This is a genomic window from Bradyrhizobium sp. MI1.7, from assembly GCF_055811795.1.
This window is the reverse complement of sequence record NZ_JBVVPO010000045.1, coordinates 1-48,276: the sequence shown is the minus strand read 5'-3', so window position 1 is coordinate 48,276 and position 48,276 is coordinate 1. Positions and strand designations below refer to the sequence as shown.

Here is a 48,276-nt window from a genome sequence, read left to right as displayed (position 1 = left end):
TCCCGCCCCCCCGGGGCCGGTGGTGGGGGGTCAGGGGCCCGGGCGCCCGCCCCGCGGGCGGGGCGCCCCCCGGGGGGGGGGGCGCCGCGTCCCTGAACACCTCGTCGACCTCGTGGATGGAGAAATTCGCGGTCTTGGTGAATGCACTGGTGAGTGGTTTGGGCTCGTCCATGGTGATCCCTCGCGGTGCTGCAACTGTCGATGCCGGCATTTCCCCGGGCCGGTTGTCCGGGCAGGTGAGTCCTGCGCTATTGCGCCTCGTGATCCCGATCGCGTCTCGTGATCCGCCCGATGCCGGGCATGACAACATCGTTCACGCGCGCTCATGCGCGCGTGCCGACTACGAACATTGATCGGCCCTACGTTGTTGGCCGGGCCGGATACTGAACGGATCTGCGTGAATCGATCGTGATTTTCAACTTGCGGTTCGGGCAAATATGCGGTCGGGAAATCGGCGAGCCCTGCGAACTGAGCGAAGCATTGCTTCCTTCTTCGTGCTCGAAAATGAGATCATCAAAATGGATGTCGGGCGCCTGGCCGGCTTCGGTTATGCTGGGCTATCATACAACCTTAAGATGGTCGCAAATGTGTGCCAGGTCACAGGGCCAAAGAGTCGCAGCAACGAGAGACGAGCGAGGCTGCCCATGAGCGTTTCCGTCATCGAGCAAGCAAAGATCCAGGCGCAGGTGCTGGTGCCGCTGGTCAAGGCATTGCAGGCCGAGCTCGGCGAGGCGCGCGCCAACGCGCTGGTGCGCAAGGCGCTCGGCGATCTCTATCGCGGCTTCGGCGAGGAGTTCTGGAAAACGAAGAACGAGACCGAGAACAAGACCGATCTCGGCAAGGCCGTCTCGTCGGCGTTCAAGACCTATGCCCGCGACGACGCGCTCGCCTATGACATCGTCGAGCAGACGGCTGACACCTTCGCGTTCGACGTGACGCGATGCGCCTATGCCGAGTTCTACAAGGCACTGGGCGAACCGGAGCTCGGCTTCCTCCTGGTCTGCACTGCCGATTTCGCGACCGCGGAAGGGTTTGGTCCCGACGTCAGGCTCACGCGCACGCAGACGATCATGCAGGGCGCCAGCCATTGCGATTTTCGCTACCGGCGCGACGCCGGGGGATCACAGTGAAGGGAATGCAAATGATGCGGGCAAGCTGCCTTGCCATGGCAATGCTGGCGCTGATGGCGTCATGCGCCGACGCGGCGATCATCGACTGGCAGGCCGAGCTCCAGCGCTGCCGCGTGCTGCGGCAGAACGTGGCGCCGCTGCTTCAGGCCGGCGAGGGAATATCCGCCGTCGGCCGCTCCAACAGATCCGTCCGTCGCTGCGTCTGGATCCAGCGCATCGCGGTGCGAAAGAAAATCCCCGGCGCGGAGGCGTGGTAGCAGGCGCCCGTCAGGTGGACTGGCTCTTCTGCCGGAGCAGCAGGTCCTTCAGTCCTGTCGGATAGAGGCTCGGTCCGCCCTGCGGAGCGGCGTCTTGCGTCGATCGACAGTCTTGCGGGCGTCGCCTCAGCCGGCGGACACGCCCGGCTTGAACAGGGCTCCGACCGGCAGCTTTTCCTGGAGGTCATACGAACTCGGGCGGTTCTCCTTGACCCATCTTTTTTCGGCGTGGGATTCGAATGGCGGCGGAATTTGCCCCTGAATCGACCAAAGGTCGGCCGGTAGCTCGTCGATGGTGACCTCCCAGTCGTATCCCCGGTCCTTGACGTAGGGCGCGATCAACTTGTCGACTGCTTTCACCCACCATTCCCTGATGACGGGGCCGGGCATCGTCCTCGCCATGTGGTCGATCTTGAAGCGGACGAATTTCTCGTGCGAAGCTCCGCCGACATAGACCGAACCTGCGGCGACTTCCTCGAAGATCATCACGGCGTAGAATTTCGGGATGGGAATCCTCGCATACATTGCGGTGACCTTCTCTGCGAATTCCTTCTTGTCATGAGCCGAGTAGGCCCCGACGGGGTGATAGACTTTCCACAACGGCACTCGAGTTCTCCTTGACGTTGGCTGGTCCTTAGGGAAGCCCGCGCAGCATTTGGTATGATGGGGATAATATCACTGACTGCGCCGTCGACTCTTCAGGATCTGGCGATCCGCGGTAACCGCTGAATCACGTCTGCGTTGGCTCAGCCTTGTTGGGCCGCCACAGCTGGGCGAGCCGGAGCTCGGCTTTTCTCCTTTGTCTGCACTTCCGACTTTGCGACTGCGGAAGGGGCCGGCCCCGACGTCAAGCTGACGCGGGCGCAGACCATCATGCAAGGCGCGCGAGCCATTGCGACTTCCGCTACCGGCGCGACGCGGGGGGATCACAGTGAAAGGAATGCGAACGATGCGGGCGACCTGTCTTGCAATGGCTGTGCTGGCGCTGATGGCGTCATGCGCGGATGCAGCGGTGATCGACTGGCAGGCCGAGCTCCAGCGCTGCCGGGCGCTGCGCGCGAACATCGCGCCGCTGCTTCAGGCCGGCGAGGGGATATCCGCCGTCGGCCGCTCCAACAGATCCGTCCGTCGCTGCATCTGGATCCAGCGCATGGCGGTGCGCAAGAAAATCCCCGGCGCGGAGGTTTGGTAGCACGATGTGGAGACAGCGACGTCCTCAGGGTGACGGAGTAGAAACCTTCCGCCGGAGCAGCACATCCTTCAACCCGTTCGGATAGAGGTTCGGTCCGCCCTGCACGTCGAGATCGGCAAGGTCGAACCATCGCGCGACGATCTGCTCCCCGTTATCCTCGCGGAAATCGATGCGGTCCTGGCCGCTGAACGCGCCGTCTGGAAGCGCGACCTCCGCGATGAACATCACCTCATGCCCGGTCGATCCCTCGTGCATAAAAATGTTCTCCATCACCAGCGGCTCGCCCGTGATGGTGATGTCCACGCCGAGCTCTTCGCAAAATTCCCGCACGAGCGCCGCTCGCCAGCTCTCGCCGAACTCGATCTCGCCGCCGAGCGGGCGCACGCCCTTGATCCGCCCCGCATCGTCACGCACCTCGGCCGCCAGCAGCCGCCCGTCCCGCCAGTGCAGGCCGAGCGCGACGACGCGGATGTGAGGGTGGGGCCGCCATGTGGACATGGGGGCATCGTTATCGTGCCCGCCGCCGCTACGCAATGCGCGGTGGCGAGACCTTGTCGGGCCGGATGCGCACTGCCTTCGGCATGCAAATGCTTCGCAGCCTTGATCCGTGACTCGCCGCCTGCCATTGTCCGGTCCTCCATTAGGGCGACGAGCCTGGTGAGATACAATTTGCGGCGTTCGGCAAAACGTGTCGCTTCGCCGGACGTGACGAGAAGGCAGGTTTTCGAGATGAACAGCGTGAACAAGCCCGGCGGCAACTATTTGCCGGTGATCATCCATGGTGGAATTGCGTATGTCAGTGGTCAGCTGCCGCGTCGCGGTGAGGACCTGCTGTATGCGGGCAAGGTCGGCGCAAATGTCGATATCGCGGCCGCGCAGGAGGCCGCTGCTCTCTGCGCCGATCTCTGCATTTCGGCCATCAACCACGCAACAGGCGGAGAGGACAGGATCGTCCAGGTCCTGCAGCTCGTTGGATACATTGCTTCAGCGCCTGGATTTACCCAGCAGTCGCAAGTCATGAATGGGGCCTCCGACCGGCTGATCGAGCGCTTGGGCGATCGCGGTCGTCACACGCGCACGTCTGTCGGCGTCGCCGAGTTGCCGCGGGGCGCTCCCGTCGAGCTGAGTATGATTGCCGCTGTTCGGTCGTAAGAGGCGGTCTTATCAGACGAGATACTTCTTCACCGCCGCCTCGTCCCACGCGATCCCGTTGCCGGGCTCCTCGCCCGGCAGGGCAAAGCCGTCCTTGATTTGCAATCGTGTCGCCAGCACCGCGTCGGCCCAGTCGACATATTCCAGCCAGTGCGCGGTCGGTGTCACGCAGAGCAGGTGCGCGCTGACCTCCGAGAACAGGTGCGTCGACATCTCGATGCCGGCGGCCTGCGCGAGCGCGGCGGCGCGGAGCCAGCCGGTGACGCCGCCGATGCGCTGGACATCCGGCATCACGTAGTCGCAGGCTTCCGCGGACAGCGCTGATTGCATCGAGAAGGCACTGTCAAAATTCTCTCCGATCTGGACCGGCGTGCGCAGCGCATCCGCGATGCGGGCGTTGCCCTCGTAATCGTCGTGGCGGATCGGCTCCTCGATCCAGGTCAGCCCCTCGTCGTCGAGCATCTCGCCGCGGCGGATGGCTTCGGTGACCGTCAGGGCCTGGTTGTAGTCGCACATCAGCGTGACCTGATCGCCGACGGCCTTGCGCACCGCGCGTACCACGGCGAGATCCTCCCGCGCATCGGGCCGGCCGACGCGGATCTTTGCGGCGTGAAAACCTTCGGCCAGCAGCTTGTGGGCCTCGTCCACCGCGGCGCCCGCCGGCATGATGCCGAGCCCCTTCGAATTGTAGGCCCTGACCGGCTTCGGCGCACCGCCGAGCAGGCGCGCCAGCGGCAAGCCCTTGCTACGCGCCAGCGCGTCCCATGCCGCCATGTCGATGCCGGATTGCGCCAGCCGCTGCAGGCCGGCGAGGCCGAGCAGGGTGAAGCGCTGGGTCAGCTTGCGCTCGATCTCGAACGGCAGCAGCTCGTCGCCGGCGACGAGCTCAGACATTTCCGCGACCATCGTCGTCAGCGGCTTCAAGGCCGAAGGCGTGATCGAGAACAGATAGGCATGCCCCACCGCGCCCTGGTCGGTCTCGCAGTCGATCAGCACCAGCGGCGCCTTTGCGACCGTGCCGGTCGAGGTCTTGAGCGGCAAATTCATCGGCACGATCACGGGGCGCGCATTGAAGCGCGTGATGCGGATGGTCTCGGTCATATGGAGGATCTCCGGGCGGAGTGAATGCAGGTTAATGCCGATCTTAAACATTCGCCATGAAACGAAAAGCCATTTGCTGCGACCCACCATGAAATGGGGTTGCGCGGTCTCGCATTTGCGGGCTCTGTGCCGCCGCAAGCTCTTGCCGCGAATTCCCGGGGTTTGCGACAAGATCGCACACGACGGAGCCACAGGGTGAAACAAGAGATCTCCGAAGAACAGCGCAAGAGCGGCATCCTCACGGGGGCCGTGATCGCCTTGCTCCTGCTCGCTTTGCCGGTCGCGGTGTGGCTGGACCTGACCGACCTCAGCAAGACCGCGCTGCGCCGGCAGGCCGCCGACCTCAACTCGGTGATCACGAGCGTGCGCAGCTACTATGCGTCCAACGTCGTCGGCCGCATCCTGGCTAACCCAAACGGCACCACCAGGGTCGTGCACAATTACGAATCCGTCCCCGGTGCGATCCCGATCCCGGCGACGCTGTCGCTGGAGCTCGGACGGGTGATCGGCGCGCAGCAGGAGAACATCACCTACCGCTTCGTCTCGGACTTCCCGTTCCAGAACCGCGCCGCGCACCAGCTCGACAAGTTCGAGAAGGACGCGCTCGACGCGCTTCGGAAGGACCCCGAGCAGAAGATCGTCGAGACCGAGACCTCGCTGTTCTCCGACAAGGTCCGGCTGGTCGCGCCCGTCACGATGGGCCCGGCCTGCGTCAGCTGCCACAACAGCCACCCCGAGAGCCCGAAGAAGGACTGGAAGGTCGGCGACATCAGAGGCATCCAGGAGGTGATCATCGCGCAGCCGATCGCCGCCAACATCTTCTCGTTCAAGTTCCTGCTGGCCTATTTCCTGATCGCCGCGGGCTGCGGCCTGTCGTTCCTCTCGCTCCAGCGCCGCCAGGCCGGCCGCATCAAGGGCATGAACAAGGAGCTCGAATCCGCCAACGACTTCCTGGCTTCGCTGTCGATGAAGATCTCGCGCTACATCCCGCCGCAGGTCTACAAGAGCATCTTCAGCGGCCAGAAGGACGTCACCATCCACACCGAGCGCAAGAAGCTGACGATCTTCTTCTCCGACATCCAGAATTTTACGGCGACCGCCGAGCGGCTGCAGCCGGAGCTGCTGACCCAGCTCCTCAACGAATACTTCACCGAGATGTCGGCGATCGCCCATGAATATGGCGGCACCATCGACAAATTCATCGGCGATGCCATGCTGATCTTCTTCGGCGACCCCGAGACCAGGGGCGACCGTGCGGACGCTGAGGCCTGCCTCCAGATGGCCTGGCGGATGCAGCAGCGTCTTGCCGAGCTCAATGCGAAGTGGCGCGCCTCCGGCATCGAGCAGCCGTTCCGCTCGCGGATGGGCATCAATTCCGGCTATTGCAATGTCGGCAATTTCGGCAGCAGCGACCGCATGGATTATACGATCATCGGCGCCGAAGCGAACCTCGCCGCGCGCCTGCAATCGATCGCCGAGCCCGGCGGCATCGTGCTGAGCTACGAGACCTTTGCGTTGGTCAGCGACATCGTCCGCGCGCACGCGCTGCCCGCGATCACGATGAAGGGCATCAGCCGCGAAATCATTCCCTATTCGGTCGACGCGCTCAACGACGCGGCGGCGGAGAAGAGCGGTGTCATCACCGAGCGCGCGCCCGGCCTCGAGCTGTATCTCGACCCTGCCGTGGTGAAGTCAGGCGATGCCGCGCGCGTCCGCTCGCTGCTGGAAAACGCGCTGGCCGCGCTCAAGCCGGCGTGAGGGTGCTCTTACCCTCCCCTGGAGGGGGAGGGTCGATCGCGCGCAGCGCGAGCGGGGTGGGGTGATCTCTCCACGCGGGCAGTGTTCAATGAGGATAGACCGTCACCCCACCCCGTCTCATGTCTCGCTTCGCTCAACATGAGCCGACCCACGGGCGAGCTACGCTCGTCCCGGACCCCTCCAGGGGAGGGTAAGCGCCGACCTCTTACAACGCGAAAGGTGAAGTCCCGCGTCAGCGGGTAGGTGGGCCAGCAAAAGGTCCACGTGAAGCCTACCGCGCCGCCCCTTCCGTGAACGCGGTCTCGATCACATCGCCAAAAGGCTGCCAGGAACGGCCGTCGAACTGGACAAGCCGCATCTGCTTGATCGGCAGGTAGCTGTTGGGCGAGGTGCTCATCCTGATGTTGGGCAAGGCAACGGAGGGCTGCTGATCCCTCAGCGAAGCCGCCTGACGCATGATGTTCTCGCGCGACAGGTCGTCGCCGCATTGCTTCAGCACCTGTGTCAGCGCCTCGGCTGCGCCGTAGCCGTAGACCGCGGCGCTGTTGTTGGTGCTTTCGACGTGATGGTACTTGTCCATGAAGGCGAACCAGTCCTTCATGGCGGGGTCGTTCTTCCATGCGGGGTCGCTCGGATCCTTCAGGAAGGCCGCCGAGATCACGCCGGACGAATTCTCCAGGCCCGCGGGCGCCATCGCGTTGGCGATCGAGGCGGAGGCGTCGTTGACGATGATGACCGGGCGCCATTTGAGTGACGCCGCCAGCTTGATCACCTTGGACGCCGTCGACGGCACGCCGAGGAAGACGAAAATATCCGCGCCCGCGCGCTTGAGGATCGAGACATGCCCTTCGAGATGCTCATCGGCAATGTCGAAGGCGATGTCGACGAGCACGAGGCGGTTCAGGTCGCCAAGACCTTCCTGGATGCCCCTGTAGAGCATGCGTCCGAACTGGTCGTTCTGCCAGAGCACCACGATCTTCTTCTTGGGGTAATAGGCCTGGATATAGTTGGCATAGATGCGCCCCTCCGACCGGAATGAGGGCTGCCAACCCATGGTCCAGGGAAACGCCTTGGCCTGGCTCAGCTCCTCGTCGCCGGAGGCGACGAACAGCTGCGGGATTCTCTTCTCGTTCAGGTACCAGCGCGTGGCGATATTGCCGGGCGTGCCGAACGAGCCGAACATCAGGTGCACGTCGTCCTTCTCGACCAGGTTGCGCGTCAGCTCCAGCGCGGTGGCCGGATCGGAATTGTCGTCGCGCGTGATGAAGCGGATCTTGCGGCCGTTGATGCCGCCGCGCGCGTTGATCATGTCGAAATAGGCGGCCTCCGCCTGGCCGATGGCGCCGAACTCCGAGAGCGGTCCCGAATACGGCATGACATTGCCGATGCGGATTTCATCGCCGCTCGCGGGTTGTTCTGCGTGTTGCTGGGACATCGCGCCAAGCGACGCGATAGCGATCATCGAAACGAACAGCATCCTGCCGATGACGCGCATGCTCGATACCTTGATATTGGCCCCTCCAAGAGGTCGGCTCAATCCGCACCAAGTCCGCTTGATCTACGTCAAGCGTTTGTCAAAGCTGTGGCTTGATCGCCCGCTTCAAGGCGACGCATCGCGAACGAAACGACAGCCGTGTTGACGGGCCATCAATCGACAGAGCTTGCCATGTGGCACCCCTCTCCCTAACCCTCCCCCGCAAGGGGGGAGGGAACGCACCTTTCGTTTGGCGAGTGACTCCATTCATTAGCGCGTCGGCGATGAGGGCACAGCGTGGCCACGTGCTCCGCTGCGCTCCCTCCCCCCTTGCGGGGGAGGGCGGGGGAGAGGGGTAGCTCAGCAAAAGGTGCGAGTGGATCGGCACGCCGCCCGTAACGCACTGCTACGGCAGCTCCCGCGCCTCGAGCTGATGCACCAGCAGCAGGGTCGGTTCGGCGAGGCTGTCGCCGGAGCCGTCGAGGCCGAAGGCGGCGGCGATGCCGTCGCGGCTGCGCAGCAGCGTGCTGCGCGGGCAGTGGCCGGCGCCGCAGAGGGTCTTCTTCAAGGTCTCGCCCTGCGCCACGAGGTTCGCGGGATCGTTCGCGGCCCAGGCCAGCACGATCGGCGCGTCGACGTTGAGGATGCCGGGGAAGACCGACCGCTTGTCGTATTGGGTGGGGTCAGTGCCAAGATAGGCCTTCTCGCTGTCGCTCGCGTCCTTGCCCGCGCGGTAGATCCCGGACACCAGCACGACGGCGGCGACATCGGCGCGGTCGGTCTGGAATTCGGGATGCGCCAGCAAGGTGGCGACATGGAAGGCGCCGGCGCCGTAGCCGACCGCGACGATCTCGCGGGCATCGCCATTGAACAGGTCGATATTGCCGTGGACCCAGGATAGCGCCGCCGCGACGTCGGTTGCACCCATCGGCCAGGTCGCCGCAGGCGCAAAGCGATAGTTGACGCGCACGCCGATCATGCCGTTGCGCGCGGCAAAGCACATCGCCTGGTCCTGGATCTCGCGGGACAGGTCCGGCGCGCCGCGATCGCCGGTAAAGGTGTCGCCCCCCACGAACAGCAGCACGGGCCGGGGCGTATCCGCCTTGGTCTCGCTGCTGGTGGCGACGTCGAGCACATTGGCCTCGCTGTCGCCGTAGCGCAGCCCGCGCGAGAAGGAGATCTGCTCGCACAGGCGCGCGGTGCCGCCGGCGGTCGTGTCGTTGTCGGTGAGGCCCACCCGGACGAGATTGGACGGCCCCGTGAGCCGCGCGGGCGACGGACCGTGTGCGGAGGCTGCCGTCATGCCCAGGATGAGGAAGAAAGCGAGATAATTCTTCATGTTGGTATGTTGGTGCCGGCCCTGCGTGCCCGATATGGGTTCGCGCGTTTGACCTGTCTTTTCAATTCGCCTTATTAGTTAGTTCGTCTTGAGGCGATTTCACGGCACCCGGTTTCTTGCCCATGTTCTTGCCCATGCGCGGTTCAATTCCCCGGCTGGAACGTGCAGTCGGCTCCGCTGCCATCCTTGCGACGGATGGCATTGGGGTCGATCGTGCAGCTCAGCTTGCTCAGGCTCTCGAAGCTCGATCCCGCCGCACCATCGGGCGGAATGCCAGCGAGCGCTTCTGTCGCGAAAATTTCATTGGCCGTCGAGCCGTTCACGGTCCTGCTCTTCTTGCCGAAGGTCAGCTCGCAATTGCGTAGCGTGATGTCGACATTGCCGGTGCGGCAGACGATTCTGTCCACGGTCACCACGATCGGCTTCTTGTAGGGAATCTCGGCATTGGCGGCGAACAGCATCGCCACCGCCTTCCTCTCGGCGCCGGTCAGGTCCGGCGACAGCGGCGCGATCACGCCCGCGAGCGCCAGCGCCGTCGAGCCCGAGACTTTTGCAGGCGTTGCCCCCGAGGCTCCGGCGACGTTGAAGGCGCCGGCAAAAGCGAGCGCGGAGATGATGCGGGCCCAAATCCTGGATCGGGCCCTTCTCGTGAATGTCATTCGCGTCGCTTCCTCTCCGGTCACGGCTTCGCCGCCGCAAGGCGTCCCGAACCTATGACAGAATTGCTAGTCCGGGCAGAGCCATTCGCTTCAGGCTGCTTGTCGATGGCCTTGATGATCGCCGCCGCTGCCGTCTGGCCGGACTGGAGAGCGCCTTCCATGTAACCGAAATACGCAAAGCAGGTGTGCTCGCCGGCAAAGAACAGGCGGTCCTCGAAGCCCTTGGCCAGCAGCGGCCCGGCGAGGCACACCTCGCCGGGGGCGGGACAGGAGTAGCCGGCGGCGGTCCATTCGTCGCGCGGCCAGGCCATGAACTCCGGCTGATCGGCCAGATGGGCGACATAGCCCTTGTAGACGCTGCCGATCTGCTGCGCGTAGAACGCGTCGACCTGCGTCTGGTCACCGGGCTGGTAATGCTTGAGAGCTTCCGCAGCGACGTCGGCGCCGGCGAACAGGCTGAGCTCGACCGGATGATCCGGCGGGGCGATCTGGTTGTCCGTCCCTTCCCAGGTGACACCGAACTGGTTCGAGATGGCCGTCGGGGCGAGGCCCTCGCCGATCCAGAAGCGCTTCTTGAGCGGGCTGAGATATTTCACCGCCGTCCCCATCGTGACGTAGTAGTCGTGCGGCAGGTGGGGCGTGATCGTGATCTTGGCGTTGGGCGAGTCCGGCCACAGGCTCGGGGGTATCGCGAGCACGGCATAATCGGCGGCGAAGGACGCGCGTGCCGTCCCGTTGCCGCAGGGGCTGAACTCCAGGGTCACGCCTTCGCTGTCGATGCGGATGGCGCGCACCGGCGTCGACAGGTGGGTGCTGGCGCCCTTGTCCTCGATGTCCTGCGCGAGACGAATGGCGAGCTCCTGATTGCCTTCCGAGCAGCGCAAAGTCTCGGTCTGGGTGAAGAAGGCGTCGATCTGGTCCTTCATCCGTCCGCCCGCGACGACGGCCAGATTAGCAAGAAGGCTCTGCTTGGTGGTCGGCTGGCCGGCGTCGTTGGAGAACTGCTCCTCCATGGCGTGCTTGGTGAGCTTCGAGCAGTCGAGGCTGGCGATCCACTCCGCAATCGTCCTGGCGTCGAGCTTCCTTGCGCCCTTGGCGCGCCAGGGCTTGTCAGGCTTGACCCTGCCGGCCCACCGACTGAGCTTGCCGAAAGCATCGTCCATCTCGTGATAGACCCGCTTCATCTGGCCGTCGGAGAGCTTGTGGCCGTCGAGAAACACCGGCATGTCGAGCTCGAGCGCGTCGAAATTGGTGTCCGAGGTGATGACGGAGAGGCCGAGCTCGAACCGCTTGGCATATTTCAGCCAGAGCGGATGATTGTAGCCGATCAGCTCGCCGCCGGCCTCGACGATCCCGCTCGGCTTCTTCTTGCTGAGAACCCGGCCGCCGAAGCGGTCGCGGGCCTCGAACAGCGTCACCTCGCAATGGGCGACGAGCTCGGAGGCCGCCATCAGGCCGGCGAAGCCGCCGCCGATGATCGCGACTTTCGGGCGTCGCACCGCCAGCGCGCGGAGCGCGGTGGGTGAGCGGATTGTGGGCGGGGTGGGCTGAAGGGCGAGCTTGTCCTTGACCCGCCGCTGGCGCTCCGCCCCCGAAATCCTGGGCCCGTAACGCCGGTGCAGCCGCGCAAACAGCGAACGCATCGCGAGCTTCCCTTGAAAATGTCTTCTGCCGGGAGGCGCCGTGCGGCGCCCTGAAATGCTGCAACATCGGCTAAAAATGGACCGGCCGATAGAAGCGAGATTAACTTACAATCTTGCGGAGAGTCGAGTGGCGGCTTCTCTTCCGCCCGACATCTTGCCCTTGGCCCGCGACTGAGGGGAAAATCCGCGAACCGCGCGGCGATTGCGCGGTGCGGCTGTTTTGGTCCGACGTGTCAAACGGTTGCGGCGCGCGACCGCGGCCGCATGCCGGCCGCGCGTTCTACTGTGCATGGGGTTGTTTTCGCAGTTTTAGTTTTGGACCGGCCGTTACACCCGCTTCATGGTCCGGAAGGTGATCGAATAGCGGCGTGCCTCGACCGGTGGGATGCTGTGCTCCCATCGCGACCGCGCCTCGCCGTCCATCAGGTAGAGCGAGCGCGGCAGGGCTTCGAGCGCGTGGCGCTCCCATTTGTCGCCGCTGCGGCGGCGGAAGCGGAATTTGCACGGCGAGCCCAGCGACAGGCCGAGGATCTCCTTGAAATGCGGCTTGTCGCGGTGCCAGCCGATGCCGACGCCGGTGTCATATTCGGTGCAGAGCACCTGCCGGACGCTGCCGGCGGCGAGGCCCGCCCAGGCCTCGACCTGCCGCGCGACGGGCAGGACCCAGTCCGGGATCGGCTCCGCCTCGGCCAGCCGTTGCAGCGAATAGTCATAGCGATAGCCGAACGACGCCACCCGGCGGTTGCCCTCGAAGGCACCAAACTGGAAGCGCTGCAGCGGCAATGCTGCGATGCGGCCGATCAAGTCCTGCTCGACGGCGGCCTCGACGAAGTCATCGGTATAGCGAAGCCCCGCAGGGCCGGCTTGCGGGTCGGCGAATAGACCTAGCTGCGTCATTGCTCGCATTTCCGTGATGGAACCTATTGGCGGCTGAAGCGACTTACATAGGACACGGAAAAAAACGTGCGAGGCTGTCATGGCAGAGAAGCATACCGCCGATCCGGCAGAGATCATGCGGGCGACTGGTCATCCTGAGCTGGAATATGCCGCCGGCTGGACCATCGCCGGTCTGGTCACCATCGGCACCATCGTCGCCGCCTGGGTGTTCGCGATCTAGGCGATCGGAAACTGGAGCTCGAAGGCCGCGCCCTCGTCGGTCGGCTTGAGCCTGATCGAGCCGCCATGGCTCGCCATCACCGCGCGCGCGATCGCCAGCCCCATCCCGGTGCCGCCCTGGTCGCGGCGGGTGGTGAAGAACGCATCAAATATCCTGTCGCGGTTCGGCGCCGAAATCGGCTCGCCGTCATTGCTGACCGTCACAAGCAGGGTCGTCCGCTCGTCCTCCGCCTCCAGCCTGATGGTCCTCGCTCTGTGCCGCATCGCGTTGTCGGCGAGATGCGACAGCACGATCAATGCCTTCTCGCCGGACATGCCGATCGCCCGGTCGAGGCGGCCGCTGGCCTCGATTGAGCTGGCCGGAAACCGGCTCCGGAGGTCGGCGATCACGGGCGCAAGCTCGGTGCGCTCGTTCTGCGGCAGGCTCTCGGCGCGGGCGAGTTCGCGCAGCCGCTGCGCCATCGCCTCCAGCCGCTGCGTGTCCGACAGGATGTTGGCGATGAACGTCTTCTGCTCGGCAGGGGTCAGGCCTTCCGGCTTTCCTTGAAACGAATCCTGCAACAGCTCGGCCGCGCCCTTGATCGAGGTCAGCGGCGATTTCAGCTCGTGGGTGAGGTGGGCCGAGAACGTCGCGATATAGTCGGAGCGCCGCGCCAACTGTTCCGCCATGCCGAGAAAGCTGTGCGAGAGCTGGGCGAACTCGCGGGTGCCGTAGTGCCGGAGCGGCCGAAACGCCTCGCGGTCGCCGCGGCCGATCCGCGCGGCGCGGTCGATCAGCTCGCGCATCGGCAGCGTGATGGTGCGCGAGAATACGAGGCCGATCGCGATGGTGCCCAGGATCACGGCGAGCCCCGCCAGCACGAACTTGGCCCGCTCCTGGTAGAGATGGTCAAAGATGTTGCTTGGCGTCCGCGTGGTGTAGATCACCCCGGCAACGCGGTTGTTGACGATGACGGGCATCGCCGAGAACACGTGCACGCCGAGGCCGCGACTGAAGGAATAGATTGGCGGCGGCGGCTTGTCCGGCACGCGGTTGCGCAAGGTGGCGCGGTATTGCCCGTGCAGCGCGTCCGCGACCTCCTCGATATGGGCGAGCGACTGCCCGACCTCCTGCCGCCCGGCGATCACCACGCCCTGCGGATCGAGGATGCGAAAGCCCGCCAGCGTCACCTTCTGGGTCTCGCGGATGATCGGCGTCAGTCTTGCGCCGATCTCGACATAGGCTGGCTGCGCTGCTTGCGGCGCGGCTTGCGCATCGGGTCGCCGCCGCAAGAGATCGTTGGCGGTGAGGTCGAGCGCGGGACGGATCGGGGTGACCTGGTCGCCGGGGTCGGGCAGCACGTTGGGCGGCACCTCGGCGCCGAGCGTCAGGCCGCTGTCGAGCCGCGCCGTGACCTCCTGCGCATAGATCGTCGCAAGCACGCGGCTCTGCGCGATCAGCTCGGCCTGGGTCTGGCGGATCAGCTGGTTGTCGTAGAGGCGGAAGAAGAACAGGCCGACCAGCGGCAGCACGCCGACGGTCGCCAGCACCGTGAAAATCACGAGGGTGAGCGACGGCCGCCATTTGTCGGGCGCTGCGCTCATGCCTCTTTCTCGCAGCGGCCGAGCTTGAAGCCGACGCCGTGGATGGTCTCGATCACGTTCTCGCAATTCAACGCCGCGAGCTTGGCGCGGATGTTGCGGATGTGGCTGTCGATGGTGCGGTCGGAGACCTGGATGTTGAGCTGATAGGCCGCCCGCATCAGCTGCTCGCGGTTGAACACCGAGGTCGGCCGGGTCAGGAACGCGCGCAAAATGCCGAACTCGATCGCGGTCAGCTTCAGCGGCGTGCCGGCGAAGGTCGCGACATGCTGCTCGGGATCGATCAGCAGGCCGCCTTGCGACAGCGCGGCCGGACTTGCTTTGGCCTCGCCACTGCGCGGGCTGAGGCGGCGCAGGATGACGTTGACCCGCGCCACCAATTCGCGCGGGCTGAACGGCTTCGTCACGTAATCGTCGCCGCCGATCTCGAGGCCGAGGATGCGGTCGATCTCCTCGTCGCGCGCCGACAGGAACAGGATCGGCGCGTCGGACGTCTTGCGCACCTCGCGGCAGACGTCGAGCCCGTCGAACTCGGGCATGCCGATGTCGAGCACGATCAGGTCGGGCCTGTCGGCGGCAAAGCGGGCGAGCGCCTCCTTGCCGTCGCGCGCCTCGATCACGTCCATGCCGGCCTTCTTCAGGGCGACGCGGATGACCTCGCGGATGTGGCCCTCGTCGTCGACGATGAGAATGCGATGCGCCAAGAACCTCTCCGCTTCCTCAGCCTGCCTGCTGAACCTTCGCCTGCGCGTCCAGCCTGCGCTGGAGCCGCCAGCTCCGAAAGCCCCAGCTCCGCCAGGCCAGATCCTGGCGCTGCTGTTCTACAAGGCGGTCGCGGCGCGACACAAGGCAGCTCTCGGGGGCGCCGGGCCGGAGCAAGATGGCCTTGTCGATGGCAGGCAGCGCCTGCGGCCCGAGCGTCAGGAGATAGTTGATGTCGATCTGCACGCCCTTGCCCGATGCTTCCCGGCTGTGGGCGACATTGTAGTCGGCAATGAACGCATCGAAGTTCACGAGCGAGCAGCCATAGAGCACGATCGCCAGCGCGATCAGATTGGCACCGACGAGCCACTGGTTGGACCGGTTGAGCGCGATGCGCGCCACGATCAGGACCAGCCCGAGCGCCACCAGACCCATCCAGATGAAGGCCGCGATCCGCCAATAGGTCAGCATGTAGATGTCGACATAGAGATCGAGGCGGAGGATGGAGGAGGCGACGAGCAGCACGTTCTGCCCGACCCAGAGATAGACCAGCGGCCGGATCACCTTCGATTTCTCGGCCGCCCCGCCCGGGCGCATCGCGACCAGCACGAAGGCAGCGGCGAGCAGCGCGGTCGCTATCAGCGGATAGGCGCCGCGATGGGCGTAGGCCGCATAGGTCAAATTGTCGGGCAGCGCCACATGGCCCCAGAGATAGATGCCGTCGAGGATGGACTGCGCGGCGAACAGCAGGTTGAACAGGATCAGCGAGCGCAGAATGGTGGAGGGGTTCAGAAATTCGGCCGAGACCAAGGGCGGGAGCGGGGGCGGCACGGGGCCGTCGGCAACGGCGGTGGTGACAATCGTCCTGCGCCGCCAGCGCACATGGATGAACGGCCAAACCAGCGCCAGCATCATGGCCCAGAACAGCAGGCGCGGGATGCTGATATATTCGAGGATGAGCTTCGGATTGAGCAGGGACACCCACTGCTCGATCACCGGATTGGCCGCAGCGAACAGCGCGATGAAGACGGTGCTCAGCACGGCAGGCATCAGCCAGAGCGTGAGGCCGCGGGTGAACGCCGACATGTTGAAGATCTGGAGCGCCTCAAGGAAAAACCTGAAGGGCCCGAACAGGACAAAGTTGCGCAGCGCGCGGGCTCGCTCAGCGAACCCGGTCGTTTCCGGATTGGTCGCGAGCAGCAGCGCGATCGTCAGCGATGCGACGAGGATCAGGAAGGACAGCATGTTGAGCTCCTCGACGGCCGGGACGAGGCCGGCGACAAGAATGGCCGTGCCGATCATGGTGCGCCGCAGATCCAGGGCCGCATGATTGAAGAGCACCGACACGCAGGCCATCGCGATCGCAAAGAGCGTCAGCGACAGCCCGATCCGCTGGCCGTAGAACAGCCAGTCGGCGAGCGCGGCCAGCACCAGCGCGAGGCCGACCTTGGCCGGGATCGAGGAATGTCTGATCGGCTGGATTTCCGCTGCTATCGTCGAAGCCAGGCTCGTCATGTCCAAATGACCTTTCGTGATGGGTGGCATCACGAAGTCTGAACGGCGCTTGTGCAGAAGGCGGGACCATCGTCTGCACGGTTTCAGGAGTCTTTTGCAGTTTTCGTGCAGGCGCGCGTTTGCCTCTCGCACAGCGTGATTCGCTTTGATAGGTGCGAAGCATTCGCCACTCATAGCGTGTGACGCATCATGCAATTCCTCGGTCGTATTGGTCTCATCCTGCTCTGGCTGGCCGCGCCGCTCGTCGCATTCGCGGCCGCCAACAAGAACGATCCCTATCTGGTCCCGCTGCGTGGCGCGGGAAACCTCGCGCTTGTCGTCGCAAGCCTCGCGATCGTCATCCTCCTGCTCCGCAGAGGGCGTTGGCGTACCGTCGCGGGCAAGCTGCTCGTCGTGCTCTGGTGCCTGCCGCCGGTGCTGATGTCGGCGGCGCATCTGAAGTTCGAGCTGCGCAAGCACGAGGTGCTTGCCGCGAGCGCCACCGAGACGCGTCAGCTCGGACCTCACTTCATGGTGGGCTATTCCTCCTTTCCCGAGGTTGCGCGCCTTGCCGAGCAGGGCTTGATCGGCGGCGTCTACGTGACCCGGCGCAACATCCGCGGCCGGACCGTCGAGACGTTGCGCACCGAGATTGCGGCGCTTCAGGACAAGCGGCGCGCCGCCGGCCTGCCGCCGCTGGTCGTTGCGGCAGACCAGGAGGGCGGCATCGTCGGACATCTCGCGCCGCCGCTGACGAAGCTGCCGGCGCTGGCGACGCTCAGCGGGCTCGCTCCCGACGAACAGCAGGCCAAGGCCGAAGAGTTCGGCCGCATCCACGGCCGCGAGCTCGCCGGGCTCGGCGTCAACCTCAACCTCGCGCCGGTGCTCGACCTCAAGCCGCCGGTCCGGCGCAATCGCCTTGATTTTCATACGCTGATCGGTCAGCGCGCGATTGCGACCGACCCTGCCGTCGTCAGCACGATCGCGAGCGCCTATGTGCGCGGGCTGGAAGAGTCAGGCGTCGGCGCTACGCTGAAGCATTTTCCCGGCATCGGCCGCGTCCGCACCGACACGCATCATTTCAGCGCCAAGCTCGATACGCCGGTTAGGGAATTGGAGGCAACCGACTGGCTGCCGTTCCGCGAGGTGCTGTCGCATTCGCGCAGCGCGCTCATGGTTGGGCATGTGACGCTCACGACCGTCGATCCCGATCGCGCGGCCTCGCATTCGAAACGCGTCGTCGAGGGGATCATCCGCGACAAGTGGGGTTACCAGGGCACGGTGATGACCGACGACCTCGTGATGGGTGCGATCTACCAGCACGACGTCTGCAAAGCCGTGGTTGAGGCGATTAACGCCGGCGTCGATGTGCTGCTGGTTGCCTATGACGGCGCGCAATTCTACCGGGTCTTCGCCTGCGCGCTGGATGGGGCGCGGCAGGGCAAGCTCGACGCCGCGATGCTGCGCACGAGCGCGGTACGGTTGGCGCGGGGCTTCCCGACCGAGCAGGCGCGAGCCGCCTCGGACGTCGTCCGCGTTGTCGAGCGGCATTAGCCCTTCGCGAACTGGCGGTAGTCGGGTTCGCGATGAAACCAGAACTCGTAGCCGGTGATGGCCTTCTGCATGGCGACGTCGTGGATCGGCTGGTTGAGCGGAACGACGGGGACGTCGCGCATGCAGAGCGTGATGAAATCCTTCACCGCTTTTTCGTATTCCGCCGCATTCGCCGTAAAGCGCGCCCTGTCGATCAGCGCGTCCATCGCCTTGTTCTGGTATGAGGAGATGTTGAAGATCGAATTGTTGCCGTGGAAATTCCAGTAGAAATAGTACTCGGGATAATCGAGCCATCCGCTGAAGCGGTTGAGCGCGAGCGGCAGCTCCTTCTTGTTCAGTGTCGTGCGCCAGTTCGCGCCTGGGATTTTTTCAATCGACGCCTTGATACCGATCTTGGCCAGACTTTCCTGGATCAGGATGGCGGTCGGCTCGCCGACGGTCGCAGTGCCTGTGTCGAGCGACAAGGTCGTCTCCAGGCCGGACTCAAAGCCCGCTTCCTTCATCAGCGCCTTGGCCTTGTCGAGATCGGTGACATAGGGAGAGGGCTGTGGCCACACCGGTTTTGAGACATCGGCGGCGCCGCCGTACATGGGAACGGCGCGGCCGAAGAACGCGCTGCTCTGGATCTGCTCATAAGGCATCGCCCAGGCGATGGCCTGCCGCAGCTTCACATTGTCGAACGGCGGCTTCGCCGTGTTCAGCGCGACGTACCAGAGCGCATTCGGGATCGGCACGCCTGATACCTTGACCTTGCCCTCCTTGATAATCTGCTCGAAATCGCGCGGGGCAAAGCCGCTGGAAATATCCGCATCGCCCCGCTCCAGCATCGCGCGGCGCGTGCCGGCCGAGGGGACGTCGCGCGCGATCACGCGCCTGATCTTCGGCTGCGGTCCGCTCTTCCAGTCGTCGAAACGGGCCAGCACGGTCTCGCTGCCTGGCTTCCAGCTTTCGATCCTGTAGGCGCCGCCACCGGCCTCGTTGGTCCTGAGCCAGGCGAGCGCCCATGGGTCTTCCGCCGTCGCGTTCTTCTTGGCGAGTTCGGAATTGATGATGAAGGGCACGACGACGGCCACGTTGAACAGCAGCATCTTGTCCTTGCGGACATAGTCGATGCGGAAGGTGTGGTCGTCGACCACCACGAACTGCTCGGGCTTCTCCAGCGAACCCGCCGACATCTGGAAGGTCGGAAAGCCGCCGACCTTCACGGCGCGGTCGAACGACCATTTGACGTCCTTGGCGGTAACAGGCGTGCCGTCGTGGAATTTCGCGTCCTTGCGAAGCTTGAAGGTGCAGGACATGCCGTCGGCGGCGACCTCCCAGCTCTCGGCGAGTTCGGGCTCGAGCTTCTCGCGATCATAGGACACGGTCCCGTCGGGCAGCGTCCTGGAGGCGTAGGTCAGCAGGCGGTCGTAACAGTTCCAGGACAGGCCGTTCACGGTCTGGTTGGAGCCGACGCCCTGCATGTCGAGCGAGTTCGGCCCGAGCTCCTGCACCACCAGCAACGTCTCGCTACGCCCCTGCGCCCTGGCGAAGGAGGGTGTGATCGCCGTCAGTCCGGCCGCGCCAAGGCCACCGAGCACCAAATCGCGGCGGTTGATGTCGAAAGGTGATGCGCTCATCGGTGCCTCTTTTGCCGGAGATCTGCAAAGAAGCAAGGCGCATGCCATCAGCGGCGCTTCATGACGTCGCATCCGCGCTGGCCTATCTCAATTCCTCCGCCAGGAAGTCGACCAGTGTGCGCACCTTGGTCGAGGGGCGCGGACCCGCCGGGAACACGGCGTACACCTCGACCGGCGCGAGCTTGTAGCTCTTCAACACCGGCACCAATGCGCCCGCCTCGATCTCGGGGCCGGCCATCACCGGCGACGTCATCGCGATGCCGAGCCCCGCCAGCACGCTCGCGAACACGCCGGGACCGGAATCGGTGGTGATGCGGCCGCGGACATCGACGGAGGTCTCCGCGCCGTTGCGGGTGAACGACCAGGTGGTACGGCCGAACAGGCCGGGGCCGAAGATGCAGTCGTGCGAGGCGAGGTCGGCCGGCGTCTTCGGTGTGCCGCGCTCGGCAAGATAGGATGGCGCTGCGACGAGAAAGCGCGACACGGTCGCAAGCTTGCGTGCGCCGAAGCCGGAATCGTCGAGGGGGCCGAGGCGAATGGCGACGTCGGTGCCTTCCACAACGAGGTTCTGCCGTTCGTCGGCGACGGACAGCTCGACGCGCAAGAGGGGATGGGCCTTAAGGAATTTCGGCAGGCGCGGAATGATGTTTCGCGTGCCGTAGACGATCGGCATCGTGATGCGCAGCGTTCCACGCAAGGAATCGACGCCGCGCGCGGCGTCCTCGGCATCCTCGATATCAGCCAGCACTTCGCGCGCACGCGTCAGGAACAGCGCACCGGCGTCCGTGACCGTGATGCTGCGCGTGGTCCGCAGCAACAGCTTGACGCCGAGCCGCGTCTCCAAGTCGCCGATGATGCGCGACACCGAGGGCTGCGACAGGCCGAGCTCGCGCGCGGCCTTCGAAAAGCTGCCGCTCTCTGCTGCGCGGACGAACACAGTCAATTCCTGCAATCGGTCACTCATTCAAAATCCGGATAAATGTTGTCCTAATTGACCATATACCCCTTCATTTTCGAATGATCCAGATAGGACGGGCCAACAGCAAAAGATGGAGCTACCCATGGCCCTTCAAGACAAACTCGATGCCTTCAAAGCCGACTTCGAAGCCGGCCGCTTCCCGCTCAAGCCCAACCAGGAGGCGCTCGACACCATGCAACGCGCCACCGCCGAACTGATCGCGAGCGGCCAGGCGCAGCGCGCCAAGAAGGCCGGCGACGCCGCGCCGGAATTCGTCCTCAGGGATCCCGACGGCAAGCAGGTCGCCTCGCGCGACCTGCTCGCGAAGGGTCCGCTGGTCGTGTCGTTCTATCGCGGCGTCTGGTGCCCGTATTGTAACCTCGAGCTCCAGGCGCTCCAGGAAGCGCTGCCGGAGATCGCCGCGCGTGGTGCGAGCCTCGTTGCGATCTCGCCGCAGACCGCGCCGAACAGCCGCAAGTCGGAGCGCGAGAACAAGCTGTCGTTCCCGATCCTGAGCGACGTCGCGAGCGGCCTCGCCGATGCCTTCGGCATCCGCTTTGCGCTGCCAGCCGACCTGGTCTCGCTCTACCAGTCCTTCAAGAACGACCTGCCGACGTTCAACGACAATCCGGCCTGGGTGCTACCGATGCCCGCGCGCTACGTCATCGGCCGCGACGGCATCATCGCCTATGCGGAGGTGAACCCGGATTACACGCATCGCCCCGATCCATCCGAGCTGTTGCCGGTGCTCGACCGGTTGCGGGCCGGCAAGGCGGCCTGATCAAGAACCGGCCGGCTCACGGGCCGGTCACTCTCTCTTCCTCAAAAGGTCAACGGCGTGCGCGTGCCGAACGCCCGCGCGCGCCCAAACCAAAGGACTGTGTCATGTCAAAGCTCGAAGGAAAGATTGGCGTCATCACCGGCGGCTCCAGTGGTATCGGTCTTGCTGCGGCGAAGACCTTTGTGGCCGAAGGCGCTTATGTTTTCATCGTTGGACGGCGTCAGGGCGAGCTCGACAAGGCCAAGGCCGAGATCGGGCGCAATGTCTCCGCGATCCAGGCCGACGTCGCCAATCTCGACGATCTCGACCGGCTCTACGCCCGGGTGAAGGATGAAAAGGGTGCGCTCGATATCATCGTCGCCAGTGCCGCGTTCGTCGAGCGTAAGCTCACGGTGGACGTCACTCCGGCGCATTTCGACACGACATTCGGTATCAATGCGCGTGGTGCCTATTTCACGGTACAGAAGGCGCTGCCGCTGATGCGCAAGGGTGGCTCGATCGTGCTGGTGTCGTCCGGTCTGCACCTGAAAGGCCTTCCCGAGCACGGCACCTACGCCGCCACCAAGGCCGCGCTGCGCTCGTTCTCGCGGACCTGGGCGATGGAGCTGAAGGATCGCGGCATCCGCGTGAACACGTTATCACCGGGCGCCATCGATACGCCGATCATCGACGGCCAGTTCAAGACCCCAAGGGAGGCCGAAGGTGCCCGCGCGTTCTTCGCCTCGATCACGCCGCTCGGCCGGATTGGTCGCCCGGAGGAAATGGCCTCCGCCATTTTATTTCTGGCCTCGGACGACAGCAGCTACAGCACGGGCATCGATCTCGCGGCCGATGGCGGTATTACGCAGGTTTGAGGTAACCCTACGGCGTGACCGCGCCGCGTGCGACCGCGCGCGGGGCGGTCAGTTGTTTCCATGTCGAGTTGGCGACGTGTACCGGCGAGAACGCCGGCCGCTCGATGTAGTGACCGTCGCCGGCCTCGGCGCGGAGATCGCCAGCCTTCCAGACGACGCGGCCACGCGACAGCGTCGCGGCCGGTCCGCCGGTGCAGGCAAAGCCTTCGAACACGTTGTAATCGATCCGGCTCATCTGCCGCTTCGCGCTGATGGTCTTGCTCGCCTTGGGGTCCCACACCACGACATCGGCATCCGAACCGACGGCGACGGCGCCCTTGCGCGGGTAGATGTTGAGGATGCGCGCGATGTTCGCCGAGGTCACGGCGACGAATTCTTCCTTAGTGAGCCGTCCCGTGGCGACGCCCGCGGTCCACAACAGTGCGAGCCGATCTTCGAGGCCGCCGGTGCCGTTCGGGATCTTCCTGAAATCGCCGAGCCCGAACCGCTTCTGCTCGGTGGTGAAGGCGCAATGGTCGGTTGCGACCACCTGGAGCGAGCCTGATTGCAGGCCGGCCCAAAGACTGTCCTGATGCGATCTGTCGCGGAAGGGCGGCGACATCACGCGCTGCGCGGAATGGTCCCAGTCCCTGTTCTGGTACTCGCCGGCATCCAGCAGCAGATGCTGGATCAGCGGCTCGCCATAGACGCGTTTCCCAGCAGCCCGTGCGCGGGCAATCGCCTCATGCGCTTCGCGGCAGCTCGTGTGCACGATGTAGACCGGCGTGCCCGTCATGTCGGCGATCATGATGGCGCGGTTGGTGGCTTCGCCCTCGACCTCCGGCGGCCGTGAGTAGGCGTGGCCCTCGGGGCCGGTGACGCCGCGCGCGATCAGCGCTTCCTGCATCAAGGCGACGACGTCGCCGTTTTCCGCATGCACCACCGGCATGGCGCCGAGATGGGCGCAGCGCGCGAACGAGTTGTAGAGCTCATCATCGTTCACCATCAGCGCGCCCTTGTAGGCCATGAAATGCTTGAAGGTGTTGATGCCGTAGGTTTTGACCACAATCTCCATCTCGTCATAGATCTGCTTCGACCACGACGTCACCGCCATGTGGAAGCCGTAGTCGGTCGCCGCCTTCTCGGATTTGTGCCGCCACTCCTGATAGGCCGCGAGCATCGACTGGCCGGGATCGGGCAAGCAGAAATCCACCACCATGGTGGTGCCGCCGGTCAACGCCGCCTTCGTTCCGGATTCGAAATCGTCGGCGGTCACCGTGCCCATGAACGGCATTTCGAGATGGGTGTGCGGATCGATCCCGCCCGGGATGATGTAGGCGCCGCCGGCATCGACGATCTCCGCGCCCGTCGGTGCATCGAGCGATGTTCCGATCGCGACGATGGTCTCGCCGTCGATCAGCACGTCCGCACGGCGCGAATGATCATGATTGACGACGGTGCCGCCGCGGATGAGGAGGGGCATGGGAGACTCCGGAGAGAGGACGAGACGCGGCGAAAGCTAAGCGTGCTGCCAGCGATGCGACAGGCGAAATTTTAGTCAGGCATCGCTGCGCTCTCTCGGCTTCTACGCCGCCCGCGCGATCAAGCCGTCGATCATCGCCCGCACCAGGCCCGCGATTTCCTTCCGCAGCGCCGGCAGCGGCACGGCGACCAGCCTCTGCTCGAGCCCCAGCGCCACCATGCCATGCACGGCCGAGAACAGGCTGCGTGCGGTGATGCCGAGCCCCTCTGTCCCTCTGTCTGGAAATAACGATGCCAGTGGCGCGTAGATGTGGCGGAACAGCTGCAACTGGTCGTCGACGGACCAGTCGGGGACTTCCTTGCCGGGCTCCATGCGATGCTCGAACATTGCGCGCCAGAGCTCGAGATTTTCTGCGGCGAAATCGCAATAGGCGATCGCGATGCGGACCAGCGTCTCCTGCGGCGATGGATTGCCCGCGCTCACCGCCGCGCTGAGCACCTTGTCGAGCCGGAGCAGCGTGCGCGAGCCGACGCGCAGGACCAACTCGTCCACGTCGGCGACGAGATTGTAGACCGCGCCGTTGGCGCAGCCGATCTCGCGGGCGAGATCGCGGGTTTTGAGACCCGCCAACCCTCGCTCAGCGATCATCCGCTCGGCCGCCTGAATCAGGTCGACCCGCAGTTTCTCTCGACGTTCCAAGGCTTTAGTCATCTATTAATCAAATTCTTGAGCGACGCTCAAATATTTATTGAACGATGTTCAAGGTCTCTGCTACAAACCATCTGTGAGCAACGCTCATAACAGGGAGCAGCAAATGTTCAAGACCGTATTGACACTTTTCCGCGGCAGCGTGGCGGCCGCGGGCGAGGAACTGGAAGACCGTACGGCCCTTCTGATCCTCGACCAGCAGATGCGCGATGCAGCCGCTGCCGTCGAGCGCAGCAAGCGGACGCTGGCGCTGGCGATCGCCCAGGACCAGCAGGAAGGCCGCAAGCTCGAGGCGACCGTCGCCCGCATCGCCGATCTCGAGACCCGCGCGGTTGCGGCGCTCGACGGTGGCCGCGAGGACCTCGCCAAGGATGCCGCCGGGGCCATCGCGGGCCTGGAGGCCGATCGCGATGCGGCGATGACCGCACGCGCATTGTTCGCGACCGAGATCATCCGGCTGAAGCGCCATGTCGCAAGCGCGCAGGCCCGCATCACCGAGCTCGATCGCGGCCGTCGTGTCGCCCGTGCCTCGGAAGCGGTGCGCTCGCTTCGCCGCAGCGGCATCGAGGCGGCACGCCCTTACGAATCCACGCTGCCGGAAGCGGAGAGCACCTTGAGGCGCCTGCGCGACCGGCAAATGGAAGCCCAGGCCGCTGACGACGCGCTGGTCGAGCTCGATGCGGCCAGCGGTCCGCTCGCCACCGCCGAACGGCTCGCCGAGCAGGGCTTTGGCCCCCGGCTCAAGACGACCACGGACGACGTGCTGGCGCGGTTGAAGTCCAAGCGCATGCCGACTGCCTGACCCCAAACCCATCATCATTCGAACCGACAGGAGACCATCATGAACCAGAACGGCCAGCCCCACAGCAGCGCCTGGGTGACCTTCACTTACGCGTCCTTCGCAGCCTCCGCGTTCCTCGTCGCCATCGGCATCTTCTTCCTGCCGATCGATCTCTGGATGAAGGGCTATCTCACCATGGGCATCGTGATGCTGATCCAGACCTGCATCACCCTGACCAAGACGGTGCGCGACAATCACGAGAGCAGCCGGCTGGTGAACCGCATCGAGGATGCCAAGGCCGAGCGCCTGCTGATGGAAGTGTCCAAGGCGGCCTGAGGCGAGAGCGCATATAAGCGCAAAGCTACCTGCAATATGGAGCGGAGGATGCCCCGGCATCCACCGCTCGCGCCGTGAGACCATCCACCCTCGAGCGGTCGCCCCGTTCGGCGATCGCGGATCTTCGTATCGCGCCTGCGAAATGCAACCGAGCCATGACGGATCGCGCGGGCGGGCGACCTTGCGCGCCAGCGCGGGCAGGGGCACTCTGCGCAAGCGGCGCACAAGAACACCGCCAATAAGATTGCGCGAGGAAGCTCCATGGCGGTGACGCGGATCGATTGCGACATCCACCCGGCGGTTGGTGGTACGCGCACGACGCTGCTTCCCTATCTCAGCGATCACTGGAAAGAGCAGGTCGTGAGCCGCGCCATCGACGGGCTCGATCTCACGTCCTATCCACCAAGCATGCCGCTCACCGGCCGCGCCGACTGGCGGCCGGCCAATGGCGCCAAGCCCGGCTCCGACCTCGCCATGGTGCAGAAGGGCGCGTTCGAGCAGTTGGGTGCGAGCCACGCGATCCTCAACGTGCTCTACGGCGCGCAGGCCGTGTTCGATGCCTACATGGCGGCCGACTTCTGCAAGGCGATCAATGACTGGATCGCCGCCGAATGGCTGTCGCGCGATCCCCGCCTGCGTGCCTCCATCGTGGTGCCGATGCAGGACCCGGATCTGGCGATCGAGGAGATCGAGCGCCGCGCCGGCGACAATCGTTTCGTCTCCATCCTGGTGTTGGCGCAGGGCGAGACGCTGCTGGGACGGCGGCATTACTGGCCGGTGTACCGCCTCGCCGAGAAATACAAGCTGCCGCTCGCGATCCATGCCGGCACGCAATATCGCCAGGCGCCGAGCTCGGCCGGCTGGCCGTCGCACCGCTACGAATATTACTTCGTCGAGGCGCAGGCGTTTCAGGCGCAGATCCTGAGCCTCATTTATGAAGGCGTTTTCGGCAAGTTTCCCAACCTGAAGGTCGTGCTGATGGAATCCGGCGTGAGCTGGCTGCCGGCCTTCATGTGGCGCGCCAACAAGACCTGGCGCGGCGTGCGCGTCGAGGTTCCCTGGGTCGAGCGCGAGCCGGCAGCGATCATCCGCGACAATTTCCGCGTTACCATGCAGCCGTTCGATGCGCCGACTGATGCAAGAAGCGTCGAGGAGATCATCGACCAGATCGGCTCGGAAAAGATGTTTCTGTTCGCGTCCGACTATCCGCACTGGCAGTTCGACGGCAACGATCCGATCCCGCCGAACCTGCCGAAGAGCATCATCGCGAAGATGTGCGTCGACAATCCGCTGGAAACGTTTCCGCGGTTGTCGATCAACTGACGCATGATCCGGAAAAGTGGGTACCGGTTTTCCGATAAGATCATGCGCAAACAAAAAGTTTGGAGGATCGCATGAGTGACGTCATCGACCGCCCGCTGCTCGACGACGAGAAGCCTGCCGCCTCACGGCTGCGTATCGTCGATTGCGACGTGCATCCGAGCCTGCACTCGTTCGACGACCTCAACGAATTCCTGCCAAGACGCTGGCAGCAGCATCTGAAGGAGTATGGCAGCCATCTGCGCACGCCCTATCTCTTCACCACGCCCTATCCGCGCTCGTCCCCCCTGATCGCACGGCGCGATGCCTGGCCGCCGACCGGCGGGCCGCCGGGCTCCGATCTCGCTTTCATGCAGAAGCAGCATCTCGATCCGCTCGACGTCGAGTTCGGGATTTTGCAGGTGCTCGACCTCTTCATCTTCTCGCAGCAGAACCTGGAATTCGGCGCCGCGATCCAGCGCGCCATCAATGATTGGCAACTGGCGTTCTGGTCGCATCGTGATCCGCGCCTGAAGGCGTCGATCCTGGTCGGGCAGGACGGCACGGACCTGGCGATCGCCGAGATCGAGCGCTGCGCGAAGGTCGGTGAGTATATCCAGATCAACGTCTCGCCGCGCGCCAACGAGCCGCTCGGCCGCCGCCGCTACTGGCCGATCTACGAGCGTGCCGAGGCGCTGGACCTGCCGCTCGGCATCCATGTTGGCGGCTATGGCGGCCATGCGCCGACCGGTGGTGGCTGGCCGTCCTATTATGTCGAGGAGCACCAGTCCAACGCGCACACCATCGCGGCGCAGCTCGCGAGCCTCGTCATCGAAGGCGTGCCGGAGCGGTTTCCAAAGCTGAAGATCGTCTTCATCGAGGGCGGCTTCGGCTGGATCCCGTCGGCGGTGTGGCGAATGGACCAGCATTTCGAGCGGTTCCGCAGCGAGGTGCCTCATCTCAGGCGCAAGCCGTCGGAATATGTGCGCGAAAACTTCTGGTTCACGACGCAGCCGATCGACGAGCCCGACGAGGCGCGGCATCTGCGTTCGCTGATCGAATGGGTCGGCATCGACCGTCTTCTGTTTTCGTCGGACTATCCGCACTGGGATTTCGACGATCCGCGCTTCGCCTTCAAGACGCCGCTCTCTGAAGCCGAGCGGAAGAAGATCTTCAGCACCAATGCCCGCGCGGTCTACAAGTTCTGAGCAAAGAGGTTCTGAACGGATATGGCCCGTCACATCGTCGCGCGCACCTCGGAGATCCCGCCCGGCGGCAACAAGGTCGTCGATATCGCGGGCCGCGACATCGTCGTGTTCCACGTCAACGGCGAGTTCTTCGCGCTGTTGAACCGCTGCCCGCACGAGGGCGCGCCGCTGGAGAAGGCGGCCTGCGTAGCGCGGCTGACCTCGCCCGAGCCCGGAATCTATGAGCGCTCGCGCGTCGGCGAGATGCTGCGCTGTCCCTGGCACGGCTGGGAATTCGACATGCGCAACGGCCAGTCCTGGTTCGATCCGAAACGGGTCAAGATCCGGTCCTATCCGGTCGCGGTGGAACGTGGCGAAGAGTTGCAGAAGGGCCCGTATGTCGCCGAGACGTTTCCAGTGCATGTCGAAGACAGCTATGTGATTGTCGAGGTCTGAGCCGGCATTGCCGATTGAGATTCCAACGCAGGTGCGTTATGGCTCTCGCGCTTTCCAGAGGCGGAGATGAGCTTTGTCGAAACAATCCCTGCGTGAGGAGGCCGAGCGCCTGATCCGCGAATCGATGGAAAAGAAGACCATCGTCGTCAAGCAGGGCTCGACCCGCATCGAGGCCGTCTGCGGCAAGTGCGGTGCGCCGAACCGGGTGCAGGCGGAAAAGGGCCAGAGCCGGGTCAAGTTCGCCTGCAAGAATTGCGGGCATCAGCAGGAGACGCTGTAGGGCGCTTGCGCGGTATTGCCGCGCCGCGAGGCTCTAGCTCCTCCTCATCCTGAGGAGCCCGCTGAAAGCGGGCGTCTCGAAGGATCGAGGCCGAGCTGTCGCAGCGGGGCCTTCATGGTTCGAGACGCGCGTTCCGCGCTCCTTACCATGAGGGTCTGATAGTCACTCCCCCTTCACGAACTTCGCGAACGCGTCGGCATAGTCCGGGTGCCAGCGCGACAGCGGCGGGCGGTTCTCGACGATGTCTCCCGCCGCCCACAGCATCCGCTTCTCGTCGAGCGCGCGCGGCACGTCGTTGTCCGGGCACAGGATGTAGAAGTCGCCGGCTTCCAGCCGCGCCAGCATGAAATCCACGGTCTGCTCAGCCGTCCAGGCCCCGGCCGGCTTCTCGGTGCGGCCCTTCGCGGTCAGGCCGGTGAAGACGAAGCCGGGGATCAGCAGATGCGTGGTGATGCGGCAGTCCTTCGTGTTGCGCAACTCGTGCTGGAGCGCTTCCGTAAAGGCCTTCACGCCGGCCTTGGAGACGTTGTAGGCGGGATCGCCGGGCGGCGTGGTGATGCCCTGCTTCGAGCCGGTGTTGATGATGAGGCCGCGCCTGCCGCGCGCGATCATGCCGGGCGCGAAGATGCGCGAGCCGTTGATGATGCCCCACATGTTGACGCCGATGATCCGCTGCCAGTTGTCGGGCTCGCCGAACAGCGTGCTGCCGGGCTGGATGCCGGCATTGTTCATGAGGATGTCGGTGCCGCCGAAGCGCTCGCGCACGGCGCGTTCCAGTTCCGTCACGCTCTCGGCCTTGCTGACATCGACCGCGAACGTCATCACATGTGTGGCAGGCGTGACGGATGACAGTTTTGTTGCAGCTTCCGCCAGCCGCGCCTGATCCACATCTGCGATGCAGACCTTCAAGCCGGCGCGCGCGAAGGCCAGCGCGGCAGCCAATCCGATACCGGATGCGCCGCCCGTGATCACGGCGACATTGTCTTTGACGATGGCGGAATGTGGCATGTTTGGGTCTCCGGGGAAGGGCTCGGTCGAGCTATAACATGGCACTCGCGCGACCCTGCACAAGTCGGCATGGGAGGTCTTCGTTCCACGCCGCCTTTACGCCTTTCCGGCGGCGCTGTATTCTATTCGACCTAACGATCCCGCCCAGATCGAACCAATCAATCATTTGACAGGGAGTGCAGCCATGGCTGTGTCGCAGGCTATTCCGATCACGCGCCATCCGTTCGCCAACGGGTCCTACAAGCAGATGCTGATCGACGGGAAGTGGGTTGATGCTGCCTCAGGCAAGCGCTTCGAGACCCATAACCCCGCCACCGGCGAATTGCTGGCGACGGTCGCCGAGGGCGACAAGGAGGACATCGACCGTGCGGTCGCCGCCGCTCGCCGTGCCTTCGAAGGCCCCTGGAGCAAAGTCAAACCATTCGAGCGGCAGAACCTGCTGCTCAAGCTCGCCGACCTTGTCGAGAAGAATTTCGACGAATTGTCGCAGCTCGACACGCTCGACATGGGCGCGCCTCTCAGCCGCACCCGCGCCTATCGCCTGCGCGCCGTCGGCATGCTGCGCTATTACGCTGGCCAGACCACGGCGATCCATGGCGAGACCATCGAGAACTCGCTGCCCGGCGAAATCTTCTCCTACACGCTGAAGGAGCCGATCGGCGTCGTCGGCGCCATCATTCCCTGGAACGGCCCGCTGACCGCGACCATCTGGAAGATCGGCCCGGCGATCGCGACCGGCTGCACCGTGGTGCTGAAGCCCGCCGAAGAGGCGCCGCTCACCTCGCTGCGCATCGCCGAGCTCGCGATGGAGGCCGGCGTGCCGTCGGGCGTCATCAACGTCGTGCCCGGCTATGGCGAGACCGCGGGCGCTGCGCTTGCCTCGCATCATGATGTCGACAAGGTCGCCTTCACCGGCTCGCATGTCACGGGACAATCGATCATCCGCGCCTCGGCCGGCAACCTCAAGCGTGTCTCGCTCGAGCTCGGCGGCAAGTCGCCGGACATCGTGTTCGCCGATGCCGATCTCGATGCCGCCGTCCCCGGCGCCGCGATGGCGGTGTTCGCCAATTCCGGCCAGATCTGCAGCGCCGGCACGCGCCTGTTCGTCGAGCAGTCGATCTACGAGGAATTCGTCGGCCGCGTCGCCGAGTTCGGCAAGAAGCTGCAGGTCGGCAACGGCCTCGATCCCAATGTGCAGATCGGCCCGCTCGTGTCCGAGGAGCAACTCAAGCGCGTCACCGGCTATCTCGATATCGGCCAGAAGGAAGGCGCGCGCGCTCTCGCCGGCGGCGGCCGCGTCACCGAAGGCGCGCTGTCGAAGGGCTTCTTCGTCTCGCCGACGGTGTTCGCAGGCGTCCAGGACAACATGCGCATCGCGCAGGAGGAGATTTTTGGTCCCGTCATCTCCGCGATCGCGTTCAAGGACATGGACGAGCTGGTCAAGCGCGCCAACAACACCACCTTCGGCCTCGGCTCGGGCCTCTGGACGCGCGACGTCACCAAGGCGCATGCGGTCGCGAAGAGCCTGCGCGCCGGCTCGGTGTGGGTGAATTGCTACCAGGCGATGGACCCGGCCGTACCCTTCGGCGGCTACAAGATGAGCGGCTATGGCCGCGAGTCCGGCAAGCAGCACGTCGAGGAATATCTCAACGTGAAGGCCGTCTGGATCAAGACAGCGTAGGGCCTGCTCTCTCCGGCGTTCCGCGAGAGGGAATATCTGCTTTTAATGGGGCGGCGCCTTTTCCAGGGGCCGCCCCTCGCTATATGATCCGCATCCTTCCATAGCCGTCTGAGGCCCACATGAAATTCGAGGCGTTGTTCAAACCGTTGCAGGTCGGTCCGTACAAGCTGGCGCATCGCGTCGCGTTGGCGCCGCTGACGCGCATGCGCGCCGAGCGCGAGAGTTTTTCGCCGCGGCCGCTCAACGCCGAATATTACGGTCAGCGCGCCACGCAAGGCGGCTTGATTATCGCTGAAGCGTCCCCCGTGCTCTCGCACGGCCGCGGCAACCCCGCGACGCCCGGCATCTATTCGGAGGCGCAGATCGCCGGCTGGCGCAAGGTGACGGATGCCGTGCACGCCAAGGGCGGCATCATCTTCCTCCAGCTCTGGCATGTCGGCCGCGTCTCGCATTCGTCCTTCCACGGCGGTGAGCCGCCGGTCTCGGCTTCGGCGATTGCGATCAAGGCCGAAGGCATGAAGGCGATGACCGCAGACGGCAAGATCGCCGACTACGAATCGCCGCGCGCGCTGGAGACTGATGAAGTCAAGGGCATCGTCGAGGCCTTCCGGCAGGGCGCCAAGAACGCGCTCGCCGCCGGCTTCGACGGTGTCGAGATCCACGGCGCCAACGGCTATCTGCTCGAGCAGTTCCTGCAGTCGCGCAGCAACCAGCGCACCGATCAATATGGTGGCGGAATCGAGAACCGCGCGCGGCTTCTGCTCGAAGTCACGCAAGCGGCCATCGACGTCTGGGGCGCGAACCGCGTCGGCGTGCGGCTGTCGCCCCACGGCATCGCCAATGATTCCGGTGAGCCCGATCCGATGCCGCTTTACACGCACGTCGTGAAGGCGATCGACAAGCTCGGCCTTGCCTATCTTCACTTCATCGAGCCGCGCTCCAGCGGCGCCGGCCGTGCCGACGTCCACTGGGAGAACGTGCCCTCCGCAATGGTGCTGTTCCGCCCGCTCTACAGCGGCGTGCTGATGACCGCCGGCGGCTTCACCGGCGAGACCGCGAATGCGGCGATCGCCGACGGCCACGCCGACATCATCGCCTTCGGCCGCATCTTCATCTCCAACCCCGATCTGCCGCGCCGCCTTCGGCACGACTATCCGATCACGCCGTATAACCGCGCGACGTTCTACGGCGGCGAGGAGAAGGGGTATACGGATTACCCGGTGTATGACGAGCTCGCGACGGCGTAGAGACCTTCGTAGCCCGGATGGAGCGCAGCGAAATCCGGGTTTCTCACCTCGCCGATAGACTTACCCGGATTGCGCTTCGCTCCATCCGGGCTACAGGTCTATATTCGTAGCTCCGACGAGCCCACAAACTCCGTCATTGCGAGCGTAGCGAAGCAATCCAGAGTCTTTCCGCAGAGGCAGTCTGGATTGCTTCGCTGCGCTCGCAATGACGACGGAAGGACCTACCATGGCCAAAGCCGCAGTCGCCGCAGGAACCGCCACCGGCCAATGCCTCTGCGGCAAGGTCACCTTCGAGATCGACGTCCCCGCGCGTTGGGCCTGGCATGATCATTCGGCCGCTAGCCGCCGCGCGCACGGCGCGGCCTATGCGACCTATGTCGGAAGCTGGAAGAAGCGCTTTCGCATCACCTCGGGGAAAACCGCGCTCGCCCGCTACGAGGACAAGGCGACCAGGACCGCGCGCAGCTTCTGCGCCCATTGTGGCACGCCGATCGCGTACGAGCGGCCGCGCGGACCGCACATGGTCAACATCCCCCGGGCGCTGTTCAACGAGCGCACCGGCCGCCAGCCGCTCTATCACATCGCGATCGAAGAGCTCCAGGAATGGGCCTATACCGGCGAGCCGCTGGTGCCGCTGAAGGGCTTTCCCGGTGTGGTCTGGCAGCGCTCGAAAAAGAAGAAGCGCGCTAGCGGCGAAGACCCTTTCGAGCTCGGCCGCGAGGAGGTGCTTTAGCCTTGGCGGCGACCTTGGTCTTCGCCGCAACAGCCTTCCGCGGCGCCGCTTTGCGTCCCGTGGCATTCGCCGCCACGAAGTCGAGCCCGCGCTTGACCCATTTTTTCAGATCGGCATCGCTCTGATAGCCGTCCGGCGCGACGCGTACAAAGCCGGTCATGATGCGCCCGCGCATTTCCATCGGGCTTGTGTGCGGCTCCTGCAGCATGCGTGCATGCGCTTCCGGGCCGACACGGATCAGCATGCCGCCGCGCCCGCTTACGGTGCAGCACATGGTGTTGTTCACCATGAAGCAGAGGCCGCCCATCATCTTCTTTTCCGCGACGTCTCGCTGACCCGCCAGCAATTTGCGCACCCGCGCCGCGGTGTTCTCGTCATAGGCCATCGCGTCTCCCCGTGCAGGTTTACGCCCGAGCATGTTCCCAGCTTGCCCGCGCCGACGCAAGTCTGCCATGACGGCGCTTCCTTGCGTGCCTCGGCCAAGTTCGGCCATCATGCCTCACCTTGCGGCAGCGCCCGCGGGGCCTGGAGGAAACATGAAGAACAAGATTACCGGCCGCTCCGCTTTTCTCGCGCTGCTCAAGGACGAGGGCATCACCCATCTGTTCGGCAATCCCGGCACCACCGAGCTGCCGATCATGCATGCGCTGAAGGACCATCCTGATCTCACCTATGTGATGGCAATGCAGGAGAGCCTGGTGGTGGCGATCGCGGATGGCTACAGCCGCGCCTCCGGCAAGCTCGTCGCCTGCAACGTCCATGTCGCGCCGGGGCTCGGCAACGCGATGGGCTCGCTCTACAACGCCCAGTTCACGGGCACGCCGATGATCCTGACCGCCGGCCAGCAGGAGCAGGGCCACGGCCTGATGGAGCCGGTGCTTTATGGCCCGCTGGTGCGGATGGCCGAGCCGCTGGTGAAATGGGCGGTCGAGGTGACGCGGCTGGAAGATCTGCCGCGCATCGTGCGCCGCGCCGCGAAGGTCGCGATGACGCCACCGACCGGGCCGGTGTTCATCTCGCTGCCGGGCGACATCCTCAACAGCGAGGCCGGCATCGATCTCGGCCGCTCCACCCGGATCGACGCCCGCGTAAAGCCGTCGGACGAGGCGCTGAAGGCGTTTGCCGCGCGGCTGCTCAAGGCCGAACGTCCCGTCATCGTCACCATGGACGAGGTGGTCAAGAGCGATGCGCTGAAGGAGGCCGCCGAACTCGCCGAGCTGCTTGGTGCGGCCGCCTATCAATCCTCGACGCCCTACGGCTCGCATTTCCTCTCGGAAAGCCCGAGCTTCCTCGGCACGCTGGCCCGCGTGCAGAAGGTCGCGCGCGACATGCTTGCGCCGTATGACCTCCTGGTCGCACTCGGTGGCGATCCCTTGCGGATGTCGGTCTATAGCGAGGTCGATGCGCTGCCTGACGGACTCGGCATCGTGCAGATCGGCCTGGTCGATTGGGAGATCGCCAAGAACTACGGGGCTGAAATCGCGCTGAAGGCGGATCTGAAGGAAACGCTGCGGGCGCTGATCCCGGTGCTGAAGGAGATGGGCGGCGCTGCGCTGGCAAGCCGTGCAAAGCAGCGCCTCGCCGAACTCGCGCCCAAGAACTGGACCGCGCGGCGTGCCGCGCTGGTCGAGCAGATCGGCAAGAGCGCCGGCCGCAGCCCGATCGATCCGGATTTCCTGGTGCTGCAAATGATCGAGGCCATGCCCGATCATGCGATCCTCGTCGACGAAGGGCTCACCTCGAGCCGCCAGATCACGGCGCTGCGTCCGCATCGCGACCGCTTCGGCTATCATGGGCTTGCCTCCGGCGGCATCGGCTGGGGCCTGCCGGCCTCCGTCGGCGCCAGCATCGCCAATCCGGATCGCCCGGTGGTGTGCTTCTCCGGCGACGGCAGCGCGATGTATTCGATCCAGTCGCTGTGGACGGCGGCGCATCACAAGCTGCCGCTCAACGTCGTCATCGCCAACAATGGCGGCTACCGCATCATCAAGCAGCGCCTGCTCGCCTTCCATGGTGACGACAATTACGTCGGCATGGATTTCGTCGATCCGCCGGTGGATTTCGCAGGGATCGCGAAGGCGCTCGGCTGCGAGGCGATCAAGGTGAGTGATCCCCGTGAGCTGAAGGCGACGCTGTCGTCGGCGTTCAACCGCCCCGGAACGAAGCTGATCGAGGTAATAGTGGACGGGAAGCTGTAGCGCAGCGCGCCATCGCGTCGGTGCTCGCCACGTTCTCAGCTGTCATCGCCCGACTTGATCGGGCGATCCAGTATTCCAGAGACGGCTGTGATTCCTCGATAGGCCGCGGCGTACTGGATGCCCCGGTCCCGGCTCCGCCAAGGCTACGCCGGGGCCACAAGGGTGCTCGGCCGCCGAAGCCTTTTGGCGAAGGCGGCAAGCCGGGGCATGACAGCGTACCTCGCGGCTAACCCTTCTTCCCCACCCGATACCCCGCAGCCGGATGCGGCGCACCGAGCCTTGCGCGGCCGTCGCCGAACAGCTTCTCCCGCAATGTGCCCTTTGCGTATTCCGGCTTGTAGCGGCCGCGCTTGGTCAGCTCCGGCACCAGCATGTCGGCGATGTCCTCGAAATCGCCGGGCGAGATCGCGAACGCGACATTCAGCCCGTCGACGTCGGTCTTCTCGAACCAATCCTCGATCTTGTCGGCGACGCTCTCGGGCGTGCCGACCACGACCGGGCCGGCGCCACCGATGCCGACATGCTCGATGACGTCGCGGACGGTCCAGACGCGGTCGGGGTCGCCGCGCGTGACGTTGTCGAGTGCGCTGCGGCCGGCATCGTTCTGGACGTGACGCACCTGCTGGTCGAGCTCGTAGCCGGAGAAGTCGATGCCGGTCCATCCCGACATCAGGGCCAGCGCGCCTTCCGGACTGATATGCGACCGGTAGTCGGCATACTTGGCCGCCGCTTCGGCTTCCGTGTTGCCGAGGATGATCGTCATCATGTTGAACATCAGGATCTCCGCCGGGTTTCGGCCGAGCGCGGCGGCTTCCTGGCGGATCGCGGAGACGCGCGGCGCAATGATCTTGGCCGACGGTCCCGACATGAACACGCATTCGGCATGCTTCGCCGCGAACTGCCGCCCGCGCGGCGAGGTGCCGGCCTGGTACAGCACCGGCGTCCGCTGCGGCGACGGCTCGCTGAGGTGGATGGTGTTGTTGATGCGGTAATTCGCGCTCTCATGATTGATGCGATGAACCTTGCTCGGATCGGTGAAGATGCCGCGCGCCCGGTCGCGCAGCACGGCGTCGTCCTCCCAGCTGCCTTCCCATAGCTTGTAGACCACCTCCATATATTCGTCGGCGATGTCGTAGCGGTCGTCGTGTCCGGTCTGCTTGTCCTTGCCGGCGCCGCGCGCGGCGCTGTCGAGATAGCCGGTGACGACGTTCCAGCCGATCCGTCCCTCGGTGAGATGGTCGAGTGTCGACATCCGCCGCGCGAACGGGTAGGGCGGCTCGAAGGACAGGTTGCTGGTAACGCCGAAGCCGAGATTTTTCGTCACCGCCGCCATCGCCGAGAGCAGCAGCAGCGGCTCGTTCGACGGCGTCTGCGCTGCATTGCGCAAGGCCGCGTCAGGGCTGCTGCCATAGACGTCGTAGACGCCGAGCACGTCGGCCAGGAACAACCCGTCGAAACGGCCGCGTTCCAGCGTCCTGGCGAGATCGATCCAGTAGGGCAGGCGGTTATATTCGGCGGTGCGATCGCGCGGGTGGGTCCACAGCCCGGGTGATTGATGCGCGACGCAATTCATCGCAAAGGCGTTGAGCCTGATCTGCTTGGCCATGATGATCCCCCGGCGCCCTGTACCGAGCGCTCTTCGAATGATAAACGTGCGCCTCAACTTGGCGAAGTTCTTGCATATTCTTGGCCCTTGGCAAGGGCCAAGAATAGAAAGGCTTGCGCTTGGCAAGGCCAAAATCAGCGGCGCTCCCGCTCTTGGCAAGCCAATCTCAAGAGAGCAAGAACGAAATCGCAAGAGAACTACAAGAGAACTCCAAGAACTGTCCAAGTCCCCGCCACTTTCGAAGGGCTACCTGTCTCAGGTAAGGTCCTTCGTCCCAACGCCTCGAAAAACCAGCCATGACCAGAGCCGACGCCATCTCCCGCGCCCGTGAGGATTTCAAATCCGGCGCGTTCCTCGCTGAACTCGACCGCCGCGTCGCCTTCAAGACCGAAAGCCAGAATCCGTCGCGCGGCGCCGAACTGCGTTCCTATCTGGAACAGGAGATGATCCCCTCCTTTGCTGCGCTCGACTTTACCAGCCGCATCGTCGAATCCCCGAGCGGCAAGGCGCCGTTCCTGTTCGCCGAGCATCATGAGAGCGCGTCAGCGCCAACCGTGCTGATCTACGGCCATGGTGACGTCGTCGACGGCATGGAGGGGGAGTGGCGCGACGGCCGCGATCCCTGGCGCACGACGGTTGCGGGCACGCGGCTCTATGGCCGTGGCACCGCCGACAACAAGGGCCAGCACAGCATCAACATGGCGGCACTCCGCGCGGTGCGCGAGGCCCGCGGCGGCAAGCTCGGCTTCAACGCAAAATTCATCGTCGAAATGGGCGAGGAGATCGGCTCGCCCGATCTCGGCAAGGTCTGCGACCTCAATCGCGATGCGCTCAAGGCCGATCTGTTCATGGCGTCCGACGGACCGCGCCTGTCGGCCGACCGGCCGACCTTGTTCCTGGGCTGCCGTGGCGGCATCCGCATTCATCTCGACGTCAATCTGCGCGACGGCGGCCATCATTCCGGCAATTGGGGCGGCGTGCTCGCCAACCCCGCGACCATTCTCGTCAACGCGATCTCGACGCTGGTCGACGGCCATGGCCGGCTTCAGCTCGACGCGCTGAAGCCGCCGCGGCTCACCAACCAGATCCGCAGCTATCTCGCCGACGTGCAGGTGGTGCCGACCGAGGACGAGCCGGCGCTCGCGGAGAACTGGGGCGAGGAAGGGCTGTCGGCCGCCGAGCGGCTCTATGCCTGGAACACGCTCGAAGTGCTGGCGATGTCGTCCGGTAATATCGAGAAGCCCGCGAATGCCATCCCCGGCCACGCCAATGCCGTGCTGCAACTGCGTTTCGTGGTCGGCACCAAGGTCGACGGCCTGATCGATGCCGTCCGCGCGCATCTGGTGCAAAAGGGTTTTCCGATGGTCGAGGTACGGGCCGCCCAGAGCTTTGCGGCGTCGCGCACCGATTTCGACAGCCCCTGGATCACATGGGCGGCGGATTCGGTGAAAGAGACCACCGGCAAGGCGCCGGCCGTTTTGCCGAATTTCGGCGGCTCGCTGCCCAACGACGTGTTTTCCGAGATCCTGGGCCTGCCGACGATCTGGGTCCCGCACTCCTATCCCGGCTGCTCCCAGCATGCGCCCAATGAGCACATCCTGCTGCCATTGACCGAAGAGGCCTTGACGGTGATGGCCGGGCTGTTCTGGGATCTCGGGGAATTGCCCAAGCCACTCGGCTGAGCCATTAACCTGAGCCGCAATCCAGCCGAAAGTCACATTCTAATCCGGCCCAATCTGTGCTTGCATCCGGGCCGCATCATCCTGAAAGGGGAATAAAAAAGTGAGACATTTCCGTAGCATCGGCCTCGCGCTCGCCGCGACCTTCGCCGTCAGCCAGGCCGGGGCCCAGGAGCTGACCGGCACGCTGAAGAACATCAAGGACACCGGCGCCATCACGCTCGGCTTCCGCGATTCCTCGATCCCGTTCTCCTATCTCGACGACAACCAGAAGCCCGTCGGGTTCGCGATGGACATCTGCTACAAGATCGTCGACGCCGTGAAGAAGGAGCTCAAGCTCGACAAGCTCGAGGTCAAGCTCAATCCGGTGACTTCGGCGACCCGTATTCCGCTGATGGCCAACGGCACGATCGACCTCGAATGCGGCTCGACCACCAACAATGCCGACCGCCAAAAGCAGGTGGCCTTCACCAACACGCACTATCTGACTGCCAGCCGCTACGTCTTCAAGAAGTCGAGCGGCCTGAAGTCGATCGACGATCTCAAGGGCAAGACGGTGGTCTCCACCGCCGGCACCACCAACATCAAGCAGCTCACCGAGGCCAATGTCGCGAAGAGCCTGGGTGCCAATATCATCCCGGCCAAAGACCATGCCGAGGCCTTCCTGATGGTCGAGACCGACCGCGCGGTCGCCTTCGTGATGGACGACGTTCTGCTCGCGAGCCTCGTTGCCGGCTCGAAGACGCCGGACGACTATGTCATCTCCAAGGACGCGTTCTCCAAGCCTGAGCCCTACGGCATCATGCTGCGCAAGGACGACGCGCCGTTCAAGAAGGTGGTCGATGCAGCAACCGCTGCGCTCTACACCTCCGGCGAGGGCCTGAAAATCTACGATAAGTGGTTCACGGCCAAGATCCCGCCGAAGGGCCTCAACCTCAACACCCCGATCTCGGCCGAGCTGAAGAACGAGTTCGCGAAACCTTCGGACTCGCCGAACCCGGACGACTATAAGTAAGATGCTGTTTGCCTCTCCCCGCGTGCGGGGAGAGGCCGGAATTCGCGCGGGACGCGCGGATTCCGGGTGAGGGGGACTCTCCACGAGTCCAACTATCACCTCCCTGGTGGAGAGCCCCCCTCACCCGAACCCTCTCCCCGCAAGCGGGGAGAGGGAAGATACTCCGGCCATTCTGGAGGGAGAGTGGCCGGACATTTGCATAGGCGCCGGGACATCCATAGCTGGCGCGTTCGCGCGGGGGACACGTGAACTACCACTGGAACTGGGGAATCTTCTTCGAGCCGAACCCGATGGGGACCGGCACCTATCTCGATATGCTGCTGTCGGGACTGGTGTTGACCCTCAAGACGGCGGCGCTCGCCTGGATCATCGCGCTGATCTTCGGCTCGCTCGTCGGCGTCATGCGCACGCTGCCGTCCAAGGGCGCCTACTGGTTCGGCTTCTGCTGGGTCGAGTTCTTCCGCAACATGCCGCTGCTGGTGCAGCTGTTCCTGTGGTTCTTCGTGCTGCCGGAATTGCTGCCGAAGGCCGCCGGCCTCTGGCTGAAGCAGCTGCCGAACGCGCCGTTCTGGACGGCCGCGATCGGCATCGGCTTCTTCATGTCGGCCCGCGTCGCGATACAATTGCAGGCCGGTATCGGCTCGCTGCCGCGCGGCCAAAAAATGGCGGCGACCGCGCTCGGGCTGACCACCGTGCAAGGCTATCGCTACGTGCTGCTGCCGATGGCGTTCCGCATCATCCTGCCGCCGCTGACCTCCGAGTTCCTCAACACCATCAAGAACACCGCTGTCGCCATCACGATCGGCCTGATCGAGTTGACTGGTCAGGCGCGCTCGATGCAGGAATTCTCGTTCCAGGTGTTCGAGGCTTTCACGGCCGCGACCTTGCTCTATCTCCTTGTCAACGCCATTGTCGTGACGGCGATGCGCTTCCTCGAGCGCTGGGTCGCGATCCCCGGCTACATTACGGGGAAATAGCACCATGTTCAGCAATCTCGATTTCGAGGTCATCCGCCGCTCGCTGCCCTATCTGTTCTACGAGGGCATGACCTTCACGGTGACGCTGACGGCGCTCGCCGCCTTCGGCGGCCTGATCTTCGGCACGGCGATCGCCCTGATGCGGCTGTCCGGCTACAAGACACTCGGGCGCATCGCGGGTGTCTATGTCGACTTCATGCGCTCGCTGCCGCTGGTGCTGGTGATCTTCTGGTTCTATTTCCTGGTGCCCTATATCGGGCAGTGGGTGACCGGCGCCTCGCGTCCGATCAGCGTCGGCGCGTTCGCATCCTCGCTCATCACCTTCATCATGTTCGAGGCGGCGTACTTCTCCGAGATCATGCGCGCCGGGATCCAGTCGATCTCGCGCGGCCAGCCGGCCGCCGCCAACGCGCTCGGCCTGACTTACGCGCAGACCATGCGCTACGTCGTGCTGCCGCAGGCGTTCCGCAACATGCTGCCGGTGCTGCTGACGCAGACCATCGTGCTGTTCCAGGACACCTCGCTGGTCTATGTGCTGTCGATCCCGGACTTCCTCGGCGCGGCCAGCAAGGTCGCGCAGCGCGATGGCCGTCTGGTCGAGATGTATCTGTTTGCCGCCGTCGTCTACTTCACCATTTCCTGCATCGCGTCTTTCGGCGTTCGCCGCCTCCAGTCGCGCATCGCCATCATTCGATAGAGCGCATCGGTCATGATCGAAATCAGCCACGTCAACAAATGGTACACCCCGACCTTCCAGGTGCTGACCGACTGCACCACCAGCGTGACCAAGGGCGAGGTCGTCGTGGTCTGCGGCCCCTCGGGCTCGGGCAAGTCGACGCTGATCAAATGCGTCAATGCGCTGGAGCCGTTCCAGGAGGGCGACATCAGCGTCGACGGCACCAAGGTCAATGACCCCAAGACCAATTTGCCGAAACTGCGTTCGCGCGTCGGCATGGTGTTCCAGCACTTCGAGCTGTTCCCGCACCTGAAGATCATCGACAACCTCTGCCTCGCGCAGCAGAAGGTGCTGGGACGGTCGTCCGACACGGCTGTGGCAAAGGGTATGCAGCTCCTGGACCGCGTCGGCTTGAAGGAGCAGGCGCAGAAATTTCCGGCGCAGCTCTCCGGCGGCCAGCAGCAGCGCGTCGCGATCGCCCGCGCGCTTGCCATGGACCCGATCGTCATGCTGTTCGATGAGCCGACCTCGGCGCTCGACCCCGAGATGGTGAGCGAGGTGCTCGACGTCATGGTCGATCTCGCCCGCGAAGGCATGACCATGATGGTCGTCACCCACGAGATGGGCTTTGCCCGCAAGGTCGCCAACCGCGTCATCTTCATGGACCGCGGCGAGATCGTCGAGGACGCGGCGAAGGAGGACTTCTTCGGCAAGCCGCGCAGCGACCGCGCGCAGAAGTTCCTGTCGAAGATTTTGTCGCATTAACCTCTGCTGTCGTTCCGGGACGCGCCTCGTGGCGCGGGTCCGGAATCCATAACCACCGGCCGGGGTTATGGATTCTCTGATGCGCAATTGCGCATCAAAGCTCGTCGCTTCGCGCCGCCCCGGAATGACGGGTTGAGGGTTTCGTGGCCCCAACAAATCCCGTATACGAACTGGCAAATTCCCCACTCCCGCCAGGAGACCTGCCTTGGACTCGATCGCCTACGTCAACGGCTCATTCGTCCCGCTCTCGGACGCCAAGATCTCGGTGCTTGATCGCGGCTTCCTGTTCGCCGACGGCATCTACGAGGTCTCGGCCGTGCTCGACGGCAAGCTGGTCGACAATGCTTCGCACCTGACGCGCCTGGAGCGCTCGGTCGGCGAGATCAAGCTGAAGTTGCCGGAGACGGTCGAGCGCATCACCGAGCTCCAGAAGGAGCTGATCGCGCGCAACAAGGTCGAGAACGGCCTCGTCTATTTGCAGGTCACGCGCGGCGCCGACAAGGGCCGCGACTTCGCCTTTCCCAAGGGCGACGTCAAGTCGAGCCTGGTGATGTTCACCTCCGAGAAGGACATCATCAACGCCGCCTCGGCCAAGACCGGCATCAACGTGATCACCGTGCCTGACATCCGCTGGGAGCGGCGCGACATCAAGAGCGTGGCACTGCTCGCGCAGGTTCTGGCGAAGCAGGCCGCGGCCGAAGCCGGCGCCGGCGAGGCCTGGATGCTGGAAGACGGCTACGTCACCGAGGGCGGCTCGTCCTCGGCGTTCATCCTGACCAAGGACGACGTCATCGTGACCCGCAAGAACTCCAACGCGATCCTGCCGGGCTGCACCCGCAAGGCCGTGGTGGCGCTCGCCGAAGAGCGGCAGCTCCGCGTCGAGGAACGTTCCTTCACGGTCGCCGAGGCGCTCGCCGCCAAGGAAGCCTTCGCCACCTCGGCGTCGCTGTTCGTCCAGCCGGTGGTTGCGATCGACGGCAAGAAGGTCGCCGACGGCAAGCCCGGCCCGATGGCCACGCGTCTGCGGGAGATCTATATCGAGTTCGCCAAGGCGACGGCGGTTTAGGCCGCAAACTCCGCTATCGTAGGGTGGGCAAAGCGAAGCGTGCCCACCACTCCTTCAGCGAAGGCGTCAGAAGACGTGGGCACGGCGCAAGTGCGCCTTTGCCCACCCTACGAGATTTGCGCGCAAGGCGGCGTTGCGGCCTACGCCACCGACGCCTTTACCTTCACCGGATGGACCGCGCGGAACGCGATCGCGATTCGGTTCCAGGCATTGATGGCCCCGATCAGCATCGTCAGGTTCACCGTCTCCGCATCGGAGAATTGCGCGCGGACCTGCTCGTAGACGTCGTCCGGCGCGTGGGTCTCGGAGATCAGCGTCACTGATTCCGTCCAGGCCAGCGCGGCACGCTCGCGATCGGTATAGAGCGGGGATTCCCGCCAGGCGTTGAGCAGATAGATGCGCTGTTCGGTCTCGCCGCGCTTGCGGGCGTCCTCGGTGTGCATGTTGATGCAGAAGGCGCAGCCGTTGATCTGCGACGCCCGGATCTTGACGAGCTCGATCAGCGATTTCTCGAGTCCCGTGGACTGGATCTGCTCCTCCAGCGCCATCAGCGCCTTCATCGTGTCGGGGGCGGCCTGGTAGAAGTTCATGCGGGGTTTCATGGTCGTTCTCCTTTGCTTGAGTTAGTCTCTTGGGTTGATCTCAGTGAGCTCCGCCAGCCGAGGTCTGGCCGGGTTTCTTCAGGAAGAATACGGCGATCAGGGCCACGATCAGCGCCATGCCGAGCAGATAGAAGGTGTCGCTGAAGGCGAAGATGTAAGCCTGCTTCTGCACGGTGTGGCCGATCGCGACATAGGCGCGATGCGCGGCGTCGGCGCGGTCGAGCACGCCGTGATTGATGAAGTACTGCGTGAGCTGCTCCAGCCGCGTCCGCGTCGCCTGCTCGAACACCGAGACCGACTGCATCAGCACGTTGGAGTGATATTGCTCGCGCTTGGTCAGCAAGGTCTGAAGCAGCGCGATGCCGACGGCGCCGCCGAGATTGCGCATCATGTTGAACAGGCCCGAGGCCGAGCCAGCATTCTCCGCTTCGATGCCGGCGGTCGCCACAGCCGACAACGGCGCCATCACGAGCGCTTGGCCGATCGCACGGACGACATTGGGCCACAACAGCTGGTCGGCAGCGTAATCGTTGGTCATATAAATGTTCAGGAAGTTCGAGGCCGCGAACAGGACGAAGCCGACGCCGATGATGATCCGCGCGTCGAACTTCTGCATCAGGCGCGGCACCAGCGGGATCAGCACGAGTTGCGGCAGTCCGGTCCAGGCCAGCACCATGCCGATCTGCTCGGCATTGTAGCCCTGGATGCGCGCCAGATATTGCGGGAGGATGAACACCGAACCGTAGAGCGCGACACCGAGCAGGAAGTTCGCGAGCATGCCGAAGCCGAAATTGCGGCGCACCAGCAGGCGCAAATTGAGCAGCGGCTTCTTCGCCGTGAGCTCGATGATCAGGAAGGCGGTCAGCGCAGCGGCCGCGATGACCGACAGCTTGACGATGAAAGGCGAGCCGAACCAGTCGTCCTTGTTGCCCTCTTCCAGCACGGTCTGAAGCGCCGACAGGCCGATCGCCATGGTGATGATGCCGGCCCAGTCGCCCTCGCGGAGCAGCGCAAGCTTCATGGGCTTGGCGTCGAGTGCGTACCAGAGCATGCCGACCATGATCGCGCCGGGCACGAGGTTGACGTAGAAGATGTACTGCCAGCCGAAATTCTCGGTGAGATAGCCGCCGATGGTCGGGCCGATCGCCGGTGCGAACGTCGCCGACAGCGCGAACAGCGCGAGGCCGACGGGCTGCTTCGCCCGAGGCAACAGCGTGATGATGAGCGTGAAGGCCATCGGGATCAGCACGCCGCCGGTGAAACCCTGCACCGCGCGCAGCACGATCATTTGCGGCAGGTCCTGCGCTAGCGCGCAGGCCGCGGACAGAACCAGGAACAGGACCGCATTGGTGAGCAGATAGATGCGGATCGAGAACACCTGCGCGAGCCAGCCGGAGAGCGGGATCACCACGATCTCGGCGATCAGATAAGAGGTCGAGATCCAGCCGCCATCGTCGATACCGGCGCCGATCGCGCCCTGAATGTCGGCGAGCGAAGCGTTGACGATCTGGATGTTCAGCACCGCCATGAAGGCGCCGAGAGTCGCGCCGATCACCGCGATCCAGGTCTTTGCGGAAACGGCCGGCGTCGCGGGCGCAGCAGGGGCGGGAATGCTGGCAGCGGAGGCGGCGTCGGCGGTCGGTTGGAGCGTGCTCATGGAAGCCTCGTCTCGGTCATGGAGACAGGATGCATTAGGCGGTTGGTTTCGATAATCGAGGAAGCGTGGGAAGGATCGTCCGGCAGGACTTGATAATCCTGCCGGTCTTCCTCGCCTCAGCCGCCGTTCGGGCGGGGTGTGTTGTCGGCGAGGCGCTTGGCCGTCTCGCGCTCGGCCAGCACAGTCGCCTTGGTGTCGATGGTCGGCACCGCCGACATGCCGGGCCTGAGCAGGCCGGTCAGGCTGTGGTCGTCGAGCACGATCTTCACCGGCACGCGTTGCACGATCTTGGTGAAATTTCCGGTGGCGTTATCGGGCGGCAGCAGCGCGAATTCAAGTCCGCTGGCCGGCGAAAGGCTGTCGACGTGACCGCGCAGCGTGCGGTTGCGAAAACTGTCGACCTGCAGCTCGACCGGCTGGCCCGCACGCACATGCGTGAGCTGCGTCTCCTTGAAGTTCGCGACGACATAGACCGCATCGAGCGGCACCACCGCCATCAATTGCGTGCCGGCCTGCACATACTGGCCGACGCGTAATGAGCGTGCACCGACCGTGCCGTCCATCGGTGCGGTGATCTCGGTGTAGGACAGGTTCAGCTCTGCCTGCTGTGCGACCGCGCGCGCCCGTTCGAGCTGCGCCGTGGCCTGGGCGCGCTGGGTGGTGAGCACATCGACCTTGCGCTGTGCGGCCACCAGGCCCGACTTGGCGTGCTGCAATTGGGCGTTGCTGGCGCGCAGCGCCGCATCGGTCTGTTGCGCACGCTGGATCGTGCCGGAGCCCGACTTCATCAGGTCGTCGTATCGGGCGCGTTCCTCCTGGGCGAATTTCAGATTGGCGTCGGCCGCGGCCACGTCGGCCGTGCTCTGCTCGATGATCGGCTGCTGCAGCTCGAGCTGGGCGTCGATGTTGCGCACCGAGGCTTCGCCGGCGGCGACGTCGGCGCGGGCCTGGTCGAGCGCGGCTTTGAAGTCGCGGTCGTCGATCTTGGCGAGGAGCTGGCCGGCCCGGACCTTCTCGTTGTCGCCAACCAGCACCTTCGCGATGTAGCCGGAAACCTTGGGGGCGACGATGGTGGAATCCGCCTTCACATAGGCGTCGTCGGTGGATTCGAGATAGCGGCCGGTGCTCAGGTAGTTATAGCCGAAGTCGCCGGCCGCGGCGATTCCGAGGGCCAGTGCCAAGCCGATGGCCGCCCGCTTGATCGCCTGCCGGGACGGGCGAAAGCTGATTTTCTGATTGGTTTCAGTGACATAAGAAGCGTTCGACATGGCATCCTCGGAATTCCAAACCGCCCCGGTCCGAACGGTGCGCCGTTGATGCCGGCAAGATGCGCTGTCTTCCCGCTTGTGATAATCCCGGAAGAAATGGAAGCATTATCCACCCATAGCGGATAATCCGGAGCCAGACCGATGGACCGCTTCACCAGTCTCACCGCCTTCGTCCGGGTGGTCGAAAATGGCGGATTTTCCGCCGCCGCCCGCCGGCTCAACATGTCCACGACCATGGTGAGCAACCACGTCCAGGCGCTGGAGGACCGGCTCGGGGTTCGGCTGCTGAACCGCACCACGCGAAAAGTCAGCCTCACCGAAATCGGCAAGGCCTATTACGACCGCTCGACGCAGATCCTCGCCGATCTCGAACAAGCCGATGACATCGCCGGCGCGCTGCAATTGACGCCGCGCGGCACGCTGCGCATTCACACCGCAACCCACATGGTGCCGTTCGTCGCGCCCGTGATGGCCGAATTCCTCGCGACCTATCCGGAGGTGAAGGTCGATCTGCGCATGGGCGAGACCAATGTCGACCTGATCGAGGAGGGCTTTGATCTCGCGCTGCGCATGGTCGCGCCGCCGGACTCCAGCCTGATCGTGCGGAGCCTGGCGACCTGGCGGCACGTGCTGTGCTGCTCGCACGGCTATATCGAGGCGCATGGGCGCGTGCAGACGCTCGAAGAGCTTGCCGGGCACAATTGCGTGCGCCACATCAACTATCCCTTCGACGAGTGGCGCTTCTTCGATCGTAAGGGCACGCCGGCGTCGGTGCGCGTCTCCGGCAACCTGATCACCAACAGCGGCGAAGCGCTCCGTGAGGCGGCGCTACAGGGCGCCGGCATCAGTCTTGCGGCCGGCTTTCTGGTGGGGGATGACCTTGATGCGGGCCGGCTGGTGCGCCTCCTGCCGGAGTACCGGCCGGTCGAGATGTCGATGAACGCGGTCTATCCGCATCGGCATCATCTGTCGGCGAAGGTCAGGACCTTCATCGACATGCTCGTCCAGCACAGCGCCGAGCAGCAGAAGCTGATCAATCCGTATGCGTGAGACGTCGTCGTTCCTCATCCTGAGGAGCGCGGAGCGCGCGTCTCGAAGGATGAAGGCCCTGCTGGTGGCCTCGCCCTTCGAGACGCTTGCTTCGCAAGCTCCTCAGGGTGAGGAGATAGAGTTGTATACGCCGCGAAATCAACAGTGCCGTAGGGTGGGCAAAGCGAAGCGTGCC

The 48,276-nt window shown here is 64.5% G+C and carries 48 protein-coding genes; 27 read left to right on the top strand and 21 right to left on the bottom strand.

Annotation, left to right across the window (positions count from 1 at the left end; genetic code table 11):
• The first annotated feature begins 116 nt into the window (after nucleotides 1–116).
• The 3 genes from AC0L3X_RS31790 to AC0L3X_RS31780 all read left to right on the top strand — a co-directional run bounded on the left by AC0L3X_RS31790 (nucleotide 117) and on the right by AC0L3X_RS31780 (nucleotide 1,387).
• Entirely contained in the window at nucleotides 117–353 is a 237-nt protein-coding gene (locus AC0L3X_RS31790) for a hypothetical protein (RefSeq protein WP_473317109.1), read from the top strand.
• 291 nt (nucleotides 354–644) lie between these two features.
• The gene (locus tag AC0L3X_RS31785) at nucleotides 645–1,130 is read left to right on the top strand and encodes an L-2-amino-thiazoline-4-carboxylic acid hydrolase (RefSeq protein ID WP_063986719.1); all 486 of its coding nucleotides are present in this window, start codon (nucleotides 645–647) and stop codon (nucleotides 1,128–1,130) included.
• 11 nt (nucleotides 1,131–1,141) lie between these two features.
• The gene (locus AC0L3X_RS31780; protein ID WP_063986720.1) at nucleotides 1,142–1,387 is read left to right on the top strand and encodes a hypothetical protein; all 246 of its coding nucleotides are present in this window, start codon (nucleotides 1,142–1,144) and stop codon (nucleotides 1,385–1,387) included.
• Between the two features lie 126 nt (nucleotides 1,388–1,513).
• On the opposite strand, the gene AC0L3X_RS31775 is transcribed toward AC0L3X_RS31780, so the two are convergent.
• Entirely contained in the window at nucleotides 1,514–1,993 is a 480-nt protein-coding gene (locus tag AC0L3X_RS31775) for a tautomerase family protein (RefSeq protein WP_071909434.1), read from the bottom strand.
• Between the two features lie 343 nt (nucleotides 1,994–2,336).
• On the opposite strand from AC0L3X_RS31775, the gene AC0L3X_RS31770 reads away from it, so the two are divergent.
• Nucleotides 2,337–2,579 (top strand): hypothetical protein, encoded by a 243-nt coding sequence (locus AC0L3X_RS31770; RefSeq protein WP_063985692.1) that lies wholly within the window; start codon nucleotides 2,337–2,339, stop codon nucleotides 2,577–2,579.
• Between the two features lie 24 nt (nucleotides 2,580–2,603).
• Here the strand turns inward: AC0L3X_RS31770 and AC0L3X_RS31765 are convergent, their stop codons facing one another.
• A complete protein-coding gene (locus AC0L3X_RS31765) occupies nucleotides 2,604–3,077 on the bottom strand; it encodes an NUDIX hydrolase (RefSeq protein ID WP_063985691.1) in 474 nt (157 codons plus the stop codon).
• Nucleotides 3,078–3,308: 231 nt separating this feature from the next.
• Between AC0L3X_RS31765 and AC0L3X_RS31760 the strand changes: the two genes are divergently transcribed.
• Nucleotides 3,309–3,731: a RidA family protein gene (locus AC0L3X_RS31760; RefSeq protein ID WP_063985690.1), complete on the top strand. Its 423-nt coding sequence runs from the start codon at nucleotides 3,309–3,311 to the stop codon at nucleotides 3,729–3,731.
• A gap of 12 nt (nucleotides 3,732–3,743) precedes the next feature.
• On the opposite strand, the gene AC0L3X_RS31755 is transcribed toward AC0L3X_RS31760, so the two are convergent.
• Entirely contained in the window at nucleotides 3,744–4,832 is a 1,089-nt protein-coding gene (locus tag AC0L3X_RS31755) for an enolase C-terminal domain-like protein (protein ID WP_231143652.1), read from the bottom strand.
• A 195-nt stretch (nucleotides 4,833–5,027) separates the two neighbouring features.
• On the opposite strand from AC0L3X_RS31755, the gene AC0L3X_RS31750 reads away from it, so the two are divergent.
• Nucleotides 5,028–6,590, top strand: a complete 1,563-nt coding sequence (locus tag AC0L3X_RS31750; protein WP_063985689.1) for an adenylate/guanylate cyclase domain-containing protein — start codon at nucleotides 5,028–5,030, stop codon at nucleotides 6,588–6,590.
• Between the two features lie 271 nt (nucleotides 6,591–6,861).
• Here AC0L3X_RS31750 and AC0L3X_RS31745 read toward each other — a convergent pair whose 3' ends face one another.
• From AC0L3X_RS31745 to AC0L3X_RS31725, 5 genes are all read right to left on the bottom strand, one after another.
• Entirely contained in the window at nucleotides 6,862–8,085 is a 1,224-nt protein-coding gene (locus AC0L3X_RS31745) for an ABC transporter substrate-binding protein (RefSeq protein WP_166083309.1), read from the bottom strand.
• 385 nt (nucleotides 8,086–8,470) lie between these two features.
• Complete coding sequence (locus AC0L3X_RS31740) at nucleotides 8,471–9,403, bottom strand: alpha/beta hydrolase (RefSeq protein WP_063985688.1); 933 nt, start codon at nucleotides 9,401–9,403, stop codon at nucleotides 8,471–8,473.
• Nucleotides 9,404–9,546: 143 nt separating this feature from the next.
• Nucleotides 9,547–10,062, bottom strand: a complete 516-nt coding sequence (locus AC0L3X_RS31735; protein ID WP_063986717.1) for a hypothetical protein — start codon at nucleotides 10,060–10,062, stop codon at nucleotides 9,547–9,549.
• A 20-nt stretch (nucleotides 10,063–10,082) separates the two neighbouring features.
• Nucleotides 10,083–11,705, bottom strand: coding sequence for a flavin monoamine oxidase family protein (locus tag AC0L3X_RS31730; protein ID WP_063985687.1), 1,623 nt, complete (start codon nucleotides 11,703–11,705; stop codon nucleotides 10,083–10,085).
• Between the two features lie 327 nt (nucleotides 11,706–12,032).
• The gene (locus AC0L3X_RS31725; RefSeq protein ID WP_063985686.1) at nucleotides 12,033–12,602 is read right to left on the bottom strand and encodes an alpha-ketoglutarate-dependent dioxygenase AlkB; all 570 of its coding nucleotides are present in this window, start codon (nucleotides 12,600–12,602) and stop codon (nucleotides 12,033–12,035) included.
• A gap of 79 nt (nucleotides 12,603–12,681) precedes the next feature.
• Between AC0L3X_RS31725 and AC0L3X_RS31720 the strand changes: the two genes are divergently transcribed.
• The gene (locus AC0L3X_RS31720) at nucleotides 12,682–12,822 is read left to right on the top strand and encodes a hypothetical protein (RefSeq protein WP_007597071.1); all 141 of its coding nucleotides are present in this window, start codon (nucleotides 12,682–12,684) and stop codon (nucleotides 12,820–12,822) included.
• Here the strand turns inward: AC0L3X_RS31720 and AC0L3X_RS31715 are convergent.
• The 3 genes from AC0L3X_RS31715 to AC0L3X_RS31705 are packed head-to-tail and all read right to left on the bottom strand — an operon-like array spanning nucleotide 12,819 to nucleotide 16,619.
• Nucleotides 12,819–14,405: an ATP-binding protein gene (locus AC0L3X_RS31715; protein WP_231143651.1), complete on the bottom strand. Its 1,587-nt coding sequence runs from the start codon at nucleotides 14,403–14,405 to the stop codon at nucleotides 12,819–12,821. The two genes, AC0L3X_RS31720 and AC0L3X_RS31715, sit on opposite strands and share 4 nt — an antisense overlap.
• Nucleotides 14,402–15,106 carry a response regulator gene (locus tag AC0L3X_RS31710; protein ID WP_063985684.1) on the bottom strand — a complete coding sequence of 235 codons (705 nt, stop codon included), beginning with the start codon at nucleotides 15,104–15,106 and terminating at the stop codon, nucleotides 14,402–14,404. Before AC0L3X_RS31710 ends, AC0L3X_RS31715 begins: the two co-directional genes overlap by 4 nt.
• Before the next feature lie 16 nt (nucleotides 15,107–15,122).
• Nucleotides 15,123–16,619 (bottom strand): DUF4153 domain-containing protein, encoded by a 1,497-nt coding sequence (locus AC0L3X_RS31705; RefSeq protein WP_063985683.1) that lies wholly within the window; start codon nucleotides 16,617–16,619, stop codon nucleotides 15,123–15,125.
• A 189-nt stretch (nucleotides 16,620–16,808) separates the two neighbouring features.
• Here AC0L3X_RS31705 and AC0L3X_RS31700 point away from each other — a divergent pair, with 189 nt between their 5' ends.
• Nucleotides 16,809–18,152, top strand: a complete 1,344-nt coding sequence (locus tag AC0L3X_RS31700) for a glycoside hydrolase family 3 N-terminal domain-containing protein (RefSeq protein ID WP_063985682.1) — start codon at nucleotides 16,809–16,811, stop codon at nucleotides 18,150–18,152.
• Here AC0L3X_RS31700 and AC0L3X_RS31695 read toward each other — a convergent pair.
• Together AC0L3X_RS31695 and AC0L3X_RS31690 are read right to left on the bottom strand one after the other, a co-directional pair.
• Nucleotides 18,149–19,771, bottom strand: a complete 1,623-nt coding sequence (locus tag AC0L3X_RS31695) for an ABC transporter substrate-binding protein (RefSeq protein ID WP_473317107.1) — start codon at nucleotides 19,769–19,771, stop codon at nucleotides 18,149–18,151. The genes AC0L3X_RS31700 and AC0L3X_RS31695 overlap by 4 nt on opposite strands.
• 82 nt (nucleotides 19,772–19,853) lie before the next feature.
• Nucleotides 19,854–20,735, bottom strand: a complete 882-nt coding sequence (locus AC0L3X_RS31690; protein WP_063985680.1) for a LysR family transcriptional regulator — start codon at nucleotides 20,733–20,735, stop codon at nucleotides 19,854–19,856.
• A gap of 97 nt (nucleotides 20,736–20,832) precedes the next feature.
• Here AC0L3X_RS31690 and AC0L3X_RS31685 point away from each other — a divergent pair, with 97 nt between their 5' ends.
• Both AC0L3X_RS31685 and AC0L3X_RS31680 read left to right on the top strand, forming a co-directional pair.
• Nucleotides 20,833–21,510: a peroxiredoxin-like family protein gene (locus tag AC0L3X_RS31685; RefSeq protein WP_063986716.1), complete on the top strand. Its 678-nt coding sequence runs from the start codon at nucleotides 20,833–20,835 to the stop codon at nucleotides 21,508–21,510.
• A gap of 104 nt (nucleotides 21,511–21,614) precedes the next feature.
• On the top strand, nucleotides 21,615–22,364 hold the full coding sequence (locus AC0L3X_RS31680) for an SDR family NAD(P)-dependent oxidoreductase (protein WP_063985679.1): 750 nt from the start codon (nucleotides 21,615–21,617) through the stop codon (nucleotides 22,362–22,364).
• A gap of 7 nt (nucleotides 22,365–22,371) precedes the next feature.
• Here AC0L3X_RS31680 and hydA read toward each other — a convergent pair whose 3' ends face one another.
• Both hydA and AC0L3X_RS31670 read right to left on the bottom strand, forming a co-directional pair.
• Nucleotides 22,372–23,826 (bottom strand): dihydropyrimidinase, encoded by a 1,455-nt coding sequence (hydA, locus tag AC0L3X_RS31675; protein ID WP_063985678.1) that lies wholly within the window; start codon nucleotides 23,824–23,826, stop codon nucleotides 22,372–22,374.
• Between the two features lie 102 nt (nucleotides 23,827–23,928).
• Entirely contained in the window at nucleotides 23,929–24,537 is a 609-nt protein-coding gene (locus tag AC0L3X_RS31670; RefSeq protein ID WP_084795310.1) for a TetR/AcrR family transcriptional regulator, read from the bottom strand.
• A 103-nt stretch (nucleotides 24,538–24,640) separates the two neighbouring features.
• Here AC0L3X_RS31670 and AC0L3X_RS31665 point away from each other — a divergent pair, with 103 nt between their 5' ends.
• The 6 genes from AC0L3X_RS31665 to AC0L3X_RS31640 all read left to right on the top strand — a co-directional run bounded on the left by AC0L3X_RS31665 (nucleotide 24,641) and on the right by AC0L3X_RS31640 (nucleotide 28,873).
• Nucleotides 24,641–25,336: a PspA/IM30 family protein gene (locus AC0L3X_RS31665; RefSeq protein ID WP_063985677.1), complete on the top strand. Its 696-nt coding sequence runs from the start codon at nucleotides 24,641–24,643 to the stop codon at nucleotides 25,334–25,336.
• 39 nt (nucleotides 25,337–25,375) lie between these two features.
• Nucleotides 25,376–25,651: a YiaA/YiaB family inner membrane protein gene (locus tag AC0L3X_RS31660; RefSeq protein WP_014491840.1), complete on the top strand. Its 276-nt coding sequence runs from the start codon at nucleotides 25,376–25,378 to the stop codon at nucleotides 25,649–25,651.
• 261 nt (nucleotides 25,652–25,912) lie between these two features.
• On the top strand, nucleotides 25,913–26,974 hold the full coding sequence (locus AC0L3X_RS31655; RefSeq protein WP_283017739.1) for an amidohydrolase family protein: 1,062 nt from the start codon (nucleotides 25,913–25,915) through the stop codon (nucleotides 26,972–26,974).
• A gap of 71 nt (nucleotides 26,975–27,045) precedes the next feature.
• On the top strand, nucleotides 27,046–28,158 hold the full coding sequence (locus AC0L3X_RS31650; protein WP_063986714.1) for an amidohydrolase family protein: 1,113 nt from the start codon (nucleotides 27,046–27,048) through the stop codon (nucleotides 28,156–28,158).
• Nucleotides 28,159–28,179: 21 nt separating this feature from the next.
• Nucleotides 28,180–28,593 (top strand): Rieske (2Fe-2S) protein, encoded by a 414-nt coding sequence (locus AC0L3X_RS31645; RefSeq protein ID WP_014491843.1) that lies wholly within the window; start codon nucleotides 28,180–28,182, stop codon nucleotides 28,591–28,593.
• A 73-nt stretch (nucleotides 28,594–28,666) separates the two neighbouring features.
• On the top strand, nucleotides 28,667–28,873 hold the full coding sequence (locus tag AC0L3X_RS31640) for a hypothetical protein (protein WP_014491844.1): 207 nt from the start codon (nucleotides 28,667–28,669) through the stop codon (nucleotides 28,871–28,873).
• Between the two features lie 162 nt (nucleotides 28,874–29,035).
• Here the strand turns inward: AC0L3X_RS31640 and AC0L3X_RS31635 are convergent, their stop codons facing one another.
• Nucleotides 29,036–29,881, bottom strand: coding sequence for an SDR family NAD(P)-dependent oxidoreductase (locus AC0L3X_RS31635; RefSeq protein ID WP_231143649.1), 846 nt, complete (start codon nucleotides 29,879–29,881; stop codon nucleotides 29,036–29,038).
• Between the two features lie 184 nt (nucleotides 29,882–30,065).
• Here AC0L3X_RS31635 and AC0L3X_RS31630 point away from each other — a divergent pair, with 184 nt between their 5' ends.
• The 3 genes from AC0L3X_RS31630 (at nucleotide 30,066) to AC0L3X_RS31620 (ending at nucleotide 33,542) form a co-directional block, all read left to right on the top strand.
• Nucleotides 30,066–31,562: an aldehyde dehydrogenase family protein gene (locus tag AC0L3X_RS31630; RefSeq protein ID WP_063985674.1), complete on the top strand. Its 1,497-nt coding sequence runs from the start codon at nucleotides 30,066–30,068 to the stop codon at nucleotides 31,560–31,562.
• 119 nt (nucleotides 31,563–31,681) lie between these two features.
• Nucleotides 31,682–32,809: an alkene reductase gene (locus tag AC0L3X_RS31625; protein WP_063985673.1), complete on the top strand. Its 1,128-nt coding sequence runs from the start codon at nucleotides 31,682–31,684 to the stop codon at nucleotides 32,807–32,809.
• Nucleotides 32,810–33,035: 226 nt separating this feature from the next.
• Nucleotides 33,036–33,542: a GFA family protein gene (locus AC0L3X_RS31620; protein ID WP_231143646.1), complete on the top strand. Its 507-nt coding sequence runs from the start codon at nucleotides 33,036–33,038 to the stop codon at nucleotides 33,540–33,542.
• On the opposite strand, the gene AC0L3X_RS31615 is transcribed toward AC0L3X_RS31620, so the two are convergent.
• On the bottom strand, nucleotides 33,496–33,927 hold the full coding sequence (locus AC0L3X_RS31615; RefSeq protein WP_063985672.1) for a TfoX/Sxy family protein: 432 nt from the start codon (nucleotides 33,925–33,927) through the stop codon (nucleotides 33,496–33,498). The genes AC0L3X_RS31620 and AC0L3X_RS31615 overlap by 47 nt on opposite strands.
• A 151-nt stretch (nucleotides 33,928–34,078) precedes the next feature.
• On the opposite strand from AC0L3X_RS31615, the gene AC0L3X_RS31610 reads away from it, so the two are divergent.
• Complete coding sequence (locus AC0L3X_RS31610) at nucleotides 34,079–35,740, top strand: thiamine pyrophosphate-binding protein (protein WP_063985671.1); 1,662 nt, start codon at nucleotides 34,079–34,081, stop codon at nucleotides 35,738–35,740.
• A 226-nt stretch (nucleotides 35,741–35,966) separates the two neighbouring features.
• Here AC0L3X_RS31610 and AC0L3X_RS31605 read toward each other — a convergent pair whose 3' ends face one another.
• Nucleotides 35,967–37,346, bottom strand: coding sequence for an LLM class flavin-dependent oxidoreductase (locus AC0L3X_RS31605; RefSeq protein WP_063985670.1), 1,380 nt, complete (start codon nucleotides 37,344–37,346; stop codon nucleotides 35,967–35,969).
• Between the two features lie 296 nt (nucleotides 37,347–37,642).
• On the opposite strand from AC0L3X_RS31605, the gene AC0L3X_RS31600 reads away from it, so the two are divergent.
• The 6 genes from AC0L3X_RS31600 to AC0L3X_RS31575 all read left to right on the top strand — a co-directional run bounded on the left by AC0L3X_RS31600 (nucleotide 37,643) and on the right by AC0L3X_RS31575 (nucleotide 43,524).
• Entirely contained in the window at nucleotides 37,643–39,028 is a 1,386-nt protein-coding gene (locus tag AC0L3X_RS31600) for a M20 family metallopeptidase (protein ID WP_063985669.1), read from the top strand.
• A gap of 100 nt (nucleotides 39,029–39,128) precedes the next feature.
• Nucleotides 39,129–40,040: an amino acid ABC transporter substrate-binding protein gene (locus tag AC0L3X_RS31595; RefSeq protein WP_063985668.1), complete on the top strand. Its 912-nt coding sequence runs from the start codon at nucleotides 39,129–39,131 to the stop codon at nucleotides 40,038–40,040.
• A 245-nt stretch (nucleotides 40,041–40,285) separates the two neighbouring features.
• A complete protein-coding gene (locus tag AC0L3X_RS31590; RefSeq protein ID WP_063985667.1) occupies nucleotides 40,286–41,017 on the top strand; it encodes an amino acid ABC transporter permease in 732 nt (243 codons plus the stop codon).
• 4 nt (nucleotides 41,018–41,021) lie between these two features.
• Nucleotides 41,022–41,714 (top strand): amino acid ABC transporter permease, encoded by a 693-nt coding sequence (locus tag AC0L3X_RS31585; RefSeq protein WP_063985666.1) that lies wholly within the window; start codon nucleotides 41,022–41,024, stop codon nucleotides 41,712–41,714.
• 12 nt (nucleotides 41,715–41,726) lie between these two features.
• Nucleotides 41,727–42,458, top strand: a complete 732-nt coding sequence (locus AC0L3X_RS31580; RefSeq protein ID WP_014491857.1) for an amino acid ABC transporter ATP-binding protein — start codon at nucleotides 41,727–41,729, stop codon at nucleotides 42,456–42,458.
• 205 nt (nucleotides 42,459–42,663) lie between these two features.
• Complete coding sequence (locus tag AC0L3X_RS31575) at nucleotides 42,664–43,524, top strand: D-amino-acid transaminase (RefSeq protein WP_063985665.1); 861 nt, start codon at nucleotides 42,664–42,666, stop codon at nucleotides 43,522–43,524.
• 140 nt (nucleotides 43,525–43,664) lie between these two features.
• Here the strand turns inward: AC0L3X_RS31575 and AC0L3X_RS31570 are convergent, their stop codons facing one another.
• The 3 genes from AC0L3X_RS31570 to AC0L3X_RS31560 all read right to left on the bottom strand — a co-directional run bounded on the left by AC0L3X_RS31570 (nucleotide 43,665) and on the right by AC0L3X_RS31560 (nucleotide 47,051).
• Entirely contained in the window at nucleotides 43,665–44,126 is a 462-nt protein-coding gene (locus AC0L3X_RS31570; protein ID WP_007615070.1) for a carboxymuconolactone decarboxylase family protein, read from the bottom strand.
• A 40-nt stretch (nucleotides 44,127–44,166) separates the two neighbouring features.
• On the bottom strand, nucleotides 44,167–45,783 hold the full coding sequence (locus tag AC0L3X_RS31565) for an MDR family MFS transporter (protein ID WP_063985664.1): 1,617 nt from the start codon (nucleotides 45,781–45,783) through the stop codon (nucleotides 44,167–44,169).
• Between the two features lie 116 nt (nucleotides 45,784–45,899).
• Nucleotides 45,900–47,051, bottom strand: coding sequence for an HlyD family secretion protein (locus AC0L3X_RS31560; RefSeq protein WP_473317103.1), 1,152 nt, complete (start codon nucleotides 47,049–47,051; stop codon nucleotides 45,900–45,902).
• Nucleotides 47,052–47,192: 141 nt separating this feature from the next.
• On the opposite strand from AC0L3X_RS31560, the gene AC0L3X_RS31555 reads away from it, so the two are divergent.
• Nucleotides 47,193–48,101 (top strand): LysR family transcriptional regulator, encoded by a 909-nt coding sequence (locus AC0L3X_RS31555; RefSeq protein ID WP_063985662.1) that lies wholly within the window; start codon nucleotides 47,193–47,195, stop codon nucleotides 48,099–48,101.
• Nucleotides 48,102–48,276 lie beyond the last annotated feature (175 nt).

Excerpts from the sequence above, each read along its gene's own strand:
- AC0L3X_RS31790 (WP_473317109.1), top strand. The coding sequence starts at position 117 with ATGGAGAAATTCGCGGTCTTGGTGAATGCACTGGTGAGTGGTTTGGGC.
- AC0L3X_RS31785 (WP_063986719.1), top strand. The coding sequence starts at position 645 with ATGAGCGTTTCCGTCATCGAGCAAGCAAAGATCCAGGCGCAGGTGCTG.
- AC0L3X_RS31780 (WP_063986720.1), top strand. The coding sequence starts at position 1,142 with ATGATGCGGGCAAGCTGCCTTGCCATGGCAATGCTGGCGCTGATGGCG.
- AC0L3X_RS31770 (WP_063985692.1), top strand. The coding sequence starts at position 2,337 with ATGCGGGCGACCTGTCTTGCAATGGCTGTGCTGGCGCTGATGGCGTCA.
- AC0L3X_RS31765 (WP_063985691.1), bottom strand. The coding sequence starts at position 3,077 with ATGTCCACATGGCGGCCCCACCCTCACATCCGCGTCGTCGCGCTCGGC.
- AC0L3X_RS31760 (WP_063985690.1), top strand. The coding sequence starts at position 3,309 with ATGAACAGCGTGAACAAGCCCGGCGGCAACTATTTGCCGGTGATCATC.
- AC0L3X_RS31755 (WP_231143652.1), bottom strand. The coding sequence starts at position 4,832 with ATGACCGAGACCATCCGCATCACGCGCTTCAATGCGCGCCCCGTGATC.
- AC0L3X_RS31745 (WP_166083309.1), bottom strand. The coding sequence starts at position 8,085 with ATGCGCGTCATCGGCAGGATGCTGTTCGTTTCGATGATCGCTATCGCG.
- AC0L3X_RS31740 (WP_063985688.1), bottom strand. The coding sequence starts at position 9,403 with ATGAAGAATTATCTCGCTTTCTTCCTCATCCTGGGCATGACGGCAGCC.
- AC0L3X_RS31735 (WP_063986717.1), bottom strand. The coding sequence starts at position 10,062 with ATGACATTCACGAGAAGGGCCCGATCCAGGATTTGGGCCCGCATCATC.
- AC0L3X_RS31730 (WP_063985687.1), bottom strand. The coding sequence starts at position 11,705 with ATGCGTTCGCTGTTTGCGCGGCTGCACCGGCGTTACGGGCCCAGGATT.
- AC0L3X_RS31725 (WP_063985686.1), bottom strand. The coding sequence starts at position 12,602 with ATGACGCAGCTAGGTCTATTCGCCGACCCGCAAGCCGGCCCTGCGGGG.
- AC0L3X_RS31720 (WP_007597071.1), top strand. The coding sequence starts at position 12,682 with ATGGCAGAGAAGCATACCGCCGATCCGGCAGAGATCATGCGGGCGACT.
- AC0L3X_RS31715 (WP_231143651.1), bottom strand. The coding sequence starts at position 14,405 with ATGAGCGCAGCGCCCGACAAATGGCGGCCGTCGCTCACCCTCGTGATT.
- AC0L3X_RS31705 (WP_063985683.1), bottom strand. The coding sequence starts at position 16,619 with ATGACGAGCCTGGCTTCGACGATAGCAGCGGAAATCCAGCCGATCAGA.
- AC0L3X_RS31700 (WP_063985682.1), top strand. The coding sequence starts at position 16,809 with ATGCAATTCCTCGGTCGTATTGGTCTCATCCTGCTCTGGCTGGCCGCG.
- AC0L3X_RS31695 (WP_473317107.1), bottom strand. The coding sequence starts at position 19,771 with ATGAGCGCATCACCTTTCGACATCAACCGCCGCGATTTGGTGCTCGGT.
- AC0L3X_RS31690 (WP_063985680.1), bottom strand. The coding sequence starts at position 20,735 with ATGAGTGACCGATTGCAGGAATTGACTGTGTTCGTCCGCGCAGCAGAG.
- AC0L3X_RS31685 (WP_063986716.1), top strand. The coding sequence starts at position 20,833 with ATGGCCCTTCAAGACAAACTCGATGCCTTCAAAGCCGACTTCGAAGCC.
- AC0L3X_RS31680 (WP_063985679.1), top strand. The coding sequence starts at position 21,615 with ATGTCAAAGCTCGAAGGAAAGATTGGCGTCATCACCGGCGGCTCCAGT.
- hydA (WP_063985678.1), bottom strand. The coding sequence starts at position 23,826 with ATGCCCCTCCTCATCCGCGGCGGCACCGTCGTCAATCATGATCATTCG.
- AC0L3X_RS31670 (WP_084795310.1), bottom strand. The coding sequence starts at position 24,537 with ATGACTAAAGCCTTGGAACGTCGAGAGAAACTGCGGGTCGACCTGATT.
- AC0L3X_RS31665 (WP_063985677.1), top strand. The coding sequence starts at position 24,641 with ATGTTCAAGACCGTATTGACACTTTTCCGCGGCAGCGTGGCGGCCGCG.
- AC0L3X_RS31660 (WP_014491840.1), top strand. The coding sequence starts at position 25,376 with ATGAACCAGAACGGCCAGCCCCACAGCAGCGCCTGGGTGACCTTCACT.
- AC0L3X_RS31655 (WP_283017739.1), top strand. The coding sequence starts at position 25,913 with ATGGCGGTGACGCGGATCGATTGCGACATCCACCCGGCGGTTGGTGGT.
- AC0L3X_RS31650 (WP_063986714.1), top strand. The coding sequence starts at position 27,046 with ATGAGTGACGTCATCGACCGCCCGCTGCTCGACGACGAGAAGCCTGCC.
- AC0L3X_RS31645 (WP_014491843.1), top strand. The coding sequence starts at position 28,180 with ATGGCCCGTCACATCGTCGCGCGCACCTCGGAGATCCCGCCCGGCGGC.
- AC0L3X_RS31635 (WP_231143649.1), bottom strand. The coding sequence starts at position 29,881 with ATGCCACATTCCGCCATCGTCAAAGACAATGTCGCCGTGATCACGGGC.
- AC0L3X_RS31630 (WP_063985674.1), top strand. The coding sequence starts at position 30,066 with ATGGCTGTGTCGCAGGCTATTCCGATCACGCGCCATCCGTTCGCCAAC.
- AC0L3X_RS31625 (WP_063985673.1), top strand. The coding sequence starts at position 31,682 with ATGAAATTCGAGGCGTTGTTCAAACCGTTGCAGGTCGGTCCGTACAAG.
- AC0L3X_RS31620 (WP_231143646.1), top strand. The coding sequence starts at position 33,036 with ATGGCCAAAGCCGCAGTCGCCGCAGGAACCGCCACCGGCCAATGCCTC.
- AC0L3X_RS31615 (WP_063985672.1), bottom strand. The coding sequence starts at position 33,927 with ATGGCCTATGACGAGAACACCGCGGCGCGGGTGCGCAAATTGCTGGCG.
- AC0L3X_RS31610 (WP_063985671.1), top strand. The coding sequence starts at position 34,079 with ATGAAGAACAAGATTACCGGCCGCTCCGCTTTTCTCGCGCTGCTCAAG.
- AC0L3X_RS31605 (WP_063985670.1), bottom strand. The coding sequence starts at position 37,346 with ATGGCCAAGCAGATCAGGCTCAACGCCTTTGCGATGAATTGCGTCGCG.
- AC0L3X_RS31600 (WP_063985669.1), top strand. The coding sequence starts at position 37,643 with ATGACCAGAGCCGACGCCATCTCCCGCGCCCGTGAGGATTTCAAATCC.
- AC0L3X_RS31585 (WP_063985666.1), top strand. The coding sequence starts at position 41,022 with ATGTTCAGCAATCTCGATTTCGAGGTCATCCGCCGCTCGCTGCCCTAT.
- AC0L3X_RS31580 (WP_014491857.1), top strand. The coding sequence starts at position 41,727 with ATGATCGAAATCAGCCACGTCAACAAATGGTACACCCCGACCTTCCAG.
- AC0L3X_RS31570 (WP_007615070.1), bottom strand. The coding sequence starts at position 44,126 with ATGAAACCCCGCATGAACTTCTACCAGGCCGCCCCCGACACGATGAAG.
- AC0L3X_RS31565 (WP_063985664.1), bottom strand. The coding sequence starts at position 45,783 with ATGAGCACGCTCCAACCGACCGCCGACGCCGCCTCCGCTGCCAGCATT.
- AC0L3X_RS31560 (WP_473317103.1), bottom strand. The coding sequence starts at position 47,051 with ATGTCGAACGCTTCTTATGTCACTGAAACCAATCAGAAAATCAGCTTT.
- AC0L3X_RS31555 (WP_063985662.1), top strand. The coding sequence starts at position 47,193 with ATGGACCGCTTCACCAGTCTCACCGCCTTCGTCCGGGTGGTCGAAAAT.